Annotated in this window: 38 protein-coding genes and 6 pseudogenes; 20 read left to right on the top strand and 24 right to left on the bottom strand. The window is 72.7% G+C overall.

The annotated features are described in order from the left end of the window. Window positions 1-169: 169 nt before the first annotated feature. The 6 genes and pseudogenes from sufU to HUN58_RS18730 form a co-directional block, all read right to left on the bottom strand. Entirely contained in the window at window positions 170-616 is a 447-nt protein-coding gene (gene sufU, locus HUN58_RS18755) for a Fe-S cluster assembly sulfur transfer protein SufU (protein ID WP_058742676.1), read from the bottom strand. Next, window positions 613-1,715, bottom strand: a pseudogene (locus HUN58_RS18750) (aminotransferase class V-fold PLP-dependent enzyme). The gene sufU and the pseudogene HUN58_RS18750 overlap by 4 nt, the downstream one beginning before the upstream one ends. A 198-nt stretch (window positions 1,716-1,913) precedes the next feature. Continuing rightward, a complete protein-coding gene (locus HUN58_RS18745) occupies window positions 1,914-2,126 on the bottom strand; it encodes an antitoxin (protein WP_058742677.1) in 213 nt (70 codons plus the stop codon). Between the two features lie 124 nt (window positions 2,127-2,250). After that, window positions 2,251-3,561 carry a chloride channel protein gene (locus HUN58_RS18740; RefSeq protein ID WP_058742678.1) on the bottom strand — a complete coding sequence of 437 codons (1,311 nt, stop codon included), beginning with the start codon at window positions 3,559-3,561 and terminating at the stop codon, window positions 2,251-2,253. Window positions 3,562-3,670: 109 nt separating this feature from the next. Further along, window positions 3,671-5,833, bottom strand: coding sequence for an alpha-galactosidase (locus tag HUN58_RS18735; protein WP_254631552.1), 2,163 nt, complete (start codon window positions 5,831-5,833; stop codon window positions 3,671-3,673). 79 nt (window positions 5,834-5,912) lie between these two features. After that, window positions 5,913-6,849: pseudogene (locus HUN58_RS18730) on the bottom strand (magnesium and cobalt transport protein CorA). A gap of 135 nt (window positions 6,850-6,984) precedes the next feature. Between HUN58_RS18730 and HUN58_RS18725 the strand changes: the two are divergent. Then, entirely contained in the window at window positions 6,985-7,809 is an 825-nt protein-coding gene (locus tag HUN58_RS18725; protein ID WP_254631487.1) for a tryptophan-rich sensory protein, read from the top strand. A gap of 160 nt (window positions 7,810-7,969) precedes the next feature. On the opposite strand, the gene ald is transcribed toward HUN58_RS18725, so the two are convergent. From ald to HUN58_RS18705, 4 genes are all read right to left on the bottom strand, one after another. Next, the gene (ald, locus tag HUN58_RS18720; RefSeq protein WP_114849797.1) at window positions 7,970-9,067 is read right to left on the bottom strand and encodes an alanine dehydrogenase; all 1,098 of its coding nucleotides are present in this window, start codon (window positions 9,065-9,067) and stop codon (window positions 7,970-7,972) included. A gap of 123 nt (window positions 9,068-9,190) precedes the next feature. Next, complete coding sequence (locus HUN58_RS18715) at window positions 9,191-10,579, bottom strand: FAD-binding oxidoreductase (protein WP_180224865.1); 1,389 nt, start codon at window positions 10,577-10,579, stop codon at window positions 9,191-9,193. Between the two features lie 50 nt (window positions 10,580-10,629). Beyond that, window positions 10,630-11,670 carry an AraC family transcriptional regulator gene (locus HUN58_RS18710; RefSeq protein ID WP_180224864.1) on the bottom strand — a complete coding sequence of 347 codons (1,041 nt, stop codon included), beginning with the start codon at window positions 11,668-11,670 and terminating at the stop codon, window positions 10,630-10,632. A 50-nt stretch (window positions 11,671-11,720) separates the two neighbouring features. After that, window positions 11,721-12,683, bottom strand: coding sequence for a sugar-binding transcriptional regulator (locus HUN58_RS18705; RefSeq protein ID WP_058743281.1), 963 nt, complete (start codon window positions 12,681-12,683; stop codon window positions 11,721-11,723). A gap of 189 nt (window positions 12,684-12,872) precedes the next feature. On the opposite strand from HUN58_RS18705, the gene HUN58_RS18700 reads away from it, so the two are divergent. Beyond that, window positions 12,873-14,564, top strand: a complete 1,692-nt coding sequence (locus HUN58_RS18700; RefSeq protein ID WP_208745663.1) for a glycerol-3-phosphate dehydrogenase/oxidase — start codon at window positions 12,873-12,875, stop codon at window positions 14,562-14,564. A 191-nt stretch (window positions 14,565-14,755) separates the two neighbouring features. Here HUN58_RS18700 and HUN58_RS18695 read toward each other — a convergent pair whose 3' ends face one another. Beyond that, the gene (locus HUN58_RS18695; protein ID WP_368075768.1) at window positions 14,756-15,265 is read right to left on the bottom strand and encodes a histidine phosphatase family protein; all 510 of its coding nucleotides are present in this window, start codon (window positions 15,263-15,265) and stop codon (window positions 14,756-14,758) included. Further along, window positions 15,244-15,366, bottom strand: a complete 123-nt coding sequence (gene ykgO, locus HUN58_RS18690; protein ID WP_058743312.1) for a type B 50S ribosomal protein L36 — start codon at window positions 15,364-15,366, stop codon at window positions 15,244-15,246. The genes HUN58_RS18695 and ykgO overlap by 22 nt, the downstream gene beginning before the upstream one ends. A 58-nt stretch (window positions 15,367-15,424) precedes the next feature. On the opposite strand from ykgO, the gene HUN58_RS18685 reads away from it, so the two are divergent. Further along, the gene (locus HUN58_RS18685) at window positions 15,425-16,462 is read left to right on the top strand and encodes a GTP-binding protein (RefSeq protein ID WP_180224861.1); all 1,038 of its coding nucleotides are present in this window, start codon (window positions 15,425-15,427) and stop codon (window positions 16,460-16,462) included. 103 nt (window positions 16,463-16,565) lie between these two features. On the opposite strand, the gene HUN58_RS18680 is transcribed toward HUN58_RS18685, so the two are convergent. Next, a complete protein-coding gene (locus HUN58_RS18680; protein WP_208745662.1) occupies window positions 16,566-18,011 on the bottom strand; it encodes an MFS transporter in 1,446 nt (481 codons plus the stop codon). A 190-nt stretch (window positions 18,012-18,201) separates the two neighbouring features. On the opposite strand from HUN58_RS18680, the gene HUN58_RS18675 reads away from it, so the two are divergent. Next, the gene (locus tag HUN58_RS18675) at window positions 18,202-18,738 is read left to right on the top strand and encodes a DinB family protein (protein WP_180224860.1); all 537 of its coding nucleotides are present in this window, start codon (window positions 18,202-18,204) and stop codon (window positions 18,736-18,738) included. 63 nt (window positions 18,739-18,801) lie between these two features. Here the strand turns inward: HUN58_RS18675 and HUN58_RS21145 are convergent, their stop codons facing one another. The 4 genes and pseudogenes from HUN58_RS21145 to HUN58_RS20975 form a co-directional block, all read right to left on the bottom strand. Further along, window positions 18,802-19,209 (bottom strand): sugar-binding domain-containing protein, encoded by a 408-nt coding sequence (locus HUN58_RS21145; RefSeq protein ID WP_368075808.1) that lies wholly within the window; start codon window positions 19,207-19,209, stop codon window positions 18,802-18,804. A gap of 323 nt (window positions 19,210-19,532) precedes the next feature. Next, window positions 19,533-19,631 (bottom strand): annotated as a pseudogene (locus HUN58_RS21140) (sigma factor-like helix-turn-helix DNA-binding protein); the annotation flags it as partial. A 131-nt stretch (window positions 19,632-19,762) separates the two neighbouring features. Next, the gene (locus tag HUN58_RS20980) at window positions 19,763-20,275 is read right to left on the bottom strand and encodes an SDR family oxidoreductase (protein WP_302694677.1); all 513 of its coding nucleotides are present in this window, start codon (window positions 20,273-20,275) and stop codon (window positions 19,763-19,765) included. Beyond that, window positions 20,167-20,556: an SDR family NAD(P)-dependent oxidoreductase gene (locus tag HUN58_RS20975; RefSeq protein WP_302694676.1), complete on the bottom strand. Its 390-nt coding sequence runs from the start codon at window positions 20,554-20,556 to the stop codon at window positions 20,167-20,169. Before HUN58_RS20975 ends, HUN58_RS20980 begins: the two co-directional genes overlap by 109 nt. A 203-nt stretch (window positions 20,557-20,759) precedes the next feature. On the opposite strand from HUN58_RS20975, the gene HUN58_RS18660 reads away from it, so the two are divergent. From HUN58_RS18660 to HUN58_RS18630, 9 genes are all read left to right on the top strand, one after another. After that, complete coding sequence (locus HUN58_RS18660) at window positions 20,760-21,818, top strand: zinc-binding dehydrogenase (protein WP_302694675.1); 1,059 nt, start codon at window positions 20,760-20,762, stop codon at window positions 21,816-21,818. Between the two features lie 33 nt (window positions 21,819-21,851). Then, window positions 21,852-22,088, top strand: coding sequence for a hypothetical protein (locus HUN58_RS20700; RefSeq protein WP_254631551.1), 237 nt, complete (start codon window positions 21,852-21,854; stop codon window positions 22,086-22,088). Beyond that, entirely contained in the window at window positions 22,055-23,005 is a 951-nt protein-coding gene (locus HUN58_RS18655; protein WP_254631550.1) for an MFS transporter, read from the top strand. Before HUN58_RS20700 ends, HUN58_RS18655 begins: the two co-directional genes overlap by 34 nt. A 180-nt stretch (window positions 23,006-23,185) precedes the next feature. Then, on the top strand, window positions 23,186-23,407 hold the full coding sequence (locus tag HUN58_RS21135) for a hypothetical protein (protein WP_368075767.1): 222 nt from the start codon (window positions 23,186-23,188) through the stop codon (window positions 23,405-23,407). 4 nt (window positions 23,408-23,411) lie between these two features. Next, window positions 23,412-24,770, top strand: coding sequence for a dihydroxyacetone kinase subunit DhaK (locus HUN58_RS18650; protein WP_368075766.1), 1,359 nt, complete (start codon window positions 23,412-23,414; stop codon window positions 24,768-24,770). After that, window positions 24,767-25,252 (top strand): ribose-5-phosphate isomerase, encoded by a 486-nt coding sequence (locus HUN58_RS18645; RefSeq protein WP_058743379.1) that lies wholly within the window; start codon window positions 24,767-24,769, stop codon window positions 25,250-25,252. Before HUN58_RS18650 ends, HUN58_RS18645 begins: the two co-directional genes overlap by 4 nt. 118 nt (window positions 25,253-25,370) lie before the next feature. Further along, the gene (locus HUN58_RS18640; protein WP_180224857.1) at window positions 25,371-26,438 is read left to right on the top strand and encodes a sigma-E factor regulatory protein RseB domain-containing protein; all 1,068 of its coding nucleotides are present in this window, start codon (window positions 25,371-25,373) and stop codon (window positions 26,436-26,438) included. Next, a complete protein-coding gene (locus HUN58_RS18635) occupies window positions 26,435-27,445 on the top strand; it encodes an ABC transporter ATP-binding protein (protein ID WP_114849806.1) in 1,011 nt (336 codons plus the stop codon). Before HUN58_RS18640 ends, HUN58_RS18635 begins: the two co-directional genes overlap by 4 nt. Then, window positions 27,432-28,214 (top strand): ABC transporter permease, encoded by a 783-nt coding sequence (locus tag HUN58_RS18630; protein ID WP_208745659.1) that lies wholly within the window; start codon window positions 27,432-27,434, stop codon window positions 28,212-28,214. The genes HUN58_RS18635 and HUN58_RS18630 overlap by 14 nt, the downstream gene beginning before the upstream one ends. 70 nt (window positions 28,215-28,284) lie before the next feature. Here the strand turns inward: HUN58_RS18630 and HUN58_RS18625 are convergent, their stop codons facing one another. Together HUN58_RS18625 and HUN58_RS18620 are read right to left on the bottom strand one after the other, a co-directional pair. After that, window positions 28,285-28,902, bottom strand: coding sequence for a zinc-binding dehydrogenase (locus tag HUN58_RS18625; RefSeq protein ID WP_208745658.1), 618 nt, complete (start codon window positions 28,900-28,902; stop codon window positions 28,285-28,287). 671 nt (window positions 28,903-29,573) lie between these two features. Then, window positions 29,574-30,134 carry a metallophosphoesterase gene (locus tag HUN58_RS18620; protein ID WP_254631549.1) on the bottom strand — a complete coding sequence of 187 codons (561 nt, stop codon included), beginning with the start codon at window positions 30,132-30,134 and terminating at the stop codon, window positions 29,574-29,576. A gap of 410 nt (window positions 30,135-30,544) precedes the next feature. Here HUN58_RS18620 and HUN58_RS18615 point away from each other — a divergent pair. Continuing rightward, window positions 30,545-31,461: pseudogene (locus tag HUN58_RS18615) on the top strand (low specificity L-threonine aldolase). A gap of 320 nt (window positions 31,462-31,781) precedes the next feature. Then, a pseudogene (locus HUN58_RS18610) lies at window positions 31,782-32,869 on the top strand (alpha-hydroxy-acid oxidizing protein); the annotation flags it as partial. Window positions 32,870-32,950: 81 nt separating this feature from the next. On the opposite strand, the gene HUN58_RS20335 reads toward HUN58_RS18610, so the two are convergent. The 3 genes from HUN58_RS20335 to HUN58_RS18600 all read right to left on the bottom strand — a co-directional run bounded on the left by HUN58_RS20335 (window position 32,951) and on the right by HUN58_RS18600 (window position 35,341). Further along, window positions 32,951-33,226, bottom strand: coding sequence for a hypothetical protein (locus tag HUN58_RS20335; RefSeq protein WP_217488560.1), 276 nt, complete (start codon window positions 33,224-33,226; stop codon window positions 32,951-32,953). Continuing rightward, on the bottom strand, window positions 33,223-33,984 hold the full coding sequence (locus HUN58_RS18605; protein ID WP_217488559.1) for a hypothetical protein: 762 nt from the start codon (window positions 33,982-33,984) through the stop codon (window positions 33,223-33,225). Before HUN58_RS18605 ends, HUN58_RS20335 begins: the two co-directional genes overlap by 4 nt. A gap of 160 nt (window positions 33,985-34,144) precedes the next feature. Then, window positions 34,145-35,341, bottom strand: coding sequence for an ROK family protein (locus HUN58_RS18600; RefSeq protein ID WP_180224851.1), 1,197 nt, complete (start codon window positions 35,339-35,341; stop codon window positions 34,145-34,147). A gap of 223 nt (window positions 35,342-35,564) precedes the next feature. Here HUN58_RS18600 and HUN58_RS18595 point away from each other — a divergent pair, with 223 nt between their 5' ends. The 4 genes and pseudogenes from HUN58_RS18595 to HUN58_RS18580 all read left to right on the top strand — a co-directional run bounded on the left by HUN58_RS18595 (window position 35,565) and on the right by HUN58_RS18580 (window position 40,156). Continuing rightward, window positions 35,565-36,329, top strand: a complete 765-nt coding sequence (locus tag HUN58_RS18595) for an ABC transporter substrate-binding protein (RefSeq protein ID WP_208745657.1) — start codon at window positions 35,565-35,567, stop codon at window positions 36,327-36,329. A gap of 309 nt (window positions 36,330-36,638) precedes the next feature. Next, complete coding sequence (locus tag HUN58_RS18590) at window positions 36,639-37,565, top strand: carbohydrate ABC transporter permease (protein ID WP_141863369.1); 927 nt, start codon at window positions 36,639-36,641, stop codon at window positions 37,563-37,565. Continuing rightward, entirely contained in the window at window positions 37,565-38,482 is a 918-nt protein-coding gene (locus tag HUN58_RS18585) for a carbohydrate ABC transporter permease (RefSeq protein WP_180224849.1), read from the top strand. The genes HUN58_RS18590 and HUN58_RS18585 overlap by 1 nt, the downstream gene beginning before the upstream one ends. A gap of 71 nt (window positions 38,483-38,553) precedes the next feature. Beyond that, a pseudogene (locus HUN58_RS18580) lies at window positions 38,554-40,156 on the top strand (glycoside hydrolase family 13 protein). A 231-nt stretch (window positions 40,157-40,387) separates the two neighbouring features. On the opposite strand, the gene HUN58_RS18575 reads toward HUN58_RS18580, so the two are convergent. Together HUN58_RS18575 and HUN58_RS18570 are read right to left on the bottom strand one after the other, a co-directional pair. After that, on the bottom strand, window positions 40,388-40,699 hold the full coding sequence (locus tag HUN58_RS18575) for a transcriptional regulator (RefSeq protein WP_058742312.1): 312 nt from the start codon (window positions 40,697-40,699) through the stop codon (window positions 40,388-40,390). Beyond that, window positions 40,696-40,905, bottom strand: coding sequence for a hypothetical protein (locus HUN58_RS18570; protein WP_208745656.1), 210 nt, complete (start codon window positions 40,903-40,905; stop codon window positions 40,696-40,698). The genes HUN58_RS18575 and HUN58_RS18570 overlap by 4 nt, the downstream gene beginning before the upstream one ends. 232 nt (window positions 40,906-41,137) lie before the next feature. Here HUN58_RS18570 and HUN58_RS21130 point away from each other — a divergent pair, with 232 nt between their 5' ends. Beyond that, window positions 41,138-42,679 (top strand): ATP-binding cassette domain-containing protein, encoded by a 1,542-nt coding sequence (locus HUN58_RS21130; protein ID WP_368075765.1) that lies wholly within the window; start codon window positions 41,138-41,140, stop codon window positions 42,677-42,679. Window positions 42,680-42,856 lie beyond the last annotated feature (177 nt).

Raw genomic sequence — 42,856 nt, 5'->3', positions numbered from 1 at the left:
AATAAAAAAAAAAGACTCAACGTCACGCGTTGAAGCGGATCTGCCGGGGCGCGGTGTCACGGGGCTCGGTGTCGTTCGTCGAGGTCACGTCGCGAAGCTACGTCGCACAGCGCCGTCCGTCACGGACGGTGACGTTGCGTGACGCTGCCGGCGGCTGCGGGCCCGACGCTCAGGCGGCGGACGCCTCGCGCACGGCGGCCTCGGCGGCGACCCACGCGAGCATGCCGCACTTCACACGCATCACGAACTTCGAGACGCCGTGGAACGCCACGAGGTCCTCGAGCACGTCCTCGTCGGGCTCCCCCGCCCCGCGCGAGCGCATCATCGTCCGGAACGCCTCGGTGAGCTCGAGCAGCTCGGGGACGGTCCGCCCGGGGGCCATGTCGGCGAGGACGGAGGCGGACGCCATCGAGATCGAGCACCCGTCGCCCTGCCACCCGATCGCCGCGATACGATCCGTGCCGGGCTCGAGGCGGACGCTGACGGTGATCTCGTCGCCGCAGGTCGGGTTCCGCTCGAAGTGCGACGCATCGGCGTCGTCGAGCACGAGGTCGCCGTGCCGGGCCTTGGCGTGGTCGAGGATGACCTGCTGGTAGAGCGAGTCGAGGCCGTTCACGAGGATGCTCCGAAGTAGTCGCGGACCTCCGCGACGGCCGCGAGGAACCGGTCGACGTCCTCGTCGGTCGTGTACACGTACGTGCTGGCGCGGCTCGTGGCGGTCAGGCCGAGCCGGCGGTGCAGCGGCTGGGCGCAGTGGTGGCCGGAGCGGACCGCGATCCCCTGCGCGTCGAGGTACTGGGAGACGTCGTGGGCGTGCACCCCGTCGACGTCGAACGCCACGAGCCCGGAGCGCGGGACCCCAATGGGCGGTCCGACGACGCGGATGCCCGGGACCGCGGCGAGGCCCGTGGTCGCGCACCCGGTCCGGCGAGCGCGACGGCCTGGGACACCGGCTGCGTCCCCGCCTCGAACCGCTCGGGCGCGGGCATGAAGTCCGACGACTCCATCGTGACGGTGGTGATCATCGAACCGCCGGTGCGGAACGGCGGCAGGGCGTCGAGGAGCTCCTGGCGGCCCCAGAGCACGCCGATGCCGTTCGGTCCGAGCATCTTGTGCCCGGAGAACGCCGCGAAGTCGACGTCGAGCGCCCCGAGGTCGAGGGGCCGGTGCGGCGCGGACTGGCAGGCGTCCAGGACGACGAGGGCGCCGTGCTCGTGCGCGGCGGCCACGACCTCTGCCACCGGCGCGATCATGCCCGTGACGTTCGAGACGTGGGCGAACGCGACGACCCGGGTGCGCGGACCGATCAGCGCGACCATGTCCGCCGCGGTCCAGGTGCCGTCGTCGGCGACCGGGACCCAGCGGAGCGTGGCGCCGGTCAGGGCTGCGAGCTCCTGCCACGGCACGAGGTTCGCGTGGTGCTCGGCCTCGGTCACGAGGACCTCGTCGCCCGGGCCGATGCGGAAGCGGTCTGCGGCGGCTCCCCCGCGACCGCGGCTCGCGTTGGCGATGCCGTAGGCGACGAGGTTGAGCGCGTCGGTGGCGTTCGCCGTCCAGACGACCTCCGACGGCGACGCCGCGCCGACGAAGCGCGCGACGGTCGCACGGGCGTCCTCGTACGCATCGGTCGCGAGCGCCGCGAGCGTGTGCGCGCCGCGGTGCACCGCCGCGTTGTCGGTCTCGAGGAACCGGCGCTCGGCGTCGAGGACCTGCACGGGTCGCTCGGCCGTCGCCCCGGAGTCCAGGTAGGCGAGCGGGTGGCCGTTGACCTGTTGCTGGAGGATCGGGAAGTCCCGCTTGATCGCGGCGACCTCGGCGTCGGTCAGCGGCTGGTTCGGGGCGGGGACGGTCACCCCACAATCGTGGTCCGTCTCCGCCCCCGCGTCCAATCGCTACGAGCGGAAGTGCCGGTCCTACTGGTTGCCGATGTGCTTGTCGGCCTGGTCCCGCGCGCCGTCGATCTTGTCGTCGTACTTGCCGCCCGTTGCCTTCTTCACCGCGTCCGCGACGCCGTCGAGGATCTTGTCGCTGACGTCCTCGGCCTTCTCGCTCTTCAGTGCGTCCTGCACCTTGCCGTCCTGCAGGAACTGCTGTGCCTTCTTCGTGATGTCGTCGAACCCGGCCATGGCGGTCTCCTCGTGGTCGTGCGGGACCCCTCGCCCCGCGGTGCCGCCGATGCTAATCCGGGCAGCGGTCGGTGTCCGGGCCGGACGGAACAGGCGTCCGCAGCCCCGGTCGGGTCGTGCGGGTTCAGGCCATCTGGGCGCTGCGGCGGCGTGCGAGCAGGTACCCGACGGCGACGGAGCCGGTGATCGCGAGGAGCGACGGCACGAGGATGTCCGTGCCCTGCTGGGTGAACTCGACGACGAGCACGAGCGCGGTGAACGGCGCCCGCATCGTCGTGGCGAGGAAGGCCGCCGCACCGACGAAGGCGAAGGCCGCCAGGCTCGGGCCGTCGGCGGGCCAGAGCAGGATCCACGCCCCGCCGAGCGCGCCGCCCACCGCCGAGCCGATCGCGATCGAGGGCGTCAGGGTGCCGCCGACCGCGCCGGCGCCGATCGTCGCCGAGGTGGTGATGGTGCGCAGGACCCCGAGGAGCAGCAGGAACAGGATGGGCGACAGTCCCACGAAGTCCGGGGACGACGAGGTCGCGTTCATCGCCACGAGCCCGAGCGCCCGGCCGTTGCCGAGGATCTCGGGGAACGGCACCGCGATCAGGCCGACCATCGCGAACACGACCGGCAGCACGACGAGCAGGTGCCAGCCCTTCGGCGCGGTGGCCTGCAGCCGGTTCGTCAGCTTCACGAACCCGACGCCGGCGAACCCGAGGAGCGGACCCACCACGACCGCCCACACCAGGAGCGACGGCGTGAGGTGCATCGACGGCACGTGGTAGAGCACCTCGTCCGGGATCACGAGCCGTGCGGTGACCGCGGCGATGGCACTCGTCGCGAACGCCGGCAGCGCCGTCGCGAACGTGAGCTCCCCGAGCAGGACCTCGACCGCGAACAGCGCCCCGCCGAGCGGCACGTCGTAGACCGCGGCGAGACCGGCGGCCGCGCCGCAGGCGACGAGGATCTTCGTCTCGCGCGCGGTCAGGCCGGCCTTCGCGGTGACGAGCTGCGCGAGCCACGCCCCGATCTCGCGGGGCGCGACCTCCTTCCCGATGGACGCGCCGAGCCCGACCGCGAGGATCTGCACGCCGGCGTTCGCGACGGTCGACAGGGCGGGCATCCGCTTGCCGCCGACGGCCGCCGGCACCGACACGACGGGCTTCGCCCACCGTCGGAGCGCCCACCACGCGACGCCGGTCAGCACACCGGCCGCGGCGAGCGCGGCGAACCGGTTCCAGCCGGAGGGCGCGTCGGCCGCCTCGAGGTGCCCGCCGAAGGGGTACCCGAAGGCGACGAACTGGATGAGCTGGAGCGCGAGCCACACGCTGATGCCCGCGACGCCGCCGGCGACGCCGACGAGCGCGGTGATCACCGCGAGCTTGACGGCCCAGCGTGCACTCCCGGCGACCGGCGTGGACGTTCGTGTCGCGTTCCCGGTCTGCGGCATGTCCGGAAGCCTAGCGGCCGCCGGAGCGGTCCACTGCCGGCCTGGAGGCGCGTGGCGGGGCCCGCCACGATCCTCCAGGCCGTCCCGTGTCGGGCCGGCGCGTCCCGGGTCAGACGGCCGTCACGCGGAACGGGACCACGCAGTCCGCGGGGAGCAGCGGGACCTCGAGGCCGACGGTGCCGAGGACGCGGCCGGGGAACCGGCGCTCCCCCGCCCACCACGACGGCGGGTTCAGCAGGTGGTCGGGGCCGCGGAACACCGGGTCGACGCGGTAGGTGACGCCGGGGTCGAGGTCGCGGAAGCGCATCGGTCCGGTGCCCGACACCTCGGAGCGGCCCGTGCTGACGAGGAAGAACAGTGCGTCCCGACGGTCCGGCGCGACGACCCCGTGCACGAGGCGCGTGGGGTCGACCTCGTCGTTCCGGACGAGGTCCCCGCCGTGCAGCAGGCCGCGCCACTCCTGGTGGAGCGCGATCCAGTCGGCGAGCGTCGACTCCTCCGTCGGGGTGGCCTGGGTGAGGTCCCACTCGATCCCGAAGTGCCCGATCAGGGCCGTGCCCGCGCGGAACGACACGTCGTGGTGCCGTCCGGTGCTGTGGCTCGTGCCGCTCGCGACGTGCGCGCCGAGGAGCTCCGGCGGCAGCAGCTGCTGCGTCCACCGGTGCATCTGCTGGCGCTCGAGCGGGTCGATGTCGTCGGACACCCAGACGCGGTCGGTGTGCTCGAGGACGCCGAGGTCGACGCGTGCCCCGCCGGAGGCGCAGGCCTCGATCTCGAGCGCGGGGAAGCGCTCCTTGAGCGTCGCCATGAGCCGGTAGGCGGCCAGGGTCTGCTCGTGCACGGCGGTCACGGTTGTGGTCCCACTTGACGTAGTCGATGCCGTGCCGTACTCGCCGATGATCGCGGTCATCCGGTCGAGGACGTGTGCGAAGGCCTCGGGGATCGCGAGGTTGAGGACCTGCTGGTCCGCCTGCATGATCCACTCCGGGTGCGCCCGGGCGAGGTCGCTGTCCTCGTTCACCATCTCGGGCTCGAACCACAGGCCGAACTGCATGCCGAGGGCACGGACGCGGTCGACGATCGGGCCGAGGCCGTCCGGCCAGACGCCCTCGTCGACGTACCAGTCGCCGAGTCCGGCGTGGTCGTCGCGGCGGTGACGGAACCAGCCGTCGTCGAGCACGTACCGCTCGACGCCAAGGCGCGCGGCCCGCTCGGCGAGCTCGGTCAGCTTGGCGAGGTCGTGGTCGAAGTAGACCGCCTCCCACACGTTGATCGTGACCGGGCGCGGCGACGTCGGGTGCTGCGGTCGGCTGCGGAGCCAGCGGTGGAAGCGGCGCGCCTGGTCGTCGAGGCCGTCTCCGTACGCGGCGTAGACCCACGGCCCCTCGTACGTCTCCCCGGTGCCGAGACGGACCTCGCCCGGCAGCAGGAGCTCCGAGCCACCGGCCACCTGGCGTCCGGTCGACAGGCGCTCGGCGTAGTGCCGGTGGTTGCCGCTCCAGGCCGTGTGCACACCCCAGACCTCACCGGACGCGAACCCGAACCCGGGGACGCCGACGCTCAGCACGGTCGCGGCGTCCGGACCGGTGCGCCCCTTGCGACTGTCGCGCTCGTGCGTGCCGACGACGAGCTCCCGGCGCTGCGGGGTGCGCTCCTTGCCCCAACGGCCGGCGAGGTCGAGGACCTCGCGGGCGCGGGACGGGACGGGGAAGGCGACGGTCAGGTCGTCGACGGTGTAGGTCCCCGCGGCGGTGTTCGTGACGGCGGCCCGGGCGCGGACGAGTCCGGACGCGAGCAGCTCGACGGTGACGCGGACGGCGAGCCCGGCGGTGCGGTCCTCGGCGTCGGCCGTGACGGTGCCGCCCGTGCCCGTGTGCGTGCCCGCGCTCGTGCCCGTGCCCGCGTCGTCGCGTCCGTCGTCCCCGTGCAGCCGGACGTCCAGGGCGGTCACGGTGAACGCGGGCGACCAGTCCCGGCCGTCACGGTGTCCGGCGAGCCCGGGGCGTCCGCTCCACCCGCGGTGAGGTTCGGGCAGGACCGCGAGCCGGACCGGCACGTCGGGCTCGTTCTGCGCCACCGGCGGCACCGAGGCGGCGGCCAGGGCGACGAGGGCGTCCTCGTCGAGGGCGCCGAGCCCGGCCCCCCAGTGCACGATCGCCGGCAGCGCGGCATCGCGGCAGTCGAGCACGAGGGACACGCCCCCTGCGGTCAGGTGGACGATCCCCGGCGTCGGGGAGCTGGTGGTCGTGGTCGCTGCGGTCTGGGTCGGCATCGTTGCTCCGGTCGGCGTCGTCGGCAGGACGAGCCTCCCCGCCTGGGAGCGCTCCCGCAACTCGACGCGCGCGCTCGGGTCAGAACCAGCGCTTCACCTTGAACACGACGTACAGGACGGCCGCGAACAGCACCATCGCGACGAGCGACAGCGGGTAGCCCCACGTCCACGACAGCTCGGGCATGTGCGTGAAGTTCATGCCGTAGATCGCGGCGATGAGCGTCGGGGCGAACAGGATCGCCGCCCAGCCGGAGATGCGCTTCGTGTCGTCGTTCTGCTTCTGCGCCGCCAGGGTCGAGTCGACCGTCAGGGCGTTCTGCAGCAGGGAGCGGAACGTGTCCAGGCGCTCGACGGTCCGGATCGCGTGGTCGAGCACGTCCCGGAAGCGCCGCTGCATCTCGACCGGCAGGTGGTACTTGTCGGCGCCGCGGTGCAGGTTCTCGATCATGCAGTTCGTAGATGCGCTTCGAGACCCCGGGGACGCCGGAGAACAGCTGGTCCTCGATCTGGTTGATGTCCTCCTCGAGGCCGTCGATCACGGGCGCGTACCCGTCCACGATCGAGTCCATCAGCGCCCAGAGCTGCGCCTGCGGCCCCACCGTGACCAGACCGGGCTTGCCGCTCATCCGCTGCAGCGCGCGCGGGACGGCCTGGGGACCGCGGGGGTCGGCCGGCACGACCGCGAGGAAGAACGACTCCCCCACGAAGGCGTGCACCTCGCCGAACTCCACTTCCTCTCGGCCGTCGTGGTACACGGCGGGCTTCAGCACGGCGAAGAGCGTCGATCCGTACCGCTCGAGCTTCGGGCGCTGGTGCCCCTCGGCGGCGTCCTCCACCGCGAGCTCGTGCAGCCCCAGGGCCACCGCGACGTCCCCGAGCTCCTCGGCGTCCGGGCGGTGCAGCACGATGCACGCGCTCGCACCCTGGTCGCCGATCATCCGGAAGGTCGTCTCGAGCGAGGGGCACACGATCGGGGCGATCCGGTCGACGTAGACGGTGTTGAGCTCGACGGTCACGAGGCAACCGTACGCACCACGCACGGCCGACGTGCCGGACGCGGGGCGTGCCTCCCGGCCGTGGCCCGTCCCCCGCCCGCTGGACGCGCGCTGCGCGCGGGGGGCGACCACGCGCCTACCGTGCAGGTCATCAGCATGCTGACGAAGGGAGTGGTCATGGGCAAGGCCTGGAGGATCGTGGTCGCGGTGAGCGCGGTCGTCGCGGTGGTCGGCGCGTTCGTCGGGTCCGGAGCGGTGGTGGGCACCCCGATCCAGGACGCGGCCGGCGGGGCGCTGTCGGCGTCCTCGACCGCCATCGCGCCGGACGGACCGGCGTTCTCGATCTGGAGCGTCATCTACGTCGGGCTGCTCGCGTACGCGGTGCGGCAGTGCTTCCGGACCGCCGACGACGCGCGGCACGCACGGCTCGCGCTGCCCGCGACGCTGTCCCTGCTGCTGAACGCCGCGTGGATCCTGTCCGTGCAGTTCGGGGCGCTGTGGCTGAGCGAGCCGGTCATCGTCGCGCTGCTCGTGGTGCTCGTGTGGACGTTCGCGGTGCTGCGGCGGACCGCGGCGTCGGGCGTCGTCGAGCAGGTGCTGACCGACGGGACGTTCGGGCTGTACCTCGGGTGGGTCTGCGTCGCGACGGCGGCCAACACCGCGGCGGTGCTCGCGGCGGCCGGGTTCGAGGGCTTCGGTCTCGGCCAGGACGTCTGGGGCGTGGTCGTGGCGCTCGTCGCCGGGCTCGTCGGGGTGCTCCTGGCGGTGTGGGGCGGCGGACGACTGGCCCCGACGGTGTCGCTCGCGTGGGGCCTGGCCTGGGTCGCGGTCGGGCGGCTCGACGGGCCGCTCGTGTCCGTGCCGACGGCCGTGGCCGCGGTGGTGTCGATCGCGGCGGTCGTGCTCGTCACCCTCGTGGTGCGCACCCGCGTCGGGTGGGTCGGGGCGCGCCGCGGCGCGGGCGCCGCGCGGGTGGCGTAGGCCGCGCCGGGGCGGCGTAGGCCGCGCCCCGCCGGACACCTTTCGCGCTCAGCGACAGTTCACGGGCTCGTGAGCCCGTGAACTGTCGCTGAGCGCGTGAACCGGCACCGGCCACCGCGCGCGGCGCGACCGCGCCGCGCGCGCAGCGCGGCGCGGCGCGCTACCGCGCGGCCGCCAGCCCGTGCGCGGCGGCCACCGCCTCGTTCACGACGCGGCCCGCGTGCACGTTCAGCCCCTTCGCGAGCGCCGGGTCCGCCTCGGTCGCCCGCTCCCAGCCCTGGTCGGCGACGGCGAGGGCGTACGGCAGCGTCGCGTTCGTCAGCGAGATCGTGCTCGTGCGCGGCACCGCCCCGGGCATGTTCGCCACGCAGTAGTACACGGCGTCGTGCACCCGGAAGGTCGGGTCGTCGTGGGTGGTCGGCCGCGAACCCTCGAAGCACCCGCCCTGGTCGATGGCGATGTCGACGAGCACCGAACCCTCGCGCATGCCGGCGACCATCGCGTCGGTCACGAGCTTCGGCGCCGAGGCCCCGGGGATGAGCACCGACCCGATCACCAGGTCCGCGTCCCGCAGCGCCTCGGCGATCGCGTGCGACGAGGACCGCAGCGTCGTGATGCGGCCGTCGAACCGGGCGTCGAGCGCACGGAGCCGCGGCAGGCTGATGTCGAACACGGTGACCTCGGCGCCCAGGCCGAGCGCCATCGTCGCCGCGTGCTCTCCCGCGACGCCACCGCCGATCACGACGACCCGGCCCTTCGGCGTCCCGGGGACTCCGCCGAGCAGCAGGCCGCGGCCGCCCGCGGTGCGCATGAGCTGCGCCGCGCCGACCTGCACCGACAGTCGTCCGGCGATCTCGGACATCGGCGAGAGCAGCGGCAGCGACCGGTCCGGCAGCTGCACGGTCTCGTAGGCGATCGCGGTCGCGCCGGACTCGACGAGCGCCGAGGTGAGGGGGCGGTCGGCGGCCAGGTGCAGGTACGTGAAGAGCACCTGTCCAGGGCGGATCGATGCGTACTCCGACGCCACGGGCTCCTTCACCTTGAGCACGAGCTCGGCCCGGGCCCAGACCTCGGCCGCGGTGTGGACGACCGTGGCCCCGGCGTCGCGGTACTCGTCGTCGCCGAAGGACGACCCGGTGCCGGCGCCGGACTGCACGAGGACCTCGTGGCCGTGCAGCGTCAGCTCACCGACCCCCGCCGGCGTCGCCGCGACGCGGTACTCGTTGTTCTTGACCTCTGTGGGGACGCCGATCAGCATCACGGACTCCTTCGTGGGCGGTGCAGGTACGACCACGATGCGCTCTGGTTCGTTTCAAACTCGTTTCCGCCGAACATCTGCGCGATGAGCGGTCGTTCGGTACGACGAGATTCGACGAACCGGTCAGATCGCCTTGCCCGGATTGAGGATCCCGAGCGGATCGAACACCGCCTTCACGCCCCGCTGCAGATCGAGGACGTCGTCACCGAGCTCGTCACCGAGCCACCGCCGCTTGAGCACCCCGACACCGTGCTCGCCCGTCAGCGTGCCCCCGAGGTCGATCGCGGCGCGGAACAACTCGTCGGCCGCGGCCCAGACGTGCGCGGGCACCTCGTCCCCCGCGAAGACGAAGTTCGGGTGCAGGTTGCCGTCTCCCGCGTGCGCCACCGTCGGGATCGCCACGCCGTGCCGGCGCCCGATCGCCTCGACCCGCTCGAACATCTCCGCGAGCCGGCTCCGCGGCACCGCGACGTCCTCGATCAGCACCCGGCCGCCCGCCTCCATGGCCGGGTGGAAGGACCGTCGGACGGTCAGCAGGCGCTCGCGTTCCACGGCGGACGTCGCGTGGTGCACGGTGCCGCCCTCGGCCTGGAGGCGCGGTGCGGCTCCCAGCGCGGCCTGCGCTGCGTCCGGCCCGTCGAACTCGACGAGCAGGAACGCCCCGTCCGCCGAGCTGCTCCCGAGCGTCTCGGTCAGCACCTGCGGTCCGAGGTGTGCGGCGATGCCCGCGAGGGCGGCCGCGTCGAGCAGCTCCACCGTCGACGGCCGGCTCGCGCCGGTGACGACGGCCGCGGCACCGCGGGCCGCGTCGGCGACGGTCGGGAACACCGCCCCGAGCGTCGCGGGCGCTCCGGCCGGCAGCGGCACGAGCCGGACGGTCGCTCCGACGACCACCCCGAGGGTGCCCTCCGAGCCGACGAACAGCGCCGTCAGGTCGAGGCCGGTGACGCCCTTCACCGTGCGGCGTCCGGTGGAGACGAGCCGGCCGTCCGCCAGGACCACGTCGAGTCCGAGCACAGCCTCGCGCGTCACGCCGTACTTGACGCAGCGCAGGCCGCCGGCGTTCGTCGCGATGTTGCCGCCGACGGTCGAGATCGCCGCGCTGGCCGGGTCCGGGGCGAAGCGCAGCCCGTGCTCGGCGACCGCGGCGTCGAGGGCGCCGTTCAGGACGCCCGGCTCGACGACGGCGTACTCGTCGGCGACCGAGACCTCGAGGATGCGGTCCATCCGGGCGACGCTGAGCACGACGGAGCCCTCGGTGCCGTTCGCCCCGCCGGCCAGCCCGGTGCCGGCGCCCCGCGGCACGACCGGCACCCGCGCCGCGGAGCAGGTCCGGAGCACGGCCTGGACGTCGGCGACCGACCGGGCCTCGACCACGGCGACCGGCCCGCCGGGTGCGCTCCAGCCGGACTTGTCGGTCCGTGCGGCGTCGAGCACTGCCGGGTCGGTGCGGACGACGGCGCCGTCCGGGTCCGCGAGGGCGGAGCGGAGGGCGGTGACGACGGTGTCCATGCGCGCCACGCTACCGAGCCGCACGCCGTCGACCGAGCACGTGCCCGGGATCAGCGGGTGCGGAGCGACTCGCTCGGGAGCTCGCCGAACCGGGCCCGGTAGGTCGCCGAGAACCGTCCGAGGTGCCCGAAGCCCCACGCGCGGGCGATCTCCGCCACGTTCGTGGCGTCCCGGTCCGCGCGGAGCAGGTCCACCCGGGCACCGTCGAGCCGGACGCTCCGGAGCAGGTCGCCCGGCGTCTGGTCCAGGTGGCGCCGGAGCGACTGCTGCAGGCCACGGGGGCTGAGCCCGGCGGCCTCGGCGATCTCGGTCGTCCCGATGGGTTCGCGGGCGTGGGCGTGCACGTACTCGAGCGCGCGTCGCAGCCGGTCGTGCTCGGGCCCCGAGCCGGTGACGGACGAGCGCCAGCGATCCCGTCGCGGGAACGCCTGCACGGCGGCGGCGACGAACGACTCGGCGATCGACCGCTGCACGATCGGCGTCAGGTCGTGCTCGACGTCGAGCCAGGTGCCGGAGTGCGCGCGGACGACGGACTGCCAGGCGCGCAGTCCCTCGGCCGTCGGACGACGCATCGGCTCGAACGCGAAGTCGTCCTCGCCGACCACCGACCGCACGAAGTCGCGGTCGAGGTGCACGAGGTTCAGCCCGATGTCCCGGTGGTGCAGCGCGTACGCCTCGGCGAAGGGCAGCACGACGGGGACGCCGGGCTCGAGCGCGTGCTCGCGTCCCTGGAACGTGATCGTGCTCGTGCCCGAGCGCATCCACGCGACGAGGAACTCGTCGTCGACCAGGCTCTCGGTCTGCAGGTCGACCAGCAGCCGCGAGGACCGGAGCGACATCCGCGCGTCACCGACGCCCGCGAAGTCCCAGTGCTGCTGCGTGTGCGTCCGGCGGACGCGAGGCGCCCGGAAGTCGTAGTCGCCCGTGAAGAAGGCGAGGGCTTCGTCGATGTCGGTCCCGGCGAGGCGGCGGAAGTAGCGGGCGCCACGGCGCCGACCGTCGTCCTGGCGGCTGGCATCGGTGGCGTCCGGCGACGTCGGGACACCCGGAACGGGCGCCGTCGGCGGCTGGGTCGCACGAGTGAACACCATGCACCGGAGCCTAGGGCGGACCACCGACATCGAGTCGGTCAGGAACTGACCTAGGGCTGCAGGATCGCCTGCCCGACGCTCTCGTCCAGGATCAGGTCGGTCACGAGTCCCGCGGCGAGGGCGCCCTTGAGCGACGCCGCCTTCCCCCGGCCCGCGACGACGCACACCCGGCGGGGCGCCCGCTTGATCGTGTCGAGGTCGGGTCCGCCGGCGCGCGCGTTCACGCCGATGTCCTTCCACGACCCGTCCGCCCGGTAGAAGACCGTCGAGACGTCGCCGACGACCTCGGCCTGCGCGAGCTCGTCGCGGTCGGCCGGGTCGAGGTACCCGCCGGAGTACACGTGCGAGGGCACCGGGGCCTGCGGCGCGCCGACACCGAACACGACGAGGTCCATCCGCTCGTGCAGGTCGAGCACGCGGCGGATGGAGCGCTCGCGGAAGAGCATCTCCTTCGTCGCCGGATCGTCGAAGAACGCCGGGACGGGGAACTGCTGCACGAACGCGCCGTACGCCTCGCCGAACCGCCGCAGGATCTCGGACGCGTAGACGATGCCGGTCGTCCGGGTGTTCGCCGCACCGTTGATCTGCACGACGGTCGAGCCGTGGGTCGTCTTCGGCACGAGGTACCGGCTCACCGCACTCACGGTCGAGCCCCACGAGATGCCGACCACCATGTTCGACTCGACGTACTGCGTCAGGATGCGCGCGGCGGACAGGGCGACACGCTCGAGCCGGTCGACGTCGCTCGTGTGGTCCGGCACCGGCACGACGTGGGCGTGCACGCCGAACCGCGCCCGGATGTTCCGGCTGAGCGCTGCCGCCTGGTCGAGCGGCGAGCGGATCTGGATGTCCACGAGCCCGGTGTCCCTGGCGTACTTCAGCAACCGCGAGACCGACGACCGCGAGGTGCCGAGCTCGTCCGCGATGGCGTCCATCGTCAGGTCCTGCAGGTAGTACAGGTGTGCGGCGCGCAGCGCCTGCTGGGTCCGCATCGGCTGCGCAGCATCGCTCATGGGAACCGAGCATGCACGGACGTGCACGGCCTCTGCAACCCCTGTCGCGCCTCCCGTCCGCTCCCCGGCCCCGTGCCGGGCCGCAGCGACAGGTGTGCTGCACGTTCGTGCACGTAGGTTGCCCGACCTCCCACCGAGGCGCACGATCGGAGTCGACCCCACGGAACCGACCCAAGGAAGCGACGCACCATGTCGAAGAAGACGCAGCCCCGGAACACGGTGACCGCGCTCACCGAGCGCCCCAACGCCCAGGTCCTCATCGTCGGTGGCGGCATCAACGGCATCGCCACCTTCCGCGACCTCGCCCTGCAGGGCGTCGACGTCGTGCTCGTCGAGCGCGGCGACTACGCCGGCGGCGCCTCGGCCGCGTCCAGCCACATGATCCACGGCGGCATCCGCTACCTGGAGAACGGCGAGTTCCGCCTGGTGCGCGAGAGCGTGCAGGAGCGCAACGGCCTGATCCGCATCGCGCCGCACTACGTGAAGCCGCTGCAGACGACGATGCCGATCTTCTCGACGTTCTCCGGCATCATGAACGCCCCGCTGCGCATGCTCACGCACAAGCAGCGCTCGACCAAGGAGCGCGGCGCCGCGCTCATCAAGATCGGCATGACGATCTACGACTCCTTCTCGCGCGACGGCGGCTCGGTGCCGAAGCACCGCTTCCTCACGAAGAAGGCCGCGCTGGCCGACATGCCCGCGCTCAACAAGGACCTGAAGTACACGGGCACCTACTACGACGCGTCCGTGCACGAGCCGGAGCGCCTGGCGCTCGACGTGCTCAAGGACGGCCTCGCCGCGGCGAAGGGCTCCGGCAGCGCCGCGACCGCCCGCTCCGTCAACTACGTCGAGGCAGCCGGCACCCGCGACGGCGGTGTCGTGCTCCGCGACCGCGAGACCGGCGAGGAGTTCGTCTTCTCGGCCGAGGTCGTCGTGAACGCCTCCGGCCCCTGGACCGACCTGACGAACCAGGCGTTCGGCGGCGAGACGAAGTTCATGGGCGGCACGAAGGGCTCGCACATCGTCGTCGACAACCCCGAGCTCCTCGAGGCGACGAAGGGCCGCGAGCTGTTCTTCGAGAACAACGACGGCCGCATCGTCCTCATCTACCCGCTGAAGGGCCGGGTGCTCATCGGCACGGACTACTTCTTCGGGCTCGTCAAGCACGTCTTCCCGCAGATCGCGCTCGACCGCGACCACATCGTGTACCGCTACTCCGGCATCCGCCCGCTCCCCCGCCACGAGGACACCGCACCCGGCTTCGTGTCCCGCGACTACCGGATCGTCGACACCCCGATCGCCGGCCTGCCCGGCACGACCGTGCTCTCGCTCGTCGGCGGCAAGTGGACCACGTTCCGCGCCCTCGCCGCGCACCTGTCCTCGGACGTCACGACGAAGCTCGGTGTGGACCGGAAGGTCGACACGACGGGCATGCCGATCGGCGGCGGCAAGGACTTCCCGACGACCGACGCCCAGCGCGCGCTGTGGATCAAGTCGCACCGGGACGGTCTCGACGAGCAGCTCGTCGACGGCCTGCTCGAGCGCTACGGCACCCGTGCGGCCGAGGTCGTGGACGTCCTGACCGACGGCCCGGTCGAGCCGCTCGAGTCCGACCCGTCGCTCACCCGCGCCGAGGTCGCGTACTTCGCCGAGCACGAGCAGGCGGTCCACCTGGTCGACGTGGTGCTCCGCCGCACGAACCTGGCGTTCGTCGGCGGCGTCACGATCGACCTGCTCGACGAGCTGGCCGACGTCCTCGCCGGGGTGCTCGACTGGACGACCGAGGAGCGCGCGGACGAGGTCCAGCGCACGCTCGACGTCCTGCGCGAGTCGCACGGCGTGATCGTGCCGCTGCACACCTCGGCGGCGCAGCCCGCGTAGTCGGTCGCGACCACCTCGGTCACGTCTGCTGCAGCGCGACGCCGCGCCCGGCGCCGAGACGCCGCCTCGCCCGCGAGACGCCGCCGGATCCGGCGGCGTCTCGCAGCGACGAATGCGTCTCGCCGAGCTAGAACCGCTCGCCGGTCGGGTCCTGCGCCGTGCGGTCGACGAGCTCGTCGCCACCGACCGGCTCACCCTCCCAGTCGACGAGGCGCCACCCGTCGGCGGTCGAGCCCTCGAGCTCGACGGGCGCTCGCCCACGTCCGGATCGCCGCGCCGTGGCTGACGACCGCGGCGACCGCGACGCCGGTGGCCTCGACCTGCCGGATCGCGCCCTCGTAGCGGGCGAAGAACTCCTCGCCGCTCTCGCCGCCCGGCATCCGGCTGGCCCGGTCCCCCGCCGACCAGCCGTGCACGGTCGAGATGTACAGCTGCACCGAGACCCGGTCGCGCTTGCCCTGGGTGTCGCCGGCCTCGATCTCGCGCAGCCCGGGGAGCACGACGGGTTCGGTCCCGAGCGCGGCGGCGAGGGGCGCAGCCGTCTGCTGGGTGCGGACCAGGGTCGAGACGAAGAGCCGCTCGATCCCGCGGTCGGCGAGGGCGTCCGGCAGCCGCAGGGGTCTGGCCGTGCCGGATGAGCAGGAGTCGCATGCGCCCCACCCTACGGACGGCCGGTGACCTATCCCTGGCGGGCCTTCCACCGCGGGTCCCGCTTGTTGATGACGTACACGCGGCCGCGGCGTCGCACGATCTGCGAGCCGGGGATCTTCTTGAGCGCCTTGAGCGAGTTGCGGACCTTCACGGGTCTCCTTCCTGCACCGACTCCTTGTTGAGAACGGTTGTCATGTAGGCTACCCGACATGCGCCCTGCAGCAACCACCCTCGTCACCGCCCTGCACGATGCCGACGCAGTCCGCGTCGCGCGCCGGATCGGCAGCGGCCACCGGATGCACGTCCAGGGCGATGCCCTCGCGGCGGCCAGGGGCATCGCCGCGCGACGCGACCAGCTCGACCGCGTGTGCGGACCGGACGCCGACCACGACCTCGTCGTCACGCTCGCGCCGGAGGTGGACGTCCGCGCGGTCGGGATGCTCCTCGCGAACGCCGCCCGTTCGGAGACCGGCGACGACCGGGTCCTGCGCCACGTGGTCGCCGTGCTCCGGGCGGACGACGTCGCCCACCTGCTCTGGTCGGACGTGGACGACGCCTTCGCGGCCGCTGAGCGCGTGGTGGCCCTCGTCGAGTACGCGACCGTGGTCGCGCTCGACCGACTCGAGCCACTCTCCGGCCGTCGTCGTCGGGCGCTCGTGGCGTTGCTCCACCGCATGGCTCCGCAGGCGGCGATCGTCGCGGCACCCGCCGTCAGGGGGCCGCTCGACCTGCCGGCGTCGAACGGCGGCGCCGCCCGCCTGCTGGCCTCCGGCGCCGGCTGGATGCGCGCACTGTCGAGCGACGCCGGCCGGACCGACACCGGGCGAGGGCCGCAGGACGACCTGGTGACGATGCGGTACCGCGAGCCGCTGCCGTTCCACCCCGGGCGACTCGCCGACGTCATCGCGAACGACCTCGCCGCGGGCGCGAACGGGCGGGTCCTGCGCTCGAAGGGGTTCTTCCGACTGGCCTCACGGCCGGACCACGTCGGCTCGTGGTCGAGCTTCGGTGCGATGCTCGCGCTGGACCCGACCGCGAACCCGTCGTGGGACGAGGACGCGCCGGTCGGTCAGGCGATCTGGTTCGTCGGCGAGCGCCTCGACGTGCACGTTGTCGAACGCGCGCTGGACGGCGCACTCCTCACGTCGGAGGAGCTGCTCGCCGGGCCGGACGTCTGGCGTCGGTGGCCGGACCCGTTCCCGGTGTGGCCGGCGCTCGACCCCTCACACGGACACCGGCACGACTGACCGGTGTGCGACGTCGCACGCGTCGATCGACGCGTGCGTCGTCGCAGACCGCGCGCCGTGCTCCGGACGACCGGCGCCCCGGGACGACCGGCGCTGCACGCCCTCAGCGCCGGGCGGTCTCCGCGATCCCGTCGTGCGCCGCGAAGGGCAGGTCGCCCAGGTCGAGGTTCGGGTTCGTGTCCTGCGTGAGCACGAGCTCGCGCGCCTCGGCCTCGGACTCCACCGCGGGCATCGACCCCGGGAGCGGCCGCTGCGAGGACTCGCGCATGCAGAACACACCGATCGCCCCGACGATGCTCATCGCCACGAGGAAGTACGCCGGCGCGAGCTGGTCCCCCGTCGCGGTCAGGAGCGCCTGCACGATGAGCGGCGTCGTTCCACCGAACACCGCGATGGCGATGTTGTAGGCGAAGCCCATGCCCCCGTACCGGGTCGACGTCGGGAAGAGCGCCGGCAACGAGGCCGCCTGGTTCGACACCCACAGCGCGGTCATCAGCGCCAGCAGCCCGAGTCCGGCGAGGGTCGACCACTGCGCTCCGTGCCCGATGAGCAGGAAGGCCGGGACGGCGAGCACGACCGTGGTGCCGGCACCGATCCACATCACCGTGCGACGACCGATCCGGTCGGAGACGCGACCGGCGACCGGCAGCATCACCGCGAGCAGCACGAGCACGGGGATGGTGAGGAGCGTCCCGTCGATCGCCGAGTACCCCAGCGAGTCGGTCAGGTACGTCGGCATGTACGAGGTCAGCGCGTAGCCGACCGTGTTCGAGGCGCCGACGAGCATGATCGCGCCCTCGGCGGCCTCGCGGTCCGAGGCGGCGGCCTCCTGCGCCGCCTGGGTCGCCTGGAAGACCGGCGACTCCTCGATGCGCAGGCGGAACCAGATCGCGACGACGCCGATCACGCCGGCGAGCAGGAACGGGAGGCGCCAGCCCCACGCGGTCATCGTCTCGTCGCCGAGCGACACCTGCAGCACGGTCACCACGGTGGCGCCGAGCGCGAAGCCCATGTAGCTGCCGAAGTCGAGGATGCTCGCGAAGAAGCCGCGCCGACGGTCGGGGGCGTACTCGGTCACGAACGTGGTCGCGCCGGCGTACTCGCCACCGGTCGAGAAGCCCTGCGCGAGCTTCAGCACGACGAGCACGACCGGAGCGACCGCGCCGATGGTCGACCATGCCGGCAGCACTCCGATCAGGAACGTCGACGACGCCATCAGGATCAGCGTCGTGGCGAGCACCTTCTGCCGTCCCAGCCGGTCCCCCAGCCGACCGAACACGATGCCGCCCAGGGGTCGCGCGACGTAGGTCGCCGCGAACACCCCGAGGCTGAACAGGATCTGCACCGACGGCTCGGCCGTGGGCAGGAACACCTTGCCCATCGTGACCGCCAGGTAGCCGTACACCCCGACGTCGTACCACTCCATCGTGTTGCCGACGACCATCCCGCTGACGGCCCGGCGCATCATGCTCTTGTCGACCACCGTGACGTCGCTGACCCGCAGACGTCGGGGCGGTCGGGTGGTGGTACTGCTGGGGTCGGAACCCATACGCGATCTCCTCGTGGTGGGGACGGGCCGATCGGTACCGGCCCGGAACAGCCAGCAACGGTACCGAGCGACCGACATGTCACTGGCCGGGGATTCACAGGTACCGGCGTGTCACCCGGACGGGGGTCACGCCCGATCCGTACGACGGTGCCGATCGGCCCGAAGGTCACGACGCGGTAACGTCTGCCCCGTGGCGATCGAACCGGACACGAAGAACTGGACCTGGGTGATCGGGACCGCGTGCCCCGACTGCGGCTTCGACGGGGCGACCCTGGCGTTCCGCGACGTCCCGTCGGTCATCGCCGAGAACGCTGCCGCGTGGCCGGAGCAGCTGGCCCGTCCGGACGTCCGGCAGCGCCCCGACGACCGCAGGTGGTCGCCACTGGAGTACGGCGCGCACGTCCGCGACGTCCACCGGAAGATGACGGAACGGCTCCGGCTCGTGCTCGCCGAGGACGACCCGACCTTCCCGAACTGGGACCAGGACGCCACCGCCGCCCAGGACCGCTACGGCGAGCAGGATCCGGCGGTCGTCGCCCGGGAGCTCACCGATGCGGCCCGTGACGCGGCGGCCGCGTTCGCCGCCGTCCCCGACGGCGCCGTCGGACGGACGGGGCGGCGCTCGGACGGCAGCGCCTTCACGGTCACGACCCTCGCGACCTACTACGCGCACGACCCGGTGCACCACCTGTGGGACGTGCGTCGGACCGCCCACCGCACGGGGTGACGGACGGGAGGCGCGGTGCCGGCCCGCACAGCGCCTCCCGTCCGCCCCTGGTCGCCTCGCGACTCAGGCGAGTGCGTCGAGCAGGGCGCGCGCGGTCACGGCGTCGGTCACCAGCTCGTTGATCATGCCGGCACGGACGGCGCCGATGATGCTCGGCACCTTCGCCGACCCGACGGCGACGCCGACCGCGTGCGGGACGCCCGCGAGCACCTCGCGCGACGTCCGGACCATGCGCTCGCTGCCGGGGAACTCGATCGGCGACCCGTCGGCGGCGAAGAAGTTGAGACAGACGTCACCGGCGGCCTGGTCGAACACGGCGTCCTCGACCGGGATCCCCCGCGCCAGCGCATCGCGTGTGGGGGTCGGTGCGCCGACGCCCAGGATCGCACCCTTCGCCCGCCCCCACAGGCCGACGACGTGCTGGAAGGCGGGGTCCTCGTCGAGCGATGCCCGCATGGCGGCCGACGGCAGGGCCTGCGCGAACAGGAACGCCGGGATCGCGCCGGAGTGCTGCCGACGGTGGGGACGAGCTGCACGCCCGCGAGCTGCGGCATCCCGGTCTGCGCGACGTCGTAGACCGTCCGACCGGACGACACCAGGACCGCGTCGCCCGGGGTGAGCCCCATCCCCTCGACAGCGGTCGCGATCGGGGCGGCCAGGTCGGCGCCGAGCGTCGCCTGGTGCGTCACGGCCGCCAGGTGCACGGCGCGCAGCCCGAGCACGACCTGCAGCCGTTCGGCGAGCGCGACGGTCTCGTCCTGGAAGGGGTCCACGACGTCGATCCGGACGAGGCCGGCGCGGCGCGCCTCGGCGACCAGTCGGCTGACCGTGGGGCGCGAGACCCCGAGGCGCGAGGCGATCTCGACCTGGGTGGCGTCCTCGAGGTAGTACATCCGGGCCGCCTGGTAGACGGTGTCCAGCGGGAAACGGGCCCGCGACCCCTCGGCGCCGGTGGTGCTCTCGGAGGACATGCTGCGGCACCCTTCGGATCGGTCGGACACTCGGATCGTAGTCCGACCGAGGGTCACCGGATCGTGAACCCGCCGTCCACGCGGAGGTCGGCGCCGTTCACCATCGCGGCACCGTCGCTCGCCAGGAACAGCACCGCGGCGGCGATCTCGGCGGGGGTCGCGAAGCGGCCGGTCGGGATCTCGTCCTGGTGCCGGATGCCCGCCGCCTTCGCCCAGGCCGCACGACCCAGGTCGGTGAGCACGACCGTCGGCGAGACCGTGTTGACCGTGACCCCGCGCCCGCCCCACTCGAGCGCGAGCACCCGGGTCAGACCGAGGACGCCGGCCTTCGACGCGCAGTACGCGGCGTGCCGGTCGAGGCCGACGTGGGCCGCCTGCGACGCGATGTTCACGATGCGCCCGGTGCCGGCGGCGAGCATGTGCCGCCCGACTGCCTGCGCGAGCCGGAAGGTGCCCGTCAGGTTGACGTCGAGGGTGCGCGCCCACGCCCCGGCGTCGAGGTCCTCGGCGGCGTCGAGACCTGCTGGACCGCGGCCGCGACGGAGCCGTCGTCGGTGACGTCGCACGCGAGGCCGAGGTGCTCCCCGGCCGTGACGGCGGGCAGCTCGGCGGCGGCCGCCGCCGAGGGGTCCGCACGGACGTCGACGATGGCGACGCGGGCACCGCGGGAGGCGAAGGCGTGCGCGATGGCGTTCCCGATGCCGGACGCGCCGCCCGTCACGACCGCGGTCCGGCCGGTCAGGTCGTTCGTCAGGTCGACGGTCCCGGGACCGGGTCGCAGTGCCGCGGCGAAGTCGGTGGCGGTGGCGGTGTCGGTGCCGGTGGCGCTGTCGACGGCGTCGGTCATGGTCGCTCCCTTGCGATGGATCGGTGTGGTGTGGGAACCATAGCAGAAATTGTGTTCTGGACATCTGTTCCGACGCGTGTACAGTCGTCGCCGAATCATCGGAACGGGCGCCCCGCCCGGCTGACCAACGGAGGACCAGCACATGTCGACGGCGCGCCGTCGTGGTGCACGGGCCCGGTGACTACCGACTCGAGGAACGTCCGGTGCCGCAGCCCGGCCCGGGCGAACTGCTGCTCCGCACCGACGCCGTCGGCATCTGCGCGAGCGACCTGAAGTGCTACCACGGCGCCGCGAAGTTCTGGGGCGACGAGAACCGGCCGGCGTGGGCGGAGGCCGACCGGATCCCCGGCCACGAGTTCGTCGGGACGATCGTCGCCGGTGACGACGCCGCACTCGCGAAGCGCGGTGTGACGCTCGGCGACCGGATCGCGTGCGAGCAGATCGTCCCGTGCTGGGAGTGCCGGTACTGCCTCGAGGGTGCCTACTGGATGTGCGCCGTCCACGACATGTTCGGGTTCAAGGGCTTCGACGGTGCGATGGCCGAGTACGTGCTCGTCCCGGCGAAGGCCCTGACCCATCCGGTCGACCGCGCGCTGCCGGGCCAGGTCGCCGCCTTCGCCGAGCCGCTCTCCTGCGCCTTCCACGCCGTCGAGCGCGGCGAGATCAGGTTCGGCGACACCGTGGTGATCGCCGGCGCCGGCCCGATCGGCCTGTCCGCCATCGCCGGTGCCCGCCAGAAGAACCCGCTGCGGATCATCGCGCTCGACGTCGTCGACGACAAGCTCGCGCTCGCCCGCAAGGTCGGTGCCGACCTGACGATCAACATCGCGCAGGAGGACGCCGTCGCCCGGGTCAAGGAACTCACCGACGGCTACGGCGCCGACGTCTACATCGAGGCGACCGGTCACCCCTCCGCGGTGCCCCAGGGCCTGAACCTGCTCCGCAAGCTCGGCACGTTCGTCGAGTACTCGGTCTTCAAGGACGCCGTCTCGGTCGACTGGTCGATCATCTCCGACGACAAGGAGCTCGACGTCCGGGGCGCCCACCTCGGCCCGCACACCTGGCCGGCGGCGATCAAGCTGCTCGAGTCGGGCACGCTGCCGATGGACGAGATCTGCACGCACCAGTTCCCGCTCGAGGACTTCCAGCAGGCCCTCGACCTGGTGGGCGACTCCGCCGGCGCGTCGGTGAAGGTGTCGATCATCCCGTCGCTCTCGGCGCCCACCACGTCCGCCCCGACCGTGTCCGCCGCGCGGGCCTGAGCGCCGAGGAGTCCCGCGATGTGACTCGACCGGATGGGCATCCCCCGTCCGCTCGCCCTCGGCTTCGTCGCCGTGCTCGTCTTCATGACGGGCAACGGCGTCGAGTCGAACTTCATCACGCCGCACATGGTCGCGGTCCTCGGTAGCCCCGAGGCCACCGTCGCCACGATCGTGACGTTCTACAGCCTCGCCGCCCTCATCGGCAGCTACGTCTCCGGCGCCCTCTCGCCGTCTGGGTGGTCTTCGAGGTGCTGTTCCTGCTGGCGCTGAACGTCGAGAGCGTGCCCTTCGCCGCCGTCGCCTACGCCCTGCGCGGCTTCGGCTACCCGCTCTTCGCGTTCGCCTTCCTCAACGGCGCAGCGGTGGGGTGGTTCTACGTCGCCTTCACCGGTGGCCTGCCGACGCTCGGCTCCCTGTTCGCCATCGGGGCCGGTGAGACGGGCGCGATGATCGCCTCGATCGGCCTCGTGGTCGCCGGGTTCCTCATCATGCTGTTCGGCGTCCGCCTGCCGAACGGCTTCTCGCGGATCGCGCCGGCCGCGGAGAGCGCCTGGCGGGTCCTGACGAGCGGCATCCGCCTCACCGCGACGCGACCGAAGATCCTGATGGGCTTCCTCGTCCGCCTCATCAACACCGCACCCGAGTTCGGCATGTTCGTCGTGCTGCCCGCCGTGATCGCGAACGACCGCGGCTGGGGCCAGAGCCGCTGGCTGCTCATGACCGTCTGCGTCTACGCGACGAACATCCTGGTGAACGCCCTGTTCGGCTGGGTCGGCGACCGCATCGGCTGGCAGCGCACCGTCAAGTGGTTCGGCATCGTCGGCTCCGCGACCGGGCTCGTGGCCTGGTGGTACGTGCCGCAGCTGGTGCCCGCCGGGTCGGACTGGGGCTACGTGCTCTCGGTCGTGGCCGGCTGCGTGTTCGGGTGCCTGCTCGCGGGCTTCGTCCCGATGGGCGCGATCATGCCGGCGCTCGCTCCGGAGCACAAGGGTGCCGCGATGGCGATGTACACCACGGCCGCCGGCGGCGCGGCGTTCCTCGGCACCGGCGTCGTCGCAGCGGTCTTCGCGCTCGGCGGCGGCGGCCAGGCGGTCACCTGGACGTTCGTCGGCCTCTACGCCTGCGCGTTCGTGATGATCCACTTCCTCGACGTGCCGCAGGGGCGCCCGCACCGCGGCACCCGCTGAGGCACGCCGACCCGACCCCGGGCGGCGGTGGCCGTCCCACCGCCGCCCGGTCCCCCCGATGCGCACACCCCCTCACCGGCACGCGCGACCCCTCCGACCCGACCGACGCACCCGGTCGTCCGACCCGATCCTGACCCCATCCACCGGACCCCGGTCCACCGCACGACAGGAACGACCCCCATGACCACCATCCACGACGACCCCGAGGACTTCGCCGAGGACCAGCTCGCCGGCTGGCTCGCCCTGTACGCCGACCGCGTCCGCGGCGTGCACGGCGGCGTCGTCGCACTCCCGACGGAGGGCGCCGAGCGCCAGGTCTCGGTCCGGGCTTCGCCACCGGTGCCGTCGTCGGCAACGTCTTCACCTCGCCCTCGGCGGCGCAGGTCTACTCGGTCGCGGTGACACCATGAACTTCGGGCTCGCCGCCGAGCGGCTCCGCGCCGAGGGCATCGACACCCGGATCGTCGTCGTGACCGACGACGTGGCGAGCGCGGACGAGGTCACGAAGCGTCGCGGCATCGCCGGCGACTTCTCGGTGTTCAAGGCGATGGGTGCCGCCGCGGCCGCCGGCGCGGAGCTGGACGAGGTCGAGCGCGTCGGCACCGCCGCGAACGCCGCCGAGCCGCTCTTCTCGGTCCCCGACCGCCACCTCGGGCTCGGGCTCGGCATCCACGGCGAACCCGGCATCCAGGACGTCCCGGTGCTGCCGGCGCGGGACCTCGCCGCGCTGCTCGTCGAGCGTCTGCTGGCCGAACGACCCGAGGGCGCCGGACCGCGGGTGGCGCCGATCCTCAACGGCCTGGGCGACACGAAGTACGAGGAGCTCTTCCTGCTGTGGGGCCGGGTGCTGCCCCTCCTCGAGGACGCGGGGCTCGAGGTCGTCGAGCCCGAGGTCGGCGAACTGGTCACGAGCCTCGACATGGGCGGCTGCTCGCTGACGCTGCAGTTCCTCGACGACGAGCTCGAACGGTACTGGCGCGCCGATGCCTACACGCCGGCGTACCGCAAGGTCGCCGCCCCGGTCGCCGCGCTCGTGCCGGCCGCGGCCGTCACCGAGGCCGCTGCCGAGGCGACGGTCGTGCCGGAGGCGACCGGTGCCTCCCGGCGGGCCGCCGAGACCGCACGCGTCGCCGTCGAGGCGATGGACGTCCTGCTCCGCGAGCAGGAGGAGACGCTGGGCCGCATCGACGCGGTCGCCGGTGACGGCGACCACGGTCGCGGCATGGTCAAGGGCATCGGTGCGGCCCGTCGCGCCGTCGAGCAGACCGACCGGGAGGCCGGGGTCGCCTTCGTCCTCGGCCGTGCCGGTGAGGCGTGGGCCGCGTCGGCCGGCGGCACGTCCGGTGTGCTGTGGGGTGCGGCACTCGAGGCGTTCGGCCGCGCGCTCGGCGACGACGCCGAGCACGTGGACGCGGCCGACGTCGTCGCGGCCGCCCAGGCCTTCGCGGACTCGATCGTCCACCTCGGTGGCGCGTCCCGCGGTGACAAGACCCTGCTCGACGCCCTGATGCCGTTCGTCGACGAGCTGCGGTCCCGGGTCGACGAGGGTGCCGACACGGCGGAGGCGTGGCAGGCGGCGGCCGGGGTCGCGGTCGAGCAGGCGGCGGCCACGGCGGACCTGCGGCCGAGGGTCGGGCGTGCCCGGCCGCTGGCCGAGAAGAGCGTGGGGACGCCCGACGCGGGCGCCACCTCGATGGGGATGGTCCTCACGCGGATCGGCGAGGTGCTCGCGGTCCGCGCACGACGCGAAGGAGTGGACGCATGACGTACCGGTTGGTGGTGGGCTCCGACGACGCGGGCTTCGACTACAAGGAGGTCATCAAGCGTGACCTCGAGGCGGACGACCGCGTGGCGAGCGTCGTCGACGTCGGGGTCGACGCCGACGGCCACACGGCGTACCCGCACGTGGCGGTGGACGCGGCGCGGATGGTGGCGGACGGTCAGGCCGACCGCGCGATCCTGGTCTGCGGCACCGGGCTCGGGGTGGCGATCAGCGCGAACAAGGTCCCCGGCATCCGAGCCGTCACCGCTCACGACTCGTTCAGCGTCGAGCGCTCCGTGCTGTCGAACGACGCGCAGGTGCTCTGCATGGGGCAGCGCGTGATCGGGCTCGAGCTCGCACGGCGACTGGCGAAGGAGTGGCTCGGGTACGAGTTCGACTCGACGAGCGCGAGCGCCGAGAAGGTCGCGGCGATCTGCGGCTACGACGGCTCGGTGCCGGTCGGTACCGACGTCGGGAGGGCATGAGGGCGCTGGGTCCGCGGATCCCCAGCGCGCTGTCGGGTGCGCGACGTACGGTGCTCGCGCACCCGACGCTCCACGGCGACGCCGCTCGTGCACCCACCGCACCACCGAAGGGGACCCGATGAAGAAGTCAGCCTGGCTGCCCGCCGCGATCGCCCCGGTCGTCGTGGCCGGAGCGATCGCCGCGCCCGTCATCGCGAACGCCGCCGCCGACCCGGTCGCCGGCACGGACCCGAGCGCGGCGGACGTGCTCGCGAGCATCGCGGCGTCCCGGGACGCGCAGTACTCGGGCACGCTCTCGCAGACGAGCGACCTCGGCCTGCCGGAACTCCCCTCGGGCAGCGGTGGGTCCTCGCTCGAGGGTGGTGCGTCCGACGTCCTCGGGCTGCTCACCGCATCACACACCGCGCGCCTGTACGTCGGTGGCGAGGACGAACAGCGCTTCCAGCTGACGCAGCAGCTCGCCGAGCAGGACGTCGTCCGGAACGGGTCCGACGTGTGGACGTGGGACTCGGAGGAGCGCAAGGCCGTGCACCTCACGCTCCCCGCCGGTTCCGAGGGCCCCACGGCCGGCGCGACCACGCCGGCGCAGGCCGCCGAGCGTGCGGTCGCGGCGATCACACCGAGCACCCGGGTCTCCGAGCCGACGACGGTCCGCGTCGCCGGTCACGACGCGTGGCAGGTCATCCTGACGCCGAGGTCCGACGACACGCTGGTCGGCAGCGTCCGGCTGGCGGTGGACCAGCAGACCGGGCTCCCGCTCCGCGTCACGGTGACGGCGGCCGGGCAGGACGACCCGGCGTTCCAGGTCGGCTTCACGAGTCTCGACTACGGCGCACCCGACGCCCGACTGTTCGACTTCACGCCGCCGGCCGGCGCGGACGTCACGACGAAGGACCTCTCCGACGCGGGTCAGCACCGACCGAGCCAGCACGGGCAGTCACAGGGTGCCGGTGTCCGGCCGACGGTGACCGGGTCCGGCTGGGACAGCATCGTCGAGCTGCCGACCGGGGACTCCGCCCGGACGACCCGGGACCCTGACGCATCGGCACTCCTCGACCAGCTGACGAAGCCGGTCGACGGCGGCCGGGCGCTGCAGACATCGCTCGTCTCGGTGTACCTGACGGACGACGGCCGGGTGCTCGCCGGCGCCGTGCCGGTGTCCGCGCTGGTCGCCGCCGCGAAGTGACGGCAGCACCGCAGCCGGGCGAGACAGCGCGGCAGCCGGGCGAGACAGCGCGGCAGCCGGACGACGCGTCGTCCGAGCTCGCAGTCCGCACCGAGGGGCTCGTCAAGGTTTTCCGGAAGCAGCGGGCCGTCGACGGCATCGACCTGGCCGTACCGCGCGGGTCGGTCTTCGGGTTCCTCGGCCCGAACGGCTCGGGCAAGACCACCACGATCCGCATGCTCCTCGGACTGTCCTCGGCGACGAGCGGCACGATCGAGGTGCTCGGCCGACCGGTCCCGGGCGCTCTGCAGGAGGTCCTGCCCCGTGTCGGCGCGCTCGTCGAGGGCCCGGCCGCGTACCCGTACCTGTCCGGACGCGCGAACCTGCAGCGTTTCGACGTCGCCGACCCGAGCTCCGACCCGCGCACCCGTCGGGACCGCGTCGCGGTCGCCCTCGAACGCGTGGGGCTCACCCACGCCGCGGACAAGAAGGCACACGCCTACTCGCTCGGCATGAAGCAGCGCCTGGGGCTGGCGAACGCCCTGCTCGCGCCGCGCGACCTGCTCGTGCTCGACGAGCCGACGAACGGTCTCGACCCCCAGGGCACGCGCGAGGTCCGGAACCTCATCCGCTCGCTCGCCGACGACGGCACCACGGTGTTCGTGTCGAGCCACCTGCTCGCCGAGATCGAGCAGGTCTGCACGCACGCCGCCGTGATGCGGAGCGGACGCCTCGTGGCGCAGGGGTCCCTCGACGACCTGCGCGCCACCGGTGGCCGGACCGTCACCGTACGGACCCCGGACGTCGGCGAGGCCTCCGCGGTCCTCGTCCGGATCGGGCTCTCCCCCCGGCGCGACGCCGGTTCGGACGCCCTCGTCGCGGACCTGCCCGCCGACCTCGAGCCGGAGACCATCACGGCGGCGCTCGTCCGTGCCGACGTCCGCGTCCGTGGCATCGCGCTCGGCGGTGGCACCCTCGAGGACCTGTTCGTCGCGCTCACCGGGGAGGGCTTCGATGTCGCAGCTTGACACCGCGCACCGGCCCAGGCGACCGTTCGCCCTGCTCGGCTCCGAACTCGCCCTGGTGTTCCGCCGTCGACGGACCTGGGCGATGCTCGGCGCGCTCGCACTCGTGCCGGTGCTCATCGCGATCGCCGTCCGGCTGACCACGGACCCGAGCGACCGCGGCCCCGCGTTCCTCGGCGACATCACGAACAACGGGCTCTTCGTCGCCTTCACGGCGCTGACGGTGTCGATCCCGCTGTTCCTGCCGCTCACCGTCGGGGTGGTGTCCGGGGACACCGTCGCCGGCGAGGCGAACCACGGCACGATCCGCTACCTGCTCGTCGCACCGACCGGCCGGCTGCGGTTCATCGTCGTGAAGTACGTCGGGGCGGTCGCGTTCAGCCTGGCGGCGACGCTCCTCGTGGTGCTCGTCGGCGCGGCGATCGGCGCACTGCTGTTCCCGATCGGCCCGATCACGCTGCTGTCCGGGACCCAGGTCGACGGCTGGTCGTACGCCGGCCGGGCCGTGCTCCTCGCGCTCTACGTGACCCTGTCGATGCTCGGCCTGTCCGCGATCGGCCTGTTCGCGTCGACGCTCCTCGACCAGCTCCCCCAGCTCGACTGGTTGCACCCGTTCCTGTTCTCGCACCTGTGGCTCGGGTTCGGAGACCTGCTCCGCGACCCGATCGCGTTCGACTCGTTCGGGCAGAACGCTCTGCTGCAGCTCGGGTACGTCGCGGTGTTCGGCGCGCTGGCGTACGGCCGGTTCGCGACGAAGGACGTCCTGAGCTAGCGACGGTCGAACGACGAGACGGTCCGACCCCGCAGGGCCGGACCGTCTCGTCGTCGTGGACGGACCTCGCTCAGGACGCGGGTGACGCGCTCCCGCCCGCCATCGTCTCGGTGTCGGCACCGCGCTGCTCGCCGTAGCGGTCGCGCAGGTCCCGGGCCTTCTCGGACCGGTACCAGTCGAGGCGCGCACCGGTCTCGACGGTCTGCATGCCGATCACGACCTTGCCGCGGGAGCGCATCTCGGCCAGGTCCTCGTACGCGTCCACGATGAACTCGAACGGGTAGAAGCCGGAGATGAGCACCTGCACGCGCCGGTCCTGCACGGCCTTGGCGAGCATGACGAGCAGGTCGCGCGCCTCCTCGTCGTCCGCGGGGGCGCGGAGGAAGCGGAGTTCGACGTCGCGACGGTGCTCGGAGGTCACGAGCCGCTCCGACGGCACGCCGAGGCGCTTCGCGAGGTCCGCCGCACCGCCCCCGCCGTGGTTGTCGATGAACGCGGTGATCGCTCGGCCGGCCGCCATCTGGCGGATGCGGTCCTCCTCGCCCTCGCCGTAGGCCACGGGCAGCGTCCCGATCTGGCGCAGGTAGTCGTGGTTCCGCGGGCTGCCGAGCGCGATCACGGTCGCGCCGGCGTCGTGGGCGAGCTGGCACTCGATGTGCCCGACCCCACCCGCGGCGGCGCTGATCACGACGGTGTCCTCGGGGCCGAGGCGCAGGCCGCGGACGATCGTCGCGGCGGTCGCTCCGGCGAGGTACGGGCTTCTTGATGACCGCGCCGCGCGGCACGCGCACCCACGTGGCGTGCGCGCCGCCGTCCGGGGCGTGTCCCATGACCTCGTCGCCGACCTTGAGGTCCTTGACCTCGGCGCCGCGTGCGCGGACGATGCCGGCGAAGTCGACGCCCTGGTGGGCCGGGAACGCGAGGTCGATTCAGGCCGGCGGCGACGACCTCGACGACGACCTCGCCGGGTCCGGGTTCGGGACGTTCCTGCGGGACGAGGTCGACGACGTCGAACCCGCCGTACCGGTCGTACTGCACGGCACTACCGATGCGCATGAGGGACTCCTTCCGTCTGCATGACCCCCGGTGTACTCGCGCCGCCGGGACGGTGTCCGGGAGCGCGGGGTACTCGACGGGTCCCCTCCCGTGGGCGCGGTCGCCCCACGCGAGCACGGGACGGACGGGAGGCACGGCGCCGGTCCGGCACCGTGCCTCCCGTCCGGTCCGTCCCCGGCCGGGTGCCGGGCCGGTCCGCGTGGCCCGGACTGCGCGACTCGGCCTGCGCGACCCGGCCCGCGCAGCCCGGCCCGCGCGACCGAGCCTGCGTCAGCCCTGCGCGGACCGGCCCGTGCCGCGCGCTCAGCGCGGGCCGGCCTGCTCCGCGATCCGCGCGACCGTCTCGGCGTCCAGCGCGAACGCGAGCGGATCCGCGTCCGGCTGGGGAACGCGCACCGGGGTGGACCACACCGAGCCGTCCGGCGCGACGTCCACGATGAGTGCACCGGCGGCGACGTGGGCGGACTCCTCGTCGTACGGACCGACGACGTCGGTGTCGTTCGCCACCCCGGGGGCGACGAGCACGGGGATCCCGCCGAGCGACCCGACGGCGTGGTGGTGCTGGTGTCCGCCGAGGACGACCCGGACGTCCGAGCCGTCGAGCACCTCCGCGAGGTCCTCCGGGTTCTGCAGGCGGAGCGCCTCGTGCAGGAGCGTCGGCGACGGCACCGGCGGGTGGTGCAGCACGACGACCGTGCCGTGCGCCGTGGGCTCGCCGGTCAGCGCGGTCCGGAGCCGCTCGAGCGCCGTTTCGTCGAGGTGTCCGTAGCCGGCGCCGGGGACGCTCGTGTCGACGGTGACGATGCGGAAGCCGTGCACGGTGGACTGTCCGGAGACCGGGACCTCCGGCGGGGTGTGCTCCATCGTGTGCGCGAGCGGCCGGCCGCCCTCGCCGAGGACGTGCCCGTTCGCCAGGACCTGACGGAAGCCAGGCGCCGACGCGCTCCCGAACGGTCCGGTAGGACTCCGGGCTGCCGTCCTCCGACACGTCGCCGGACACGACGACGAGCCCGACGCCCGGGACACCGTCCACGTGGGCGAGCACGGCGTCGAGCGCCGCGGTGGTGTCGACGGACCCCTGGTGGAGTGCACCGTCGCCGGTCAGGTGCGTGTCGGAGAGGTGGAGGATGCGGAGCGACCCCGCGGCTGGCTGCTGCATGGCGCCACGCTAGCGGCGTCGCGCATCGACGATCTGAACGGCGCGTTAGCGTTGCCTGGTGACCGACGACCCGATCGACCTGCGCTCCGACACCGTCACCCGACCGACCCCGGCGATGCGCTCCGCGATGGCCGGCGCCGAGGTCGGCGACGACGTCTTCGGCGAGGACCCGGAGACGAACGCCCTCGAGCGCGAGGTCGCCGACCTGCTCGGGCACGAGGCGGGACTCTTCACCCCGACCGGCTCCCTGGCGAACCAGCTCGGGCTGCGGTTGCACGTCGCCCCGGGCGAGGAGCTGCTCGCCGACGTCCGCGCCCACGTCGTGCGGGCCGAGCTCGGCGCCGCCGCGGTGTTCTCCGGCATCACGACGCGCACGTGGGCCTCGGAGCGCGGACGACTCGTGGCCGCGGCGGTCGAGACGATCGCGGAGCCGGACGCCGGCGCCTACTCGGTGTCGACGACGGCCATCGCGGTCGAGTCGACCAGGTCCGGGCCGTGCAGGCGTACGCGCGGGAGCACGGCATCGCGGTGCACCTCGACGGCGCCCGGCTGTGGAACGCGCACGTGGCGTCGGGCACCCCGCTCCGCGAGCTCGCGGCCGGCTTCGACACGGTGTCGGTCTGCCTGTCGAAGGGCCTCGGTGCCCCGGTCGGCTCGGTGCTCGTCGGCTCCCGGGAGCACGTCGCAGCCGCGCGGGTCTGGCGGAAGCGGTACGGCGCGGGGATGCGGCAGACCGGGTTCCTCGCCGCCGCGGGTCGGTACGCCGTCCGGCACCACGTCGACCGGCTCACCGAGGACCACGCGAACGCCCGGGTGCTCGCCGCGGCGCTCGACGTCGACCCGGCGACCGTCGACACGAACATCGTGTTCGCGGAGGTCGCCGACCCGGGGGCGTTCGTCGCCGGGGCCGCGGAGCGGGGCGTCCGGGTGATGCAGCTCGGACCGCGGGCCGTCCGGCTCGTGACGCACCTGGACGTCAGCGCCGAGGACGCCGCCCGCGCCGCCGAGGTCCTGGCCGCGCTCCCCCGCTGACCGGCGCTGGCGCTCGCGGGCTCCGGCGATCGCGAAACGCAACGTCGGCGGGTTCTCGCAGCGGTACTTCGCTGCGAGAACCCGCCGACGTTGCGTCTTGCGGGAGGGAGCTTGATCGGACGTCTCGCGACATCCCCGGCTCCGTCGACGCGTTGGCGCAGCGCGCTCCTTGCCCGAGAGCGCACCCCTGCCCCATCACCCTCGCCAACGATCTCATACAGACATAGGATGTCTGTATGACCTCGACCGACGATCAGCACCGCGTCGACCCGGCGACCGGGGCTCCGGCACCGACGCCGGGAACCCCGTCGACGAACCGGGTCCGGGTCAAGAAGCCCGCGCTCCCGGGGCGACAGCAGCGGCTCGAGTCCGCGCTGACGATCTGGGACCTCCGCCGGATCGCCGCGCGCCGCACCCCGAAGGCCGCGTTCGACTACACCGAGGGCGCGGCGGAGGCGGAGATCTCCCTCGCCCGCGCCCGGCAGGCGTTCGAGGACATCGAGTTCACCCCGGCGATCCTGCGCGACGTCTCGAAGGTCGACACCTCCCGCGAGGTGCTCGGCGCGCCGACCGCCCTGCCGCTCGGGATCGCGCCGACGGGCTTCACGCGGATGATGCAGACCGAGGGTGAACGCGCCGGCGCCCGGGCAGCCGGGCGGGCGGGGATCCCGTTCTCGCTGTCGACGATGGGCACCACCGCGATCGAGGACGTCCGTGACGCGAACCCGCACGGCCGCAACTGGTTCCAGCTCTACATGTGGAAGGACCGCGACAAGAGCATGGCGCTCGTCGACCGGGCCGCGAAGGCCGGCTTCGACACGCTGCTCGTCACGGTCGACGTCCCGGTCGCGTGAAGACCATCGTCAACGCGATCCCCCGGCCGTGGTGGTGGTTCGACTTCCTCACCACCGAGCCGCTCGCGTTCGCCTCGCTCGACCGGTGGTCGGGCACGGTCGGCGAGCTGCTGGACCACATGTTCGACCCGACGGTCACCTACGAGGACCTCGCGTGGATCCGGGACCAGTGGCCGGGCAAGGTCGTCGTGAAGGGCGTGCAGTCCCTCGCAGACGCGAAGCGCCTGGCGTCGATGGGCGTCCCCGTCCCGTTCCACCTGCTGCCGTCCGTCGTGCGCGAGGTGGGCGGGGACACCGAGGTGCACCTCGACACGGGCATCATGTCCGGCGCCGACATCGTCGCCGCCGTCGCGCTCGGTGCACGCTTCACCATGGTGGGTCGTGCCTACCTGTACGGGCTGATGGCGGGCGGCGAGGCCGGTGTCGACCGGATGATCCAGATCCTCTCCGAGCAGATCGAGCGGACCATGCGCCTGCTCGGCGTCACCACGCTCGACGAGCTCGAGCCCGGTCACGTCACCCAGCTGCAGCGACTGGCCCCGGTCCGGCGCTGATCCGTCGCGGACGCGACCACCCCATGGACGGGAGGCACGGTGACAGCTGGCACCGTGCCTCCCGTCCGGTCCGTGGTCGCGTCAGCGCGTTCCGAAGGGCGCGCGCTTCCCCTCGCCCCAGGCCCACTGCAGCAGGGCGAGCCCGGACTCGTTCGTCACCGCGAGCTTCACGTGCGACCCGGTGCCCTGCAGTTCCTCGAGGCTGTAGGTGTCACCGGTGCGCAGCCCCGGCCAGAACACGGCGCCGAGGTGCCGCTCGCGGACGATCGTCGTGACCGTCTGCAGGAAGGCCACCGAGTTGTCCGCGTCGGCGTTGCCGGTCGTCGCGGAACCGCGGTAGTCGATCCCGGTGGTCATCGGGACCCCGAACTCGTCGAGGACGGTGCGGGCGCTGCACGCCTGGTCGCCGAGTCGGCTCTCGAAGTCGGCGGCCCAGCCCGCGTCGTCGTGCGTGCCCCAGAACCCGTAGAAGTGCTGCGACACGTAGGTCCCGGCGAGTGCCGGCGCGGCGCAGACCGCGTCGACGTGGTCGTTGTAGCCGGTGCCGCTGACGAACAGTCGGTGGCCACCTGGATCCAGTCGGCGGGTGCGTAGCCGAACGGCTCGTTCATCGGCTCGAAGTACACGCCGGCGTCACCGCGGTAGGTGCTCGTCAGCGTGTCCCACATGGCGGTCCAGGCGGCGGGGTCGTCGACGACGCCCTGGTGCCGGGCGGCGTCGATCGCCCCCTTGTAGGACGTCCACCACGCCGTGCCGACGGAGTACGGGTTGACGGGCAGGCGGACGGTGTCGGCGCCGAGGTCCTTCCGGAACTCGCGGACGATCCGCTCCGAGGTCTTGTACACGGTGCGGTAGTCGTCCGACGTCGAGAGCCCCGAGGGGACGACGGGCCCGTTCACGTAGTTGTCCCGCGGGTCGGCCCAGTTGACGCCGTGGAACTGCGTCGGGTCGAGCGCGGGGGTCGGGCCCGGGCGGTGGTGGGTCGGCGCCGCGGCGGTCGGGACCGGGGCGGCGGTCGCGGTGCCGGGGACGGCGAGGGCGAGGGCGGTGGCGCCGGCGACGACGGCGAGCGTGCCGACGAGGCGGCGTCGGCGTGGGGTGGTCGAGGTGTGCATGGGTCCTCCCTGACTGCATCGTTGCAGCGGCACGACGACGTCGTCGTGCCGGTCGTCGGCGCTCCCGCGTGCCCCCTGGCACGCTCATGGCAACGTCAACACGCAAGCAGCGTGGCACTGCGCGGGCGCGGTGTCAACGGGTGCTTGGGCGGCGCGGCGGTCAGGCTGCGGGGACCGGCTGGGCGGCCGGCAGCGGGAACGCCATCGGGTCGGCGCGGACGGTGTCGAGCGCCAGCGCCAGCGCCCCGAGCACGACGACGTCGCCACCCAGCCGGGAGGCCACGACCTCCGGCGTCGGGTCGTACTCCCACGCCGCGAGGTGCGCCCGTGCCCGGTCGATCACCGGCTCGACGGCGTCCGCGATCGCCCCGGCCACGACCACCCGGTCGATGTCGAGCAGGCTCGCGAGCAGCACGCAGACCCGCGCCAGACGATCCCCCAGCGAGTCGACGATCCCGACCGCGACCGCGTCGCCGAGCGCGGCGGCGGTCAGGACGGCCGCGGCATCGGGCTCCTCGTCGCCGCCGAGGAGCGAGGACGCGCCGACACGGCCCGCCGCCCGCGCCTGCCGAACAAGCGTGCGTGCGGTGCGACCGATGCCGTCGGAGGACGCCACACCGTCGACCAGGTCGAGCACCCGGAGCTCGCCGGCACCACCGCGCGCCCCGCGCAGCAGGACCCCGTCGACGACGAGCCCGGCGCCGAAGCGCTCACCGGACAGCAGCGCCGCGAACGAGGCGTCGCCGGAGGACGGCCGTTCGGCGAGGGCCGCCGCGTTCGCGTCGTTCTCGACGACCACGACACCGTGCGGCACGACGTCGGCGAAGCCCGGGTTCATCCGGTTCCAGAACCCGCCGTCGTCCGGCGAGGCACCCGAGGCGTCGACGGGCGCGGGGATGCCGATCACGGTCACGAGCACGCGCGTCGGGTCGACCCCGGCGTCGGCGAGCGCCCGGGACACGGTGTCGGCCGTGACGCCGAGGCGGACCGGGACCTCGAGGCCGGCATCGCCGAGTGCGCCCTCGGCCCGTGCGAGCACCGTCCCGCGCAGGTCCGCGACGAGCGCCGTGACGCGGTGCTGCCCGGCGTCGACCCCGACGACCACCCCGGCTCCCGCGTCGAGTTCGTAGCGGCGGGCGGGTCGGCCCTTCCGGTACTCCTCCCCCGCGGCCCGGGCGTCGTCGAGGTCTCGGAGCCACCCGAGCCGGACGAGCTCGGCGCACGCGGCGAGGACGGTCGAGCGGGTCAGGCCGGTGGCGTCGATGGCCTCGGTCGCGGTGAACGCGGCGGCGTCGAACGCGGACGCCAGGACCGTCTCGGCGCTGGTCGCACGAGCGGGCTCACGGCGTCGGGACATGCGCTGACCCTACCGCGGGGAACATTGCTTGCGCGATTAGATTTTCTGAGTAGATTAAGTGTCGCGAGCCGGCACCGACGCCGGTCCGCTGACCGGGACGGCAGGGACGCCGGGTCCGGACGGACGGAGACGACGTGCGACCACACGCCACCACCAGGGGACACTCGCCGCGTGCGCCCCGCTCGGCGGTTCGAGCAGCCGACCCGAGACGATCACCTTCTACGTGTCGAAGCCCGAGGTCATCGGCTACTTCGACGACGTCATCGCGAAGTTCCACGACAGCCAGTCGAAGATCCGCGTGGTCCGCGACTCGACGTCGAACATGTCCGCGAACTTCGTCCGGAACCGGCCGCCGGACCTCGGGTGCCTGAACTACAACTACGCGATGGTCTCGTTCGTCGAGCACGGCGCCCTGACGGACCTGTCGGACCTGCCCGAGAAGGACACGATCAACCCGGACCTGTGGCCGCTCATGCAGCAGACGGCCGACTACCCGGGCCGCACCAGCGTGCTGCCCTACTCGGTGACGGCGGCGTCCGTGATCTACAACAAGCGGATCTTCGCCGACCAGGGGCTCGAGGTGCCGACCACGTGGTCGGCGTTCCGCGACGTGTGCGAGCGGCTCGTCCGCGCCGGCATCACCCCGATGTACGGCACGTACAAGGACAACTGGACGAACGCCCAGGGCATGTTCGACTACTCGGTCGGCGGCATGCTCGACCTGCAGCAGACCTTCGCCGCGCTCGACCGCGAGGGAATCCGGGTCGGCAAGGGCTCCCGTGTCTCGTTCGAGAAGGACTTCGCGGCGCCCGTGGACCGCATGGTGGACCTGCTCCAGTGGCACCAGAAGGGCGCCGCGAGCCGCGGGTACGGTGACGGGAACCTGGCGTTCGCGCAGGGGAAGGCCGCGATGTACCTGCAGGGACCGTGGGCGCTCGGCGAGATCGCGAAGTCGAACAAGGACGTCGAGCTCGGCAGGTGCGCGTGAACGTCGACCTGGGGCTCTGGATCCCGGAGGCGTCGCGCAAGCAGGAGGCCGCGCGCGAGTTCCTGTCGTTCCTGATGAGCCCGGCGGTCAGCGACCGGTACAACGCCGACAACAACGGCTTCGGCGTCCGCAAGGACTCCCCACCGGTGTCGAACCCCGCTCTCCGTGGCATGCAGGACTCGTACGACCGCGCCGCCTTCTCCCTCGGCGAACTACCTGCAGTCCATCGCCTTCGGCGGTGCCCCCGCTCCGCAACTCCGCACCCTCGACGGCGACTGGGCGCGGCTCGCGCTCACGACCACCGAAGCGATCACGACGGCGGACCGCCGCCGACGGGGCGGAGCCGCACCGCGCCTCCAGGCCGGCAGCCGCGGACGCCGGAAGCGCATCGAGCCGCTGTTCCTCGTCTTCCTCGTCCCCACCCTGGTGCTCTTCACGCTCGCCATCACGCTGCCGGCGGTGATGGGCATCGTGCTGAGCTTCACGGACTCCGTCGGGTTCGGCGAGTTCCGGTTCACCGGACTCACCAACTACGTCGCCGTGTTCTCCGACCCGGCGATCCTGCAGGCGTACCTGTTCACGATCGGGTTCTCGCTCGTCACCGTCCTCGTCGTCAACGCGATCGCGTTCCTGCTCGCCATCGCGCTGACGTCGAAGGTGCGCGGGAAGATCGCGCTCCGGGCGGTGTTCGTCCTGCCGATGGTGATCTCGGGCATCGTCATCGCCTACGTGTTCTCGTTCCTGTTCGCGAACTCGCTGCCAGCGCTCGCCACCGCACTGGGCTTCGCGCCGCTCGAGCAGAGCATCCTCGCGAACCCGGACCTGGCGTGGGTCGCGATCGTGGTCGTCACCGCGTGGCAGGCGATCCCGTCGACGCTCCTCATCTACATCGCCGGGGTGCTGTCGATCCCCGGCGAGGTGTACGAGGCCGCCGCCCTGGACGGGGCGAGCTCCTGGCGGCAGCTCGTGTCGATCACGGCCCCGCTGACGGCGGGCTACATCCTGATCAACCTCGTGATCGGGTTCAAGAACTTCCTCAACTCCTACGACATCATCGTCGGCCTGACCGACGGCGGCCCCGGTACCGCGACGACCAGCGTCGCGATGTCGATCTTCAAGGGCTTCAGCAGTGGCGACTACGCCTACCAGATGGCGAACGCGACGATCTTCTTCGTCATCGCGGTCGTGATCGCCGTGATCCAGCTGCGGGCGACCCGCGGGAAGGCAGCGCTCTGATGACCATGCAGGCACCCCTCCGACCGGGCACCACCGCGACCGGGTCGATCCGCTCCGTGGACGCCGACCGCACCGCCGGACGACGCGGCGGCGGCCGTGGCGACCGCGCCAACTGGCCGGTGACGATCGTCCTCGTGCTGTGCGCACTGTCCGTCCTCGTCCCGCTGTACGTCACGGTGACGATGGCGTTCAAGACCACGAGCCAGGCCGTCGACGGCAACGCGTTCTCGCTGCCGGCGCCGTTCAGCGTCGACGGGTTCGTCCAGGCGTGGGAGCTCACCGACTTCCCGCGGGCGTTCGGCGTCTCGGTGCTCATCGCCGCGATCACCGTCGCCGGGACGATCCTGCTCGCGTCCTTCACCGCGTACGCCATCGCCCGGAACTGGGAGCGCCGGCTGTTCCGCTGGTCGTTCTTCTACCTGCTCGCCGCGATGTTCCTGCCGTTCCCGGTCCTCGCACTGTCGCAGGTGAAGCTCACCGGGCTGGCGCACCTGGACAACCCGCTCGGCGTCGCGATCCTGCACGTCATGTTCCAGCTGTCCTTCAGCGTGCTGCTGTTCACCGCGTTCCTGCGGTCGATCCCGGCCGAACTGGAGGAGAGTGCACGCATCGACGGCGCGACCACGGGACAGGTGTTCTGGCGACTGGTGTTCCCGCTCCTCGCACCGATGAGCGCCACCGTCGGCATCTTCGCGTTCCTCGCGTCCTGGAACGACTTCGTGATGCCGTCGCTGATCACCTCCGACCCGGCGCTGCAGACCCTGCCGGTGCTGCAGCAGATGTTCCAGACCCAGTTCAGCAACAACTACAACGTGTCGTTCGCCTCGTACCTGATGGCGATGGCGCCGGCGATCATCGTCTACCTCGTCACCCAGCGGTGGGTGATGGCCGGGGTGACGCAGGGCGCCATCAAGTGACCGAGCCGAGCACCGCCACGACCACGACCCCCACTCCCACTCCCACTCCCACGAACGACGGAAGGCCCGACGTGACCGACACCCTCGCCCAGCCCGCTGCGACCACCACCGACGAGACGTGGTGGCGTCAGGCGAGCGTCTACCAGGTCTACCCGCGTTCGTTCGCCGACGCGGACGGCGACGGCATCGGCGACCTGCCCGGTGCGACGAGCCGCGTGCCGTACCTGGCCTCGCTCGGCATCGAGGCGGTCTGGCTCAGCCCGTTCTACCCGTCCGCCCTCGCCGACGGCGGCTACGACGTCGACGACTACCGCGACGTCGACCCGCGGCTCGGCACGCTCGCGGACTTCGACGACATGGTCGCGGCGCTGCACGGCGCCGGCATCCGCGTGATCGTGGACATCGTGCCGAACCACACGAGCGACCGGCACGCCTGGTTCCGCGAGGCCCTCGCGGCACCGAAGGGCAGCCCGGAGCGGGACCGCTACGTCTTCCGCGACGGCACCGGCCCGGACGGGCAGGAGCCGCCGGCCGACTGGGTGTCGATCTTCGGCGGCCCCGCGTGGACCGCGGTCGGCGACGGTCAGTGGTACCTGCACAACTTCGCGAAGGAGCAGCCTGACCTGAACTGGGCGAACCGCGAAGTCCGCGACGACTTCCTGCACACCCTGCGCTTCTGGTCCGACCGCGGGGTCGACGGCTTCCGCATCGACGTCGCCCACGGTCTCGCGAAGGACCTGCCGGCCGGCGAACTGCCCACGTGGGCCGAGGTGCTCGCGAGCCCGAAGGACGGCGCGCACATCCTCTGGGACCGCGACGACGTGCACGAGATCTACGCCGAGTGGCGCCGGGTCTTCGACGAGTACACCCCCGCCCGCACCGCGGTCGCCGAGGCCTGGGTCGCCGCCGACCGCCGCGCCCGGTACGCCTCCGCCGAGGGACTCGGGCAGGCCTTCAACTTCGACCTGCTCGAGGCCGACTTCGACGCGCAGCAGTTCCGGACGATCATCGAGTTCAACCTCGGGCTCGCCGAGCAGTCCGGCTCGTCGACGACGTGGGTGTTCTCGAACCACGACGTCGTCCGGCACGCCACCCGGTACGCGCTCCCGGCCCGCAACGGCGCCGAGGAGAAGCAGGGCGCCGCGTGGCTGCTCGCCGGCGGCCGGCAGGAGGACCTCGACCGCGCCCTCGGGCTCCGGCGCGCGCAGGCGGCGACGCTCCTGGAGCTCGCGCTGCCCGGCTCGGCGTACCTGTACCAGGGCGAGGAGCTCGGCCTGCACGAGGTCGGCGACATCCCCGACGCCGAACGACAGGACCCGGCGTTCTTCCGGAACCCGGGCGTCGACGTCGGCCGCGACGGCTGCCGCGTGCCGATCCCGTGGACCCGCTCGGGGCCGTCCTTCGGCTTCGGCACGGGCGGTTCGCACCTGCCGGCTCAACCTGTACCGGAAGGCCCTCGGCCTGCGCGGCCAGCTCCAGTCCGAGGAGCACCTCGAGTGGATCGAGACCGGCCGCGACGACGTGCTCGCGTTCCGTCGCCCGAACGGGTGGACGAGCGTGACGGTGTTCGGTGACGAGCCGTTCGCACTCCCCACCGGCGAGCTCCTGCTCGCCTCCGCGCCGGTGGCAGACGGCGCCCTGTCGGGTGTGGGGACCGCCTGGTTGCGTTCCTGACGGGACCAGCAGGCGGACGGGAGGCACGGTGCAGGCAGGCACCGTGCCTCCCGTCCGTCCCGGGGTCGCGTCCCGCACCCGGCGTGCCGTGCCGATCCGCGCGTGGGGTGCCGATCCGCGCGTGGGGTGTCGATCCGCGCGCGGGATGGCGATCCGCGCATGGGAGGTCGCCCCTTCCGACCCGCCATGCGCGGATCCGCCTCCCACGTCACCCGTGATGGGACAGATCGCTCAGGACGAGCTCACCGGCCCCGCGATCTCCCGGAGCGCGGCGAGGTGCGCCTGCCACGCGAGACGACCCGCCCGCGTCAGGGTCAGCGACGTCCGCGGGGTCCTGCCGACGTGCGCCTTGCCCACCGTGACGTACCCGGCCGCCTCGAGCGCGCTGGCCTGCTTGCTCAGCGCGGAGTCGGTGACCTCGAGCGCGTCCCGGACCTCGCGGAACGAGAGCGTCCCGGCCCGGTCGAGCGCTGCGACGACCGAGAACCGCACCGGGTTCTGCAGCAGGTCGTCGAGTCGGTGTCGCGGGTGCGAGCTGCTCATCCGCGGGACTCCCACGCGGCGCAGGCGAGCGACACGACGAGGACGAGACCGTAGGTCAGCCCCCACGCGGCGACGTAGGTGATCCACCGCCGGCCGCGGGCGAAGGCGGCACGACCACGGATCGCGGCGCTGAACCACAGGACGAGCGCGAGCACGACGACGATCGTGCCGACGTACGCCGCCGCGAAGGCACGGCCCGCTGACATCCCCATCGCGAAGGTCCCGAGGGACGTCGTCGCGCCGAGGGCGACGATGAAGGCGACGTACGGCCACCGGACGGCGTCGTGCGTGCGACGGGCGAGACGGTCGGCGTGCGCGAGGGTTCCCCCTCTGGTCCCTCCCCACCCCGGGAAGTGTTCCCATCATGGCAACTACTTTCCAATGTGGCAAGTACCGGTACCCGGCGACCCCCGCCCCACCGTCGGTAGGGTCGGCACCATGAGCGGGGCGGACATCAGCGTGCAGGACTTCGTGATGCGCTTCGGCGACCGCGACGTGGTCGACGGCCTGTCCTTCGACGTGGCACCCGGCGAGACGTTCGGCCTGCTCGGCAGCAACGGCTCGGGCAAGACCACCACGATCCGGGCCCTGCTCGGCATCACGACCCCGACCGCCGGCACCCTGACGGTCGACGGCGTCCCGTACCGACCGGCGACCGGCGGCATCGGCTACCTGCCCGAGGAGCGCGGGCTCTACCGCAAGGAGTCCGTCATCGACGTGATGACGTACTTCGGCATGCTCCGGGGCCTGCGCCGTCCCGAGGCGACCGCGTGGAGCACCGCCTACCTGGAGCGCGTCGGGCTCGCGGACCGTGCGAAGCTCCGCGTGGACAAGCTCAGCGGTGGGCAACAGCAGAAGGTGCAGCTCGGCATCACGATCATGGACCGCCCGCGCCTGCTCATCCTCGACGAGCCGACGAAGGGTCTCGACCCGGTCAACCGCCGGCTGCTCCTCGACCTGGTCGCCGAGCGGAAGGCCGACGGCGCCACGGTCGTGCTCGTGACGCACCACATGGACGAGGTCGAGCGGCTGTGCGACCGGATCCTCCTGCTCAAGGACGGACGTGCCGCCGCGTACGGCAGCATCCCCGAGGTGCAGGACGCCTTCGGTGGTGCGGTGGCACACGTGACGCTCGACGGCAGCGTGCCGAAGTCGCCGCTGTACCGGGTGGTCCGGCACCGACGCCGCCGCGCCGGACGGATCGGACGTCCTCGCCGCGCTCGTGTCCGCCGGGGTGCACGTGACCGGGTTCACGATGCGGCGGATCCCCCTCGACGAGATCTTCGTGCAGGTCTACGGCCACGACGCCGGGCACGACGACCTGCCCGCCACGAGCGAGCACGAGGAGACCAGCACCAGCACCGGCACCGGCACCGGCGCGAGCGGGGCAGCCGCGTGAGCCGCCTGGGGACGGTCGTCCGGTTCGAGTTCGTCCGCGCCGTCAAGAAGCCCGCGTTCTGGATCGGCACGCTCGCCCTCCCCCTGGTCGTGGTCGTCGTGTCGCTGCTCGTCGGGGTCGGCCAGGCCGCGGGTGCGGACTCGGTCAGCTCGAGCTCCTCGGCCGCGAAGACCCCGTTCCACTACGTCGACCGCTCGGGGCTCGTCGACCGCTCGGTCGCGGCGAGGTGGGGCGGCTCACCGTCCACCGACCCCGAGGCCGACCGGGCGGCTGTCCGTGCGGGGCCCACATCGAGGCCGCCGACCGCGGGCTCTTCGAGAACGGCGGGTACTCGACCCTGGCCGAGCGGGTCCTCGAGCAGAGCGTCGCCGCGTCGGTGGACGACCCGGAGTCGGTGTCGATCCTGCGCTCACCGCCGGACACCGACCTCCGCACCTGGTCGGACGGACACGTCGCGCCCGGCTGGCTGTCGATCGTGCCGCCCTTCCTGTACGTCGCGGCGTTCTTCGGCATCGTCGTGCTGCTCGCCACCCGCATGGTCACGGTGGTGGTCGAGGAGAAGGAGAACTCACGGCGGGTGAGCTGATCCGCGGCAAGGTCGTCGCGATGCTGCTCGTCGGCTTCGTGCACTCGTCGGCCTGCCGCTCGTGGCCGCGCGACTCGGTGGCCTGACGGTGGACCCGTGGCGGATGGTCGTCGGCGCGCTGCTGCTCGTCGGCGGGGTCCTGCTCGCGTCCGGGTTGTTCGTGGCGGTCAGC

This window comes from Curtobacterium sp. Csp1 (assembly GCF_013347185.1).
This window is presented reverse-complemented; position numbering and strand designations above follow the sequence as displayed.

Excerpts from the sequence above, each read along its gene's own strand:
- HUN58_RS18575 (WP_058742312.1), bottom strand. The coding sequence starts at position 40,699 with ATGAGCAGCTCGCACCCGCGACACCGACTCGACGACCTGCTGCAGAAC.
- HUN58_RS18585 (WP_180224849.1), top strand. The coding sequence starts at position 37,565 with ATGACCATGCAGGCACCCCTCCGACCGGGCACCACCGCGACCGGGTCG.
- HUN58_RS18740 (WP_058742678.1), bottom strand. The coding sequence starts at position 3,561 with ATGCCGCAGACCGGGAACGCGACACGAACGTCCACGCCGGTCGCCGGG.
- HUN58_RS18620 (WP_254631549.1), bottom strand. The coding sequence starts at position 30,134 with ATGGAGCACACCCCGCCGGAGGTCCCGGTCTCCGGACAGTCCACCGTG.
- HUN58_RS21130 (WP_368075765.1), top strand. The coding sequence starts at position 41,138 with ATGAGCGGGGCGGACATCAGCGTGCAGGACTTCGTGATGCGCTTCGGC.
- HUN58_RS18570 (WP_208745656.1), bottom strand. The coding sequence starts at position 40,905 with ATGTCAGCGGGCCGTGCCTTCGCGGCGGCGTACGTCGGCACGATCGTC.
- HUN58_RS18600 (WP_180224851.1), bottom strand. The coding sequence starts at position 35,341 with ATGTCCCGACGCCGTGAGCCCGCTCGTGCGACCAGCGCCGAGACGGTC.
- HUN58_RS20975 (WP_302694676.1), bottom strand. The coding sequence starts at position 20,556 with ATGACCGACGCCGTCGACAGCGCCACCGGCACCGACACCGCCACCGCC.
- HUN58_RS18650 (WP_368075766.1), top strand. The coding sequence starts at position 23,412 with ATGAACTTCGGGCTCGCCGCCGAGCGGCTCCGCGCCGAGGGCATCGAC.
- HUN58_RS18645 (WP_058743379.1), top strand. The coding sequence starts at position 24,767 with ATGACGTACCGGTTGGTGGTGGGCTCCGACGACGCGGGCTTCGACTAC.
- HUN58_RS18700 (WP_208745663.1), top strand. The coding sequence starts at position 12,873 with ATGTCGAAGAAGACGCAGCCCCGGAACACGGTGACCGCGCTCACCGAG.
- HUN58_RS20335 (WP_217488560.1), bottom strand. The coding sequence starts at position 33,226 with ATGACCACCGGGATCGACTACCGCGGTTCCGCGACGACCGGCAACGCC.
- HUN58_RS18630 (WP_208745659.1), top strand. The coding sequence starts at position 27,432 with ATGTCGCAGCTTGACACCGCGCACCGGCCCAGGCGACCGTTCGCCCTG.
- HUN58_RS18640 (WP_180224857.1), top strand. The coding sequence starts at position 25,371 with ATGAAGAAGTCAGCCTGGCTGCCCGCCGCGATCGCCCCGGTCGTCGTG.
- HUN58_RS18725 (WP_254631487.1), top strand. The coding sequence starts at position 6,985 with ATGCTGACGAAGGGAGTGGTCATGGGCAAGGCCTGGAGGATCGTGGTC.
- HUN58_RS18705 (WP_058743281.1), bottom strand. The coding sequence starts at position 12,683 with ATGAGCGATGCTGCGCAGCCGATGCGGACCCAGCAGGCGCTGCGCGCC.
- HUN58_RS21135 (WP_368075767.1), top strand. The coding sequence starts at position 23,186 with ATGACCACCATCCACGACGACCCCGAGGACTTCGCCGAGGACCAGCTC.
- HUN58_RS18605 (WP_217488559.1), bottom strand. The coding sequence starts at position 33,984 with ATGCACACCTCGACCACCCCACGCCGACGCCGCCTCGTCGGCACGCTC.
- HUN58_RS18685 (WP_180224861.1), top strand. The coding sequence starts at position 15,425 with ATGCGCCCTGCAGCAACCACCCTCGTCACCGCCCTGCACGATGCCGAC.
- HUN58_RS18715 (WP_180224865.1), bottom strand. The coding sequence starts at position 10,579 with ATGGACACCGTCGTCACCGCCCTCCGCTCCGCCCTCGCGGACCCGGAC.
- HUN58_RS18745 (WP_058742677.1), bottom strand. The coding sequence starts at position 2,126 with ATGGCCGGGTTCGACGACATCACGAAGAAGGCACAGCAGTTCCTGCAG.
- HUN58_RS18735 (WP_254631552.1), bottom strand. The coding sequence starts at position 5,833 with ATGCCGACCCAGACCGCAGCGACCACGACCACCAGCTCCCCGACGCCG.
- HUN58_RS18710 (WP_180224864.1), bottom strand. The coding sequence starts at position 11,670 with ATGGTGTTCACTCGTGCGACCCAGCCGCCGACGGCGCCCGTTCCGGGT.
- HUN58_RS18680 (WP_208745662.1), bottom strand. The coding sequence starts at position 18,011 with ATGGGTTCCGACCCCAGCAGTACCACCACCCGACCGCCCCGACGTCTG.
- ald (WP_114849797.1), bottom strand. The coding sequence starts at position 9,067 with ATGCTGATCGGCGTCCCCACAGAGGTCAAGAACAACGAGTACCGCGTC.
- HUN58_RS20700 (WP_254631551.1), top strand. The coding sequence starts at position 21,852 with ATGGGCATCCCCCGTCCGCTCGCCCTCGGCTTCGTCGCCGTGCTCGTC.